The 52,639-nt window shown below is 46.2% G+C and carries 40 protein-coding genes and 2 tRNA genes; 33 read left to right on the top strand and 9 right to left on the bottom strand.

Translation table 11 applies throughout. The features are described 5' to 3' along the window. Positions 1-92: 92 nt before the first annotated feature. Positions 93-656 (bottom strand): arginine decarboxylase, pyruvoyl-dependent, encoded by a 564-nt coding sequence (locus JW968_06085; protein MBN1386512.1) that lies wholly within the window; start codon positions 654-656, stop codon positions 93-95. A gap of 62 nt (positions 657-718) precedes the next feature. After that, positions 719-811, bottom strand: a tRNA-Lys gene (locus JW968_06080). Positions 812-919: 108 nt separating this feature from the next. Between JW968_06080 and JW968_06075 the strand changes: the two genes are divergently transcribed. From JW968_06075 to JW968_06055, 5 genes are all read left to right on the top strand, one after another. Continuing rightward, entirely contained in the window at positions 920-2,446 is a 1,527-nt protein-coding gene (locus JW968_06075) for a YgiQ family radical SAM protein (GenBank protein ID MBN1386511.1), read from the top strand. 50 nt (positions 2,447-2,496) lie between these two features. Continuing rightward, complete coding sequence (locus tag JW968_06070; GenBank protein MBN1386510.1) at positions 2,497-3,090, top strand: hypothetical protein; 594 nt, start codon at positions 2,497-2,499, stop codon at positions 3,088-3,090. Positions 3,091-3,189: 99 nt separating this feature from the next. Next, positions 3,190-3,870, top strand: a complete 681-nt coding sequence (locus JW968_06065) for a hypothetical protein (protein ID MBN1386509.1) — start codon at positions 3,190-3,192, stop codon at positions 3,868-3,870. Positions 3,871-3,897: 27 nt separating this feature from the next. Next, positions 3,898-4,015 (top strand) — tRNA-Ser (locus JW968_06060). Between the two features lie 22 nt (positions 4,016-4,037). Next, a complete protein-coding gene (locus JW968_06055) occupies positions 4,038-4,940 on the top strand; it encodes a hypothetical protein (protein MBN1386508.1) in 903 nt (300 codons plus the stop codon). On the opposite strand, the gene JW968_06050 is transcribed toward JW968_06055, so the two are convergent. Further along, entirely contained in the window at positions 4,924-5,988 is a 1,065-nt protein-coding gene (locus JW968_06050; GenBank protein ID MBN1386507.1) for an HIT domain-containing protein, read from the bottom strand. The two genes, JW968_06055 and JW968_06050, sit on opposite strands and share 17 nt — an antisense overlap. 212 nt (positions 5,989-6,200) lie before the next feature. On the opposite strand from JW968_06050, the gene JW968_06045 reads away from it, so the two are divergent. The 21 genes from JW968_06045 (at position 6,201) to JW968_05945 (ending at position 42,523) form a co-directional block, all read left to right on the top strand. Further along, positions 6,201-6,683 carry a hypothetical protein gene (locus JW968_06045; protein MBN1386506.1) on the top strand — a complete coding sequence of 161 codons (483 nt, stop codon included), beginning with the start codon at positions 6,201-6,203 and terminating at the stop codon, positions 6,681-6,683. A gap of 348 nt (positions 6,684-7,031) precedes the next feature. Beyond that, positions 7,032-7,277: a hypothetical protein gene (locus tag JW968_06040; GenBank protein MBN1386505.1), complete on the top strand. Its 246-nt coding sequence runs from the start codon at positions 7,032-7,034 to the stop codon at positions 7,275-7,277. Between the two features lie 20 nt (positions 7,278-7,297). After that, positions 7,298-19,186, top strand: a complete 11,889-nt coding sequence (locus JW968_06035; protein ID MBN1386504.1) for a VCBS repeat-containing protein — start codon at positions 7,298-7,300, stop codon at positions 19,184-19,186. Further along, complete coding sequence (locus JW968_06030; protein ID MBN1386503.1) at positions 19,186-19,701, top strand: hypothetical protein; 516 nt, start codon at positions 19,186-19,188, stop codon at positions 19,699-19,701. Before JW968_06035 ends, JW968_06030 begins: the two co-directional genes overlap by 1 nt. Before the next feature lie 7 nt (positions 19,702-19,708). Further along, the gene (locus tag JW968_06025) at positions 19,709-26,392 is read left to right on the top strand and encodes a hypothetical protein (protein ID MBN1386502.1); all 6,684 of its coding nucleotides are present in this window, start codon (positions 19,709-19,711) and stop codon (positions 26,390-26,392) included. A gap of 174 nt (positions 26,393-26,566) precedes the next feature. Then, on the top strand, positions 26,567-27,040 hold the full coding sequence (locus tag JW968_06020; GenBank protein MBN1386501.1) for a hypothetical protein: 474 nt from the start codon (positions 26,567-26,569) through the stop codon (positions 27,038-27,040). Between the two features lie 18 nt (positions 27,041-27,058). After that, positions 27,059-27,565: a hypothetical protein gene (locus JW968_06015; protein ID MBN1386500.1), complete on the top strand. Its 507-nt coding sequence runs from the start codon at positions 27,059-27,061 to the stop codon at positions 27,563-27,565. 49 nt (positions 27,566-27,614) lie between these two features. Beyond that, positions 27,615-28,190 carry a hypothetical protein gene (locus JW968_06010; protein MBN1386499.1) on the top strand — a complete coding sequence of 192 codons (576 nt, stop codon included), beginning with the start codon at positions 27,615-27,617 and terminating at the stop codon, positions 28,188-28,190. 4 nt (positions 28,191-28,194) lie between these two features. Continuing rightward, positions 28,195-28,914 carry a hypothetical protein gene (locus JW968_06005; GenBank protein ID MBN1386498.1) on the top strand — a complete coding sequence of 240 codons (720 nt, stop codon included), beginning with the start codon at positions 28,195-28,197 and terminating at the stop codon, positions 28,912-28,914. A gap of 1 nt (position 28,915) precedes the next feature. Next, on the top strand, positions 28,916-30,913 hold the full coding sequence (locus tag JW968_06000) for a type II/IV secretion system ATPase subunit (GenBank protein ID MBN1386497.1): 1,998 nt from the start codon (positions 28,916-28,918) through the stop codon (positions 30,911-30,913). Between the two features lie 9 nt (positions 30,914-30,922). Continuing rightward, on the top strand, positions 30,923-31,102 hold the full coding sequence (locus JW968_05995; protein MBN1386496.1) for a hypothetical protein: 180 nt from the start codon (positions 30,923-30,925) through the stop codon (positions 31,100-31,102). A gap of 95 nt (positions 31,103-31,197) precedes the next feature. Further along, complete coding sequence (locus JW968_05990; GenBank protein ID MBN1386495.1) at positions 31,198-33,084, top strand: type II secretion system F family protein; 1,887 nt, start codon at positions 31,198-31,200, stop codon at positions 33,082-33,084. A gap of 1 nt (position 33,085) precedes the next feature. Further along, positions 33,086-34,000 carry a type II secretion system F family protein gene (locus JW968_05985; protein MBN1386494.1) on the top strand — a complete coding sequence of 305 codons (915 nt, stop codon included), beginning with the start codon at positions 33,086-33,088 and terminating at the stop codon, positions 33,998-34,000. A 71-nt stretch (positions 34,001-34,071) separates the two neighbouring features. Further along, positions 34,072-34,878 (top strand): DUF814 domain-containing protein, encoded by an 807-nt coding sequence (locus JW968_05980; protein MBN1386493.1) that lies wholly within the window; start codon positions 34,072-34,074, stop codon positions 34,876-34,878. A gap of 5 nt (positions 34,879-34,883) precedes the next feature. Further along, on the top strand, positions 34,884-35,363 hold the full coding sequence (locus JW968_05975) for a GNAT family N-acetyltransferase (protein MBN1386492.1): 480 nt from the start codon (positions 34,884-34,886) through the stop codon (positions 35,361-35,363). A gap of 62 nt (positions 35,364-35,425) precedes the next feature. Next, complete coding sequence (locus tag JW968_05970; protein ID MBN1386491.1) at positions 35,426-35,689, top strand: YhbY family RNA-binding protein; 264 nt, start codon at positions 35,426-35,428, stop codon at positions 35,687-35,689. Positions 35,690-35,898: 209 nt separating this feature from the next. Further along, complete coding sequence (locus tag JW968_05965) at positions 35,899-37,347, top strand: hypothetical protein (GenBank protein ID MBN1386490.1); 1,449 nt, start codon at positions 35,899-35,901, stop codon at positions 37,345-37,347. A 6-nt stretch (positions 37,348-37,353) separates the two neighbouring features. Continuing rightward, a complete protein-coding gene (locus tag JW968_05960; protein MBN1386489.1) occupies positions 37,354-37,920 on the top strand; it encodes a hypothetical protein in 567 nt (188 codons plus the stop codon). 13 nt (positions 37,921-37,933) lie between these two features. Further along, entirely contained in the window at positions 37,934-40,051 is a 2,118-nt protein-coding gene (locus JW968_05955) for a hypothetical protein (protein ID MBN1386488.1), read from the top strand. Between the two features lie 43 nt (positions 40,052-40,094). Then, positions 40,095-41,429, top strand: coding sequence for a hypothetical protein (locus tag JW968_05950; GenBank protein MBN1386487.1), 1,335 nt, complete (start codon positions 40,095-40,097; stop codon positions 41,427-41,429). Further along, on the top strand, positions 41,426-42,523 hold the full coding sequence (locus JW968_05945) for a M20 family metallopeptidase (protein MBN1386486.1): 1,098 nt from the start codon (positions 41,426-41,428) through the stop codon (positions 42,521-42,523). The genes JW968_05950 and JW968_05945 overlap by 4 nt, the downstream gene beginning before the upstream one ends. A 266-nt stretch (positions 42,524-42,789) precedes the next feature. Here the strand turns inward: JW968_05945 and JW968_05940 are convergent, their stop codons facing one another. Further along, entirely contained in the window at positions 42,790-43,584 is a 795-nt protein-coding gene (locus JW968_05940; protein ID MBN1386485.1) for a hypothetical protein, read from the bottom strand. 156 nt (positions 43,585-43,740) lie between these two features. On the opposite strand from JW968_05940, the gene JW968_05935 reads away from it, so the two are divergent. The 3 genes from JW968_05935 to JW968_05925 all read left to right on the top strand — a co-directional run bounded on the left by JW968_05935 (position 43,741) and on the right by JW968_05925 (position 45,026). Next, positions 43,741-44,409 (top strand): hypothetical protein, encoded by a 669-nt coding sequence (locus JW968_05935; protein ID MBN1386484.1) that lies wholly within the window; start codon positions 43,741-43,743, stop codon positions 44,407-44,409. A gap of 96 nt (positions 44,410-44,505) precedes the next feature. Continuing rightward, positions 44,506-44,685 carry a hypothetical protein gene (locus tag JW968_05930; protein ID MBN1386483.1) on the top strand — a complete coding sequence of 60 codons (180 nt, stop codon included), beginning with the start codon at positions 44,506-44,508 and terminating at the stop codon, positions 44,683-44,685. Next, positions 44,682-45,026: a hypothetical protein gene (locus JW968_05925; protein ID MBN1386482.1), complete on the top strand. Its 345-nt coding sequence runs from the start codon at positions 44,682-44,684 to the stop codon at positions 45,024-45,026. Before JW968_05930 ends, JW968_05925 begins: the two co-directional genes overlap by 4 nt. Before the next feature lie 114 nt (positions 45,027-45,140). Here the strand turns inward: JW968_05925 and JW968_05920 are convergent, their stop codons facing one another. Further along, positions 45,141-45,668, bottom strand: coding sequence for a hypothetical protein (locus JW968_05920; protein ID MBN1386481.1), 528 nt, complete (start codon positions 45,666-45,668; stop codon positions 45,141-45,143). Positions 45,669-46,008: 340 nt separating this feature from the next. On the opposite strand from JW968_05920, the gene JW968_05915 reads away from it, so the two are divergent. Together JW968_05915 and JW968_05910 are read left to right on the top strand one after the other, a co-directional pair. After that, positions 46,009-46,227, top strand: a complete 219-nt coding sequence (locus JW968_05915) for a hypothetical protein (protein MBN1386480.1) — start codon at positions 46,009-46,011, stop codon at positions 46,225-46,227. After that, complete coding sequence (locus JW968_05910; protein ID MBN1386479.1) at positions 46,131-46,415, top strand: hypothetical protein; 285 nt, start codon at positions 46,131-46,133, stop codon at positions 46,413-46,415. Before JW968_05915 ends, JW968_05910 begins: the two co-directional genes overlap by 97 nt. Positions 46,416-46,474: 59 nt before the next feature. On the opposite strand, the gene JW968_05905 is transcribed toward JW968_05910, so the two are convergent. Next, a complete protein-coding gene (locus JW968_05905; GenBank protein ID MBN1386478.1) occupies positions 46,475-49,048 on the bottom strand; it encodes a hypothetical protein in 2,574 nt (857 codons plus the stop codon). Between the two features lie 335 nt (positions 49,049-49,383). On the opposite strand from JW968_05905, the gene JW968_05900 reads away from it, so the two are divergent. Beyond that, complete coding sequence (locus JW968_05900) at positions 49,384-50,139, top strand: ATP-binding protein (protein ID MBN1386477.1); 756 nt, start codon at positions 49,384-49,386, stop codon at positions 50,137-50,139. A 143-nt stretch (positions 50,140-50,282) separates the two neighbouring features. On the opposite strand, the gene JW968_05895 is transcribed toward JW968_05900, so the two are convergent. Together JW968_05895 and JW968_05890 are read right to left on the bottom strand one after the other, a co-directional pair. Next, positions 50,283-50,420, bottom strand: coding sequence for a hypothetical protein (locus JW968_05895; protein ID MBN1386476.1), 138 nt, complete (start codon positions 50,418-50,420; stop codon positions 50,283-50,285). 314 nt (positions 50,421-50,734) lie between these two features. Continuing rightward, positions 50,735-50,968 carry a 4a-hydroxytetrahydrobiopterin dehydratase gene (locus JW968_05890; GenBank protein ID MBN1386475.1) on the bottom strand — a complete coding sequence of 78 codons (234 nt, stop codon included), beginning with the start codon at positions 50,966-50,968 and terminating at the stop codon, positions 50,735-50,737. A gap of 184 nt (positions 50,969-51,152) precedes the next feature. Here JW968_05890 and JW968_05885 point away from each other — a divergent pair, with 184 nt between their 5' ends. Next, positions 51,153-51,806 carry a class I SAM-dependent methyltransferase gene (locus tag JW968_05885; protein ID MBN1386474.1) on the top strand — a complete coding sequence of 218 codons (654 nt, stop codon included), beginning with the start codon at positions 51,153-51,155 and terminating at the stop codon, positions 51,804-51,806. 284 nt (positions 51,807-52,090) lie between these two features. Here JW968_05885 and JW968_05880 read toward each other — a convergent pair. Further along, on the bottom strand, positions 52,091-52,639 hold a 549-nt coding region (locus tag JW968_05880), incomplete at its 5' end, for a hypothetical protein (GenBank protein ID MBN1386473.1).

The raw sequence follows: 52,639 nt of genomic DNA, 5'->3' as shown, positions 1-52,639 counted from the left end.
TATCAGAGAGCATCCCCTTTGTCAGCCAGAAAATCACTCATCCGGACTTTGACCTGATGCCACTAACCTACATCCATGACAGAGCCGATAAATCAGGCAAGTGTTTGGGAATCCTCAAACAGGAAAACAACAGCAGAGATGACACAGGTCCATAAGCCATCCTTGTTGCCCTCTGCTGACTGGCAGATATGGGTTGTCTTGAAGATATGGCCGCTTGCCTTGTAGATCTGCTCCCTCTCCTCCCAGGCAGTATTTGAATCGAATTCAATCCCGATGGTGGTGGCAAGCATGGTGGCTGCCAGATCCTCAGCATATTCCCCTGATCTCTTCGCCACTTCACCATAGCTGTGATGCTCTGAGATATAACCATGATGATTAGTATCCTTAGGAACAGCCAATCCGATAGCAGCAGAGACCAGCCTGTTAGGCTCATTAGTCTCATTCCTTGCCATGACACAGTAAGTTATCTGACCAGGCCGCAAGCATTTGAGGCCATCTTCCCTCGATATGACCTTGCATTCAGGCGGCATGATGCTTGAGACAGAAACCAGGTTGCACTTCTCAATGCCAGCATTCCTCAAAGCAGCCTCGAAAGATGCCAATTTATCCTTGTTTACACCTACACCTTTTGTCAGGAATATTTTTTTCGGGATCATTTTAAAACCCAGAATCTTATTTCATTTAATAACTTTTTCATGCAAAGAATATTGAGAAAAAATGGGCCCGAGGGGATTTGAACCCCCGACTCTCTGGTTTCTTTCCTGATATCAGCTAAGAGCCAGATGCTCCGACCAGGCTGAGCTACGAGCCCATGAGACCTTCATCAAAAGCCCCCTTTTAAAAATTTTATTGTTCTTATATAGGAAAAAGGCCAATTCCAGCCTAAGCTTTTATAAATGGCCGGGAATCACATAATAACATGGAATATGACATCATCTTTGTGCTTGGAGAAGCGTATTTTGACCATCCCCTCTGCGGGGCAGCAATACTCAAAAGGCTCCTGGAAAAGCATGGGTATACTGTGGGAGTGGTCGAGGAGCCCCAATCAGACAAGGAGATAACAGAGCTCGGCAAGCCAAAGCTATTCTTCGCAGTCAGCTCAGGATCAATGGACTCGATGGTGCGAAATTATACACCACTCAAGAAAAGAAGAGATGAGGACCCCAATCTTGATTATCATGAGAAAGTGCCGGACAGGGCAACAATCGTCTACTCAAACTGGATAAAGAAGCACTATAAGGATTCCCTGATCGTGCTCGGAGGCACAGAAGCCAGCCTCAGGAGATTCACTCACTTTGATTACTGGGAGAACAGGCTAAGGAGAAGCATATTATTTGACACACGGGCAGACATCCTAGCATACGGATCATGCGAGAAACAGATACTGATCATAGCTGACCGGACAAAAAAAGGGGAAGAGCTTCCAGGCATAGAAGGGACATGCATACTGAGCAAGGAAGTCCCATCCGGTTTTATGGAATTGCCAAGCCATGAAGAAGTCAGTGAATCAAAAGAAAGATTCGTGGATATGCAGCTGATGCTGACGAATACAAAAAATCTTGCACAGAAAGACAAAGGCTGGCATGTGCTGCAATACAAGATGCCAAAATACACTTCAAAGGATCTTGACGAGTACTATGAGCTGCCCTTCACAAGACAGATACCAAAAGAGATGACAGGCTTCCAGTTCAGCGTCGTGACACACAGAGGATGCATCGGGAGATGCAATTTCTGCTCGATAACGCTGACGCAGGGCGACAAGATAATATCCAGGAGCGAGGATTCGATAATACGCGAGATAGAGCAGATGACAAAGCATCCTAAATTCCGAGGCAATGTAGATGACCTCGGCGGGCCATCAGTGAACATGTACGGCATGGACTGCGGGCTCTGCGAAGGAAGCTGCCTGGAATGCAAAAAGCTCGACAGGAGCAACAGGAGATACCTTGACCTGCTGAAGAAAGTCAGGAAGATCAAAGGAGTGAACAATGTGTTCATAAGGAGCGGAATCCGATATGACCTGGCAACACCAGAGCTCATAAAGGAGATAGCAGAGCACCACATCTTCGACACACTCCGGGTCTCACCAGAGCATGTGAACAAGAGGATACTGGATCTCATGAACAAGAACAAGGGAAATCTGCAGGAATTCTTTGCGGAATTCAAGAAACACCAGAAGATGGACAAGCTCTCATTCTATTTCATGACAGCGCATCCAGGATCGACCATCAAGGAGGCAGAGGAGCTTGCGGACTTCGTGCGGAAACTCCCGAATGCAGAATCATTCCAGGTGTTCACGCCGACACCGATGACAGCATCGACATGCATGTACTACACAGGGATGGACCTTTCTAAGAGGAAGATATATGTGCCTTACACATACAATGAAAAAAAGAAGCAGAAAAGACTGATATTGGGGCAGAAAGACAGGATGAACAGCTTCTGATGCAGGGATGCAGGAAAAAATTTATAAGCAAACTTTGATTTCTCATCAGCATGAAAAAGAGATATATCCTGATACCCCTGATCCTGATCGCTCTAGCTGTCCTCATATGGTTCTTCCTCAGGCCAGCTCCCCAAGCTGATGAGCCAGTCCCTGAAGCCAAGGATCCCGGGGATTTCATCGTCGACATAAAGACAGAAAGCACTGTGCTGTCTTCACTGCTGTACACAGACCAGTATGATCCAAGCCAGAAATATCCTGTACAGACAATAACGCTCAACAACACGCTTGAAGAGACAAGATACTATGAATTCAATGAGCCGATATTCTGCATAAAGGATACAGAGGACACGATGAACCCAGAGCCTGTGAACTCCCTGTATTCAGTCACGATCCCGGGGCAGGATGAGGAGATGATCAAGCCAGGATCAGAGATCATAAAGAACATAGAAGTGCCGAGCAGAACAGTGAAACAGATACGCATCTACTATCAGCCAAAGGCTTTGTTCAACACAGCAGACAAATCCAGATACTCCGGTTTCGAAGAGCTATGGATGGTGCCGATCGAATCAGAGGAGATGCGTTCCAAATGGTGCTTCAACCTCATGGACAAGCTTGAGAATTCTTATATCATGAAGATAGAATAAAACGCCGACGCCCGGAATTTCTATGTATTTTTGCCGGATATTTTCTGGTACTGCGTATATATAGAAATATTTATATAAAACTAATAGCAAATCACTATTATGGATTTTGCAGAACGAAATAGGAATGTTGCAATAAACAGGTGGAAAAGAATTCATGAGCGAGAGAGAAGAATTATTGGACAGACTGACCAACATACTATTATGAAATCTGCTCTTTGCGGTTTTCTAGCTGGTGATGGGAGTGTTCAAATCAGGAAGGAGAAGGATTTTCTTCATCATCAACTTGATTTCTTTCCTGATGATCCTTTAATGTTAAGAAAATATTGTGAATTTTTATATTCTGTCTATAAAAAGAGGCCAAAAATAAAACAAGTGAATGGATTTAGCACTGTTAGAGTCTCCTCGAAAACAATAGTCAAGGATTTAATACAACATGCTGATTTTGGATTATATACTTGGAATTTTCCTGAAAAATTGTTTAAGGTTGAGGGGGCAAAAGAAGCTTGGGTAAACGCTTTTTTTGCATCTGAAGCCTATATTGGTCCACAATCAATCAAAGTACAGACTGTGAATCATAATAGCATGAGAAGGTTATCTATATTGTTGGATTCAATGGGAATTGAAAACAGATATTATGAATATGCTCCTAAAAACCAGAATCATAACCTGGTTGCCATCATTCACATAAATAAAAAGAAAGCAAAATATGTTTTTGCAACAAAAATCGGCATCTGGCATTCAAAAAAACAAAATGCTCTCCGGAAAGCATTAGATTTATAAATCTGAATTGGAACCCTCAACTATACTGCCAGCGTGGCACAACCTGGTACTGCGCAAATCAACTAAAATTGAGCGTAAGCCTGGAACCAGACGCAAGACAGCTTGTTTCCTTCGGGATATCCCGGTTCAAATCCGGGCGCTGGCGTTTTAATACACTGAATGAAAAAATGAGAAAAAGAAGCCAGATACAGGGAATGGTGATACTGTGGCTCATTGTCGGGGTGATCGCTGTCTCTGCAATGCTGTTCGGCTACAAGGTCATCAAGAACTTCCAGAAGAGCGGAGAAGAGACGATGTACATGGACTTCGAGAAGGCCATGGATGAAGGCATCGCAGTGCTGAAGAACAAGTTCAGAGCCACACATGAAGTGAAAGCCAACATACCAAGCCACATCAAAGAGATATGCTTTGTCGACCCCACAAAGACAGAATTCATCTTCTCCAGCCCCAAGATAAAAGAGTATCCCTATATCAAGGACAGCATAGGATCGAATTCCACGCAGAACATCTTCTTCCTGTCAGACAGGCTTGAAAGAATATACTCATATCCTGAGATAATAATGGACCAGTACCCATACTTCTACTGCCAGCCGACTGACGGCAGGATAGACATATATCTTGAGGCAAGAGGAAGGAATGCCCTGCTGATGGCTGGCATAAAGAAGAGCCTGAAGCTCGAGACCCCGACAAAAAGCCTTCAGGAACTTGAGAGCTATGACCTCAGCGCAAGGCTCAGGATACTTCCGGGAACGAGCGTGACAAGCTCAGGAATCATAGTCAGGGAGATATCACTTGCGCCGGAATTCATAGACCTGAGCAGGACAAAAATAAGCGACACATATGCCATACTCCCAAGGGATGGGAGACTATCATCAGAAGCCAAGATAATATTCAAATACCCTCCAGAGCAACAAGGAGAGATGGCAATATACCACATGACAGACTCAGGCTGGGAGAAGTCAGATGAGGATTATCATCATGACGAGACCATGAGAGAGATCTCAGTATCCATCCAGGAACTCGGCTATTATGTGCTGGCTGATTCCTCTGATGTCAAGGGATCCTCCTGATGTGCCTCAGCATATAATTCGTCTCCTGCCTGCCCGGTGCGATATCAGAATCATCAATCTCTGGTTCTTCATTGCCCAGATCCAGCTCAATAGGGGCAGGCTTCTTCTTCTCAAAGAAACCAGTGTTCCTTGTCTGCTCCTTCAGCTGGAGCTCAATAGTGGACATCTCCTCCTCATTCAGCTGTCTCGGGGTCCAGCTTAAATCAAGATTATCACCCTGCTTCCTGGGCAGGACATGGAGGCCGACATGAGGGACCTTCTGCCCGGCAGGGACGCCATTTGTAATAAGGAGGTTAGTGCCCTGGGCTCCGAAAGCCTCGAAAGCAGCGACAGAGACGCGGTTGGCAATCTGGAACATCCTGCCCACGACAAAATCAGGCACATTCTCAATGATCGGGGTGTGCTCAAGCGGGGATACGATGACATGGCCTGCAGAGGCCGGTGCTGGCGAGAGGAAAGCGCAGACCTCATCATCTGAAAATACGATATTCTCAGCTGACTTTATCTCTGAGCAATACTGGCAGCTGGCTGAAGACTTGGTGAGCTCCCTGCTGATGAAAGAGGACTCCCTGTCTGCTGACCTGAGCTTCTGCTTCAGGATCGCAGCAAGCTGCCTGAGCTGGGAAGTGTCAATCTGATTCTCTGGCAGGATCAGCCTGAGGCCGTCATTCTCTTTCCTCGGGATGATATGGACCATGAAATGAGGGCTCTTCTGGCCTGCGATGGCGCCATTGGCCACAAAAATATCAGTTCCTTCCACTTTCAGGGCCTTCAATGCAGCATGAGAGAGCTGCTTGGCCAGCATGCCGATATGATTTATGAGATCATCAGGCATCTGGGGCATGATCATGTGATGCTCTTTCGGCATCAGAAGGATATGGCCCGGATTCGCGGGATTTATGTCAAGCACAGCAATGGCTTTATCATCCTCGTAGATCTTCTTCGAGGAGACCCTGCCGCTAACTATATGGCAGAAGATGCAGTTCTGCTTCTGGAGCTCTGCAATCTGCTCCGGAGACATGTTCTTGAGTTCCTCTTCTGTGACCATGCAGGGGCTGTTAGGGATTGGCTATTTAAATAATTCCATTCCAAAATTATATAGTTTTTTGTTAATGTTATATCTTATTTTGTTGATATTAATTAAAAATTGTATGATATTATCATAATTTTTGAGCAGAATATACAAAAAAACGAAATCTTTATAAAATAATGTGTCATGATTCACTTAAAAATATGTCAATAGCATAAGAAGGGACACATTTGAAGCTAGACACCCTAAAGAGGATATTATCTGTATTCAGCAACCCATACAGCCACTTCTCCATCAGATATGTCGCGCAGCAGGCAAAGATGCACTACACATCATGCTACCTCGCAGTCGAGGAGATGATAGAAGAAGGGATAATCGTCAGGATAAATGTAGGCAATTCCTTCAACATCGGGCTGAACCTTGACAATGAGAGAGTGATGTCATACATCTCACTCATGTCAATTGACAGACGGGATGAATTCCTCAAGAAGAACCCGAAATACCATGACTACATGAACCACTACAGGAAGAGATGCCATTTCCTAATATTCATGGACGGATTAGTCATTGTGTCTGATGAGAAGCATGACACATCTATCACACTTGCAGAGTTCGAAAGGATGCTTCTGAAACCCAAATACAAGGAGAAAGCGCTGAAGGCCACAGTCCTGCTCTACCCTGAGATGTTCTGGCGGACGGTGATGGGGAGATGAGGATCGGAAAAGCAGGAAGGCTGCGAGTATTGTTTCTGCTCTCCATGTCTCTTATTTTCACCCTACCTTTTTCCCAAGCTGCATGTGGGGACTGCGAATGTACTGATACCTATTGGGGTGCAGAAGGACAAGTAGGGCTCGGTTTAGATGATGCCTGTTATAATATTGTCGACGAAAGATTCATCTGCGCGTATAGCAAGTGGCACTCTTGCATTAATCCATTTCCATCATGGAGTTGTTCAGGCCATGATGTCGATCCAGGAAATCCAGCCTGTACTGTAATAAATGTATATGGAGACGATTATTTTTGTGACTATGATACACACAAATGGCTTGATGGCGATGGAAATGAAGCTATTTGTGAATATGGTTTTTGCTGTGGAGGAAGCTGTGAGGACACATCATGCCCACCATGTCAGGAATATGATTTTGATACCTGCGAATGTAAGGCTGTCCGAGATGGTGTTAATGGTCCTGGTTGCTATGCACAATGCACCTACTGTTCTTCTGGTAATTGTGAGGACAGAGATCGATGTGATACAACTGAATGTGGACTTGGAACCTATTGTAATACTGGAGGAGGCAGTTGTGTAGCTCCAGATGCTTCACAAGGAGTGTGCAACAACTGCGCTCCATTTCCAGGCCAATGGTGCTGGCGTGCGGGTGCTGCAGCGTACAGCTCAGAAGCCAACTGCCTCGGCGATGATACCGGTTCAGATGTATTTGACACGACACAATGCTGGACAACAGATTATGATGGGATTACTTATTGCAGTCTCTTAAATTACAGGACCCCTGGCCAGAACAGTGGTGAAGATGACAAAGTGTTCTGCATGATCGGATCAGGAGGCGATGATTACTGCGAAGATGATGTGGTGCTTGATTCGTGCAGTGATGTTGACGATTGTATGACATCTCCGACAGGCTCTTGGAGCATCGATGGCAACTGCGGCTGTACTGATTCATACGGCGGAGCCTGCCAGATCTACCCGCAAAGCGAGACAAGCAACGAATACTGCAATGGGATATGCGTTGCAGATGAAAGCGGCGGGTATACCTGCTCTAACGAAAATCTTTTCGGACAAGAATGGGATGCTGACACAACTTGTCATCATTGCGGTTCAGGCCCTGGTTGCATGGAATTTGGACCATATTACTTCTGCAGTGGAACAGAAAGATGGTATGAAAATTGTGTATGCAACGGAATACAAGATTGCTATAAGGTAGATTCTTGCGGTCCAGACCAGACATGCCAGGGCGGAGAATGTGTCGATGGATATGCTACTCGCGATTATTGCATCAGGGACGGAGAGCCATGTATGGCTTATATGGGGGGTGATCCCACGGGTGAATGTAATTACAATGCGAATGATATGTGCGTAGGCGGTGAATGCTGTCCAATAGATTATGGTGCTATGTATACTTCTGAGGATTATACAGGATGCATGGCCCGGACTTGCGGTGCGACATGCAGCGGTGGTGAGGATGGATGGGTCTGCTTCTCTCCAGACCTCGGCAGCCCTATATGGGGCTCAGACGGGATCTGCATCTCTGATAATTGCTGTTCTCACTCAAACAGTGTCACGATAGACTGCAATGGAGCAGGCATCCAGTATTGGCAGCGAGACCCGAGCACCTGCCTGCAGCTCAGTGAGGTAAATGGACCATCTCTTTATGATGGTCATGTCTATGACTGCGGTACAGGAGCAGATGGAATGGCCTGCGAAGCAGGAATAGATACAAATCCTGACTGCAACACTGACAAGGGATTCAAGCAGGACGGCATATGGGTGAATGGAGTATGCAGATCGAATGATGCAGTCCTGCATAATGGAGTATTCTCTGTCGGATGCACAGATGCAAGATATGGATACATGTGCGATTATTCAGACGGGAATGCAGATACTCATGATGATGATTACGGCAATTTCTTCTACTCAGGATATTGCGCGAGGAATGCACGGAATTCAGTGCTGTTTGACTGCCACAGCTACCAGAACACAGAAGCATATTATATAGTGATGGACTGCAATAGTATGCAAGACCAGCACCCCTCAGAAGGCAATCCACAGCTGACTGACGGAGGAGTATGTCAGGTCGGGACAGATATAGCATATAAAAACGACAGGACATTCGGAGTCGGCCACAATGCAGGAGATGCCTGCGATCATTTTGTAGGTGCATGGGCAGGAGAAGATGATGGGGACTGGAATGCAAATCATGGCTATTGGGAGCAGACAGGGACAGTGGCTTATGGAGTTGATGACTATAATAATTGGCGCCTGTACTGCATAGGCGCAGGATATCCTGTTTCTTATGATTACCAAGATGGAGACCCATCAAACTATACCTTCAAGTCCAAATGCTTAAATTCAGTGTCGGGAAGCATGTGCGAAAACCATCCGGAAACAGGAGGGGACTTTGAGCACAATGGATTCTGCGCATGGCAAATAATAGAAGGTGTGGGAAGCAAATTATGCGATGATGCAGATGAAACAGTCATGGACTGCGACTATAATGAGGATGAATACAATAACAGTGCAGCAGGACCCACTCCTGATGTGAGGGACCTCAAAGAAGGAGGAGAATGCCGGATCGGCGAGGATAATGTCTATGTGAACTGTTCATACAGGCCAGGGGATGCATGCACAACACATAATGACGACGGATATTTCTGGAGACAGAATGGGACATGCGTAAACAGCATATCAGGGTATTACTGCGATGAGAGCGGAGAAGTCGCATATGACTGGACCACAAAACAATTCGTGGAAAGCTGCCAGGATGCAATGGCCGGAAGCCCGTGCGACTCAGATGCGACATCAGGAGGAGACTTCGAACAGAATGGCTACTGCGCAATAAACCGCTCAGACGGGAACAAATACTGCGATACAGGAATGGTTGTAATAGACGGAGACAGCAATCCTTATTTCAATATAATAAATGATAATCTTTCAGTAATCATGAACTACACAGACATCAATAATATATCAGTTCCTCCTGATCTTGTCTATTCCACCTGCGAATTAGGGGCATGGTACCAGTCAGATTATCCAAATAATAAAGGCGGAGACGGGGATGCATGCAACAGGGCACTTTCCGGAAGCTACAATGGGTCAATGCCATGGCAGACAGGCACCTGCGCGTATGATGAGAGTTCAGGCCAATCAGTCTGCAAGGGGACAGGGCATGTCGCTTATGACATGATCCAGCACAGGTTCGAGGTATCCTGCGTGCAGGCAAGTGTGTTCGGGGGAGAGATATGCGAAGGAAATCCTGCAACAGGCGGGGACTTTGACCATGAAGGATACTGCGTCAATAATGACAAGAATATCTGCTATACTGGAATGACAAGCATGGACTGCGATAATGATATGGCTTCAGACAGGTATGACATCAATGAATGCGAGATAACAATAGATGAAGTGATATCAGGGTGCAATCCAAGCGATGCATGCGACATCACATGGCAGGACGGCAATCATTTCTTCCAGGACGGGGTGTGCATAAATAGTATTGTATGCGATAATTTCTCTGAGACATCATATGATACTTATTGGGAATCAGGATCAGGCACTTCTAATCTGAACCTGGACTGTACTGACCATCCAGGAGACTCGTGCGACTGGCAGGCAAACCATGGCGGGGATTATACAGAGAATGGCGCATGCATCTATGATGTGCCACCTAGCGGAGTATTCTATCAGAATTTCGATAATCTGAACCTCAGCGAATGGAATCATACAGGTACAGGGACAGCTGAGATACTGCAGATAAGAGGAGAGGGGCACGGAGTTCTCCACATGCAGAATCAAAGGATGGTGTCTCAGCGTAATACAGGAAGCACTTTTGTGATAGATTTCAAGTTTGCAATGGATCCATGCAACCCCTCAACACCGAGCGGGATAACATTCAACAGGGCAGCAAAAGATGATTGGCCATTAACCAGCGGATACCTGCTCGCATTCAGGAAGACATCATCATCAAATCCGTTCACTATCAGCCTAAGAAAACAAGGCATAGTGCTGACAAGCACAACATCAGGCATAGACATCACAGACAAGATGAACCTTACCCAGGGAAGGCTGGCAGTCAGCCTCCTGACAGACCATTATGGGTATGTATACGGGAAAAGAATAGAATTCTATGCCGACGGAGAACTGATATTGGAATACTCTGACGAAGACACATCAGAGACCGGGCCATGGTCGGGGGTGTACACAGCGACATCAGGGAATATCTACATAGATGACTGGCACAACAGGTGGTTCATGTGGGTGATCGAACCTGACAGTGTCATTCAGAACAAGCCTGACGGCCCTATCTGCTGCCTTCAGGATTATTCAGCTGGAGACAGGGGCAGCAGGTGGAGCAACCTTCCATATCCATACAACACGGGTTTGGAGGGTCTAACCCTATTTGATCAGGATGAAGACTGCGGATGCGTCAAGTCTTCAGAAGGGGATTACTGCATCGAGGATCCAAAAAACGAAGGAGATGGCCTGAGGGAGCTATGGACCTCATCAGGGGCAAGCGGAACAAGCTGGCCGGGAAGATGCGTCTACAATGGCGACAAGTGGCACTGCGATGAGAGGATAAAAGACTGCTTCATAGACACAGACATAATAAATGAGACATACTGCGACAACTCGACAATAATCGGATGCCACATCCAGAACTGCACTATACTCGATTCATTCCTGTTCAAGGAGAATGACTATTACCCGCATGACTGCGTGTGCCTGAATTCAGTGATATACAATTCCACACTGACAAATGTGCATGTCATAGATTCTGTCATCATCAACACCACAGCAACAGACTCATTCATCAATAATTCAGACATCAATGACTCAAACCTGAGATTCTCGCTGACAGAGGACACAGACTTCTGCGGGTCATTCGATGTATACGGAGCAAAGATACAGGATTGGCAGCTGATATCCGGCAGAGTGATATATAACAAAACAACATACATTGGCCCTTACAGCATCGACAGCATATGCGAGGGCATGCCACCCGGAGCTTCCGGCCAGCTGGCGTTTGTTCCAGACCTAGCGAAGCATGATGATAATGTGACAATATACTATTTCGGCACAGGACTCAATCATTCAGTGCAGATAAAGGCTGACCAAGCCAGCAAGGTATTCGCCAATTCTCCCATAATACTCTCGGACAACGGAATCGCACCAGATGAGACCGAGGATGATGCCATATACACATCAGAAGCACAAGTCACAAAAACCGACGACGGCCAAGTCACGATAAGAGCGAATATAAACGATATCCACGGCAATCCATACACAGCGAATGCATCACTCACAATAGACAATACCAACCCCAGCGCCGGGATAATAATCAATGGCGGTGATGAGCACACAACAAGCCTCATGGTGAATCTCGAGCTGGCATACTCAGACGAAAATGGAGTCAAGGAATGCAGGTACGGGAATTCCAAGATCGATGAGCGAGTATCCTGGGAGCCATGCACACAAAACAAGGTGTGGTGGCTTGAGCAGGGAGAAGGCATCAAGACAGTCTGGTATCTTGTCAAGGACAATGTCGGGAACATCAATGTAACAAATGACACAATAAACTACACACATCTGCTTGAGGAGATATGGATAAACGATCCGGTGCCGGGGCAGAAGATAAACGGCACATATGTTGTGAACATCTCTTCAGATGATATACTTGAAGATGCCATGGTCAGCATAGATGAAGGGGAGTGGATGCCGGCAGACGCAAGCATATTGCCCCAATCTGAAACTGCAGAATACACATGGAACACAACCCTTCTCTGGGACGGCACACACACGATACAGGCAAGAGACATTGATCCGCGGGGAGATTATGTGTACTCAAACACAGTCTATGTTCTTGTGGATAATGTCCCACAAGCTGTTACGATAATAAGGCCTGAAAACGGATCCACACTGTCAGGAGAGCAGGAGATACTCGTAGATGTGGACGGGGATGCTGTGAGGGTTGATTTCTTCATTGACAGCGGCGGACCTGTCTATCAGGATTATGACAGCAATGGAGGCTGGAACTACACATGGGACACCACAAGCGTGAATGACGGGCCACATAATATAAGAGCAGTTGCCTGGGCAAGACTGCTTGGAGGACTCCTGGCATGGAAGATAGGAGAAGATACAGTGGAAGTGACTGTTGATAACCATGCGAACCTATCATTTGAGATGCCATCCTGGATAAACAAAGTTTATGATATAGAAGTACTTGAGACAGACCTTGATGAAGTGTCCTTTGAAGCGTCCCACAACAATATTGATTATTATGCAATCGGAAGAGATGGGAATGATCCATTCATGGTGCCATGGGACACAAGAGAATATGATGATGGCCATTATTATATAAGAGGCAATGGCACAGAGTTCGGCGGACAGGTCAATACAGAGATCAGGGAGACAAACGTGGACAATTCCGGGCCACAAGTCGACATAAATTATCCTGGACTGAATGATATCCTGCATGGGGATATAACAATCACAGCATCCTCGACTGATGCAGGCATAGGTATTGATCCGGGATCCTATGAGTTCTACATCGACGGAGTGAGCCAGGGGCTTCCTGCTGAGTCACTTGTGCTGAACATGCCTTTCAATGGGTGGTCAACAGGCAGGGCAACAAATGATCTCTCAGGAAATGAATATCATGGAACAGTCATCAATGCATCATATGCCACAGACGGAGGACATGACAGCATGGGCGCATACGGATTCGACGGGACATCGTATATCAACATATCACCTGTGCCTTCCATCAACACAATAAACGGAAGCATGGAAGCATGGGTCTATCTTTCCTCAAGCATATCCTCAGACAGCTCGATACACGGGATATTTGAGGCAGGAATATCCGGCAGCCTGCAGAATTATATCGCGCTCAGGAAGACCATAAGCAACAGGATAGTGATCAGGCACAATGTAAATGGGGTCGATTACACTGCACGATCAGATCCTAGTTCACTATACAATGATGCATGGCATCATTTTGTCGGAGTCTGGAATTCCACGCACATATCAATGTATGTAGACGGAGAAATGAATGAAAATGTGACCAGAGCCGAGTATGTGAATGCAGACCTGCTTGACCAGGCAGTCATCGGGGCAGGCGCCAACAGCGGGATCCACAGCTTCTTCAAAGGGTCAATAGACAATGTCAGGTTATACAACAGGTCGCTGACAGCAGATGAAGTGAAAAAGATATTCAGCGATGACCTCGGAAAATATGAGATAGACACAAGACTGATGAGAGAGGGCGACCACCATGTCAAGGTCACTGCAAGAGACTGGATGGGCAACATCGGAGAATCAGACATTACACCCTTCATGGTGGATAATACACCAGAGAGCGTCACAATCACACAGCCCCATTCAAATGATGTGTTATCTGAGGATGCGCTTATCCAGGTCTTGGGACCGGATGACATGAAGAATGTGACACTCGCATTTGACGGATGCCCTGCACTTGACACAGAGCTTGAGGATGCACCATGGGAGACAATGTGGGATGTCGATGTGTGTGGGGATGGCCTCTATAATCTCACTGCAGTGGGTTATGATTCACTCAGGAGGTATATAGGGAATGATACAATAACAAATGTGAGGATTGACTTACATCCAAACTTCAGCATAAGCACCATCGATAGCTGGGTTGCAGGCATCATAAACATAACTGCAGAGAATGTCGAGGACACTGTTGATTCAATACTCATTGAGATCACAGAAGATGACATCCAATACAGGACAATAGGCTACATGACAAAGGATGGGCGGGAGTGGAGGATTGCATTTGATACCAATACTGTAGATGATGGTGCATACATGCTAAGAGCGACTGCGAAGAATCCGGCAGGAGCAACGTTCACTGCATATTCAAACCGGTTTAATGTTGACAATACTGCGCCTGAGATAGGGATTGATGTATACTTTTATGAATCATCCAGAGTCTACAGATTCGGTTATCTCCTGAGGGGATTAGTCCATGTTGTCGAGAACAGCACAGATCCGGGTGTGGGCATAGACAATACAACATACATGATATCATTTGATGGTGGGGATTTCATTGATGTCACCGAATACTTCCTCTTGAATGACACAGAGATCAGTGTACTCCTCGGATGGCACTATTATCATCCATGGGACACAAACCTGTCAAGCAACGGAGAGCACCAGATACAGATGAAAGTAAAGGACAAGCTCGGAAATGAAGGGTATTCACAGATAATAACAAGAAGAGTGGATAATGAGATGTCGATCGGCGAATTCACAATAGAGCCATATTATGTGAAGAACAGAATGATGATAAAACTCAGGTTCATAGGGGACAGGCTGGGGCTTGAAGTCGAGGCCAACATTTCAGCCCTGGACAGCATCGCCAATAACCCTATCATTCTTTCTGATCCAGAAAACAGGGGCATATACGAGGCCCACCATTCCATATCAACCAAAAATGTGAATCCTGACGGAGAAAAAACAGTCTATGCCACTGTCACAAACTATATGTGGTATGGTGATGATTCAACAGGTTATGATCCAATATCAAACACATTCTCAGCCAAGGCCTTCCTTGACAATACAGAGCCAAATGGCACAATCACAATAAATCCCATTGATATCATCGGGATGGCGGGGCAGAAAGAATGCACTGCAATACCCACAGTCAACCTTGAGATGGATTATCATGACATAGACAACAATGGCATGAGCGGAGTTGATATGTGCAGGTACAGCAACGGACCCTTCCAGGATGAGAATGCCACACAAGTCGTGATGGGAAGCGGCCAAAACGCAATCACAGTCACGCTATACAACATGAGCGGAATGTTCTGGAACATGACTGATGTGAACATATATGATGTTTTTGTGCATGACTTCAACAATGACGGGAAGAATGATGTATTGTTAAATGTTTTCCATAACGAAAAGAAACCTCCCCTCTTCTTTGATTATCTTTATGACCTGGTCGGCCTGTATATAATTTACAACAATGGAGAACTTGATATCAGGACATGGCCAAAGCAGGAACTATACTTTGCGAACATCACACTGCCATCATGGCCAGGAATTGACAGGGTCAACCAGAATTTCGGAGGGCATATATCCTCCCTTGATATCGGCGATTACAACAATGACGGGAAAACTGACGTATTGTATGCAAAAACCTCAAGATTCTCATTCTCAACAAGAAATGATTCCTTGGTGCTGCTTGAAAACAAAGGGAAATCCTATGATGGAGTCAGCTGGGAAAAACACTCTTTCGGAGGATGCCATGAATACAATGTGGATAATGGCTATGTTTTCTGGGTTTCATATGCTTATTACAACTTTTCAATCGGGACATGCCTGGACAGCGGCTCGAACTTCCTTTACAAGGCAAAATTCGTCAAGAACGATGATGGATATCTTGATATCTATGCAAGAGCCCATGCCGGAATCTATGTCAATACATCAGCATACATAAAATATTTGGTAGTGAATGATTCAGATTACTACCTAATCAATAACGGCGACAGTAATCCCTCAAACTGGCAGAGGATTGCCATCAAGAATCCATTGGTCAGCATGAAAAGAAACCAGATAGATTCTCTGATAAATATCCTCACTGGTATGACAGATTCTGAATGTTTACCCTTTGCTGAATCTAGCTGGCGGGGCTGGTACATGTCAAATCTTGACATAACAAAAGAGAATGGAAAGATAAACATCATCCAAGGACATAATAGAGATAAATTAAAATATTACACAATAATAGATAGCCTGAATCCAGTGAATTATCATCATATGCTCATAGATACCCTTCCTTTTGCCAGTCGAATGTGGTATGAACACCAGTTTGAGGATTACGATAACGACGGATCAAGTGATATATTTGCTGTAACCTCACATACTCTTCCATACACGTGTTATGATTATTATCTGAGAGTCTATAAAAATAATGGCTTTCCCAATCCAAAGGATTGGACTATATACAACATCAATATACCCAGCGAAACCAGATCAGTATCCTTTGCAGATCTGAACAATGACAAGAGAAAAGACATCATACTTTATTCTTTTCCACTCAGTCCAGCTTACATATTCTTTTTCAACAATGGTGATGAGGTTTCAAGCTGGCCGAGGTATGATGAAGCGAGATTAAACAATATATATGGAAACATGGGATTAGGTGACCTTGATGGAGACGGTTCAGCAGACCTGGTCGGTTTTCACGGAGTCTATGTCGGATACAATAATATGCTCAATGTATGGTCAGCATGCACTGACACAAAAGCATGGCAGCTGAGCAACAGTACCGGACTCAAGATAGTGTACTACCAGATAAAAGATGTCTCCGGCAATATTTACACAACATCAGACACAATCTACTATGACCCAAGCGGCGCATGCATGGACATGACACCACCGACACAGCCGATTGTGGTGGATGACGGCGATTACACGAACTCATCAGACACACTGCATGCATACTGGTATAACTCTACTGACAGGGAGCAGGAACTGCTGCATCTGCCACTGAGCTACAGGTTCAGGATACATGACACAACTGAGAATCTCATTCTCAACCCCGGCTTTGAGACCTTTGATTCAGACCTGAATGGGGTGATGGATGGCTGGGCAAAGAGCCCAGGCACCAATGCAACAAGATCAGGCGATTCTTCCAATGGAAAATTCAGCCAGATGCTCACCCAAGGCGAGATATATCAGGATGTAGAGCTCAAAGAAGAGGAGCATAGCATATCAATAACCTACAAGTACAATGAATCACCAATCCAGGATCTCAGACTGAAAATCTGCAACCCTCTAGACACAGGATGCAGTTCGCCCATATCTGAATATGAGATTGGGCATAATACTGATTGGGAGACAGTCGAGATGATATTCTCAACAGATTCGGAAACATATTATAGGATATTGCTTGAAAATCCGAACAATGAACAGGTCTTCATCGACAATGTGGTGCTGAAGAGAACATCGACTGTGCCTGATGCTATCGTGGACTGGACAGATACGCTTGAGAATGAGGTGACAGTCTCAGGACTGGATCTCGAGAACAACCATGAATACACATTCGAGGTCAAGGCAGTCAATGCAGCAGGGCTTGAGAGCATATCCGGATTCTCAGACGGCATAGTCTCTGACCAGAGGAATCCTGACATCTCACTCTGGAGCACAACGCATCCTGACCCGAGCCAATATTACAGCAGCACAACAGTGTTGATGCACTGGCAGGGGAATGACCTTGAGTCAGGAATATATGCATACAGCTACAGATTCGACCATACGAATGACACAGAGCCTGATGACATACCTGAAGGAGAAATGGGACAGTTCCATCTCAAGACAAATGCAACATATGACATGGATGATGGGATATACTATTTCCACATAAAGACACAGGACAATGTAGGCAGGTGGAGCGATACAAAGCACTTCAGGGTGATGGCAGATTCAGAGCTCGGGCCACCGATAATCACACTCATCTCGCCCATAGGGGTCACAGCAGACGAGACACCGCTATTGCATATCGAGACAAATGAGGATGCGGTCTGCTCATTCAACCAGACACTGCCTGTCGGGGGGTATGCTTATCAGGAGTTCCTGACAACAGGAGGGAGGATACACGAGTCCCAATTGGGGGAAATGGATGATGATGACTACCAGTTCTGGTTCAACTGCACAGACTATGCCGGCCATCACAATGACTGGAACTACACGAATTTCAGCGTCATATCAGATGTTGTGCCGACACTTGTGGAGATACTCAACTTCGACCCACCGTACTATGTCCAACAGAGGATGAAACTGAAGCTCCTTGTGAGATACAGCACAGACTACGGGTTCATCGGCATAGGGGGATTGGGAGATGACATATTAGTGACAGTGAGCGGCACAAGGTACCATAACACATACAAGGACCTCGGCGGTGGCTATTATGATGTTTTTTTCACTGCACCAGAAGAAGAAGGGACATATTACCTCAACATATCAGTTAGAGGCACAGGCGATCTCGAGGAGGAATTTGAGGTGGATGATTTCTCCCTGACAATGGCCTATACAGGGGATGATTTCGAACTTCCAGATGACTTTGATCCTGAAGAGATAGACAATTATGTATACGGCAAAGAGAATTATGCCATACTCGGATTTGCCACAGACGACGACAATGCAGCCAATGCTAATTTCGAGCTGACATCAGGTGCGCTGGACAACAACTACATATTCATGACAAACCCATCAGCCAGCATACCGAGGAGGATGGCTTACATAAATGAGAAGACATTCGAGGGGCTCATCTTCCCCTCATTCGGGCTTCCGCTTAACCAGGACACATGCATGATCGTGGCAACCCTGAGCTATGCAGGCACAGAGATGTCCGGGGACCAGGAAGCGCCAGAGGGCATATACACAATCATAGTGAGGAATGAAGGCATCACAGGCAACGGGACAATCAACATGAGCGTGAGGATAATATGATGGGATCCCTGACAGGAACATCCAACAGAAAAGGGCAGTTCTACATACTCATGTCAGTCATACTCGTAGGTGTCCTCTTTGCACTCGCCTATCCCATGATCAAAGTCACAAAGCCCCGAGTTGACATCAAACATGTGGCTGACAATTATGTCACAGAAGCAGCATATGCTGTCGACACAGCGCTGATAGAAGAAGAGGATCCGGATGAGAGACTGCAGAATTTCACAGGGCAGTTCCTGGATTTCGCAAGGCAGAAAGAGACAAACCTCGAGATGGTGTACCTGCTGTTCACACCTGATGTGGTGATCATCCGCAACTACAATGCCGGGAAATTCACAGTGTACCAGGAGAACCAAGATGACAGATTCAATGATATAGAATGCGGGGTCATGGCTCCGACAGATTCAAAAACTATAAAAAGAACAGGGTATGTAAAACTCGTCAAGGACGACGTGGAATACAGATTTGAGATGCCTGAAGAGAAATACAAGGTCAAGGCGCTGTTCATATCATGAGGAAAAAATGAAAAAGAGGATGATATTCTGGACATGCATCATCGCAATACTGCTCATCTCAGCCAGACCTACAGAAGCCCAGCCCTGGGTAAGAGAGTGCCATATAGATGATTCATGCATCTATACTGATAACATGGACATATCGGAGCTGTATCCTCACGGATGCTACTGCAATGGGTCATCTGATGTCAACATGGCACACATGATGAATGTCGAGATATTCAGCTCTGCTATCACGAATCCAGGCGATACAACCTACGGCCTTGATTCTTTCATAAACAATTCAGTCATACCCGGAGGATCAAACATATCCTTCTCGACAATCGAGAACACTGATTTCACATCATATTCACCTCCATGCACATCGCTGGAGATCTACGGAGCATACATGAAAGACGGGATGCTCATATCAGGAAGGGTAAGACACAAGGGGCAGACATATTTCGGGCCATACCAGATAGGGCAGATATGCGCAGAGGCACCTCCTGTCTCAGTAGGCCAGCTCGTCATCGAGCCTGATGTGTTCAACAACAACACTTTCCTGCTCAAGAGATATTATGGAGCAGATATCGGATATGATGTCACAGGCACAATCCAATGGTCCGGTTCCAGAACCGAACCCCTCCAATTCAATGATGAGGGAACAGGATATGATCAGGCTGCACATGATGCGGTATATACACAGGGTTCATCTGGGCTTGGATCGCCTGACGAATGGAAAACCGTAAATGTCCTTGCAGATACAGGATTCGGGAGCGGGTTAAACATCCAAAAACAGATATATCTTGATAACATAAAACCAAATGCATCAATAGAAGTGCCATCTGCCTTGGTGTATCTCGGAATTTCTTACTCCAACACAGAGTTCGTGAATCTTGAGCTTGACTTCTCTGATAATCTGGATACAATCTTCCCTGACAGGACAGATGAGAAGAGATGCAGATACGGGCATAATGCAACAGAGCTTGAAGGATGGGCTTGGGAGCCGTGCGAATCCCAGAGAGTATGGTATCTCGGACCTGATGACGGTGCCAAGGAGATACACTACCAAGTCAGGGACATCGCAAACAACACAAACATCACGATATATGATATAATACTTGATTCAGGGCCGCCTGAAATCAACATAACAAGCCCTGGTGCCACTGAGATAGTGTTCGGTGTGATAAACATAACCTATGAGCTTTCCTGGGATGCACTTTCAAATTCTGCAGAAATAAGGATAGGCGAGGGAGCAGAATGGAAGCCAGCAAACAACATACCCCAGTCAAGGCATGAATGGAACACCACAGAATGGCCTGACATGACCTTACAGGTGACAATGAGAGTCAAGGATGCAGCAGGCAACTATGGATATGACAGCGTCGAGGTCCTGATAGATAATACCCCTCCCGGAGTCCTGATTGTACAGCCAGGTGATCATTCTTATATCGAGGATGAGGTCCTCATCAAGATGATTGCGCATGATGCAGCATGGATAAACCTCACCATAAACACCACCCATATGGCTTCAATAGAGCTATATACATCAGGGGACATCTGGGAATATATTCATTATACAACAAGCCTAGAAGACGGGAGCTATGAGATAACTGCAAAAGCATACCGCTTCCTTCCAGGAAATTATCCATGGTATTGCCTGTATCAGCCCATATGGCCATGCAAGCTCGGCGAGGATTCAGTGATTGTGATAAAGGACACGACCGATCCAACAGGATCATTGAATGTTGACGGTCCTATATTGTCCCATACTGAATCAATAGCAGTCAGCGAAGCAAGTCCAGACACGCAGATGGCAGTTTTCGAATACAGGCAAGGATTAGGAAACTGGCTGCCTATCGAGACAGACTATGCAGCGCCATTCCAGGTGATGTGGGACACGACAGAAGCGCCTGACGGAAACTTTTACACATTAAGAGCGCTGCTCTATGACAGCGCAGGGAACATGGGGGAGAGCAACGCGACAGACCTGGCAATCGACAACACACCACCTCAGATAACACTGACAAATCCTGTCCCGGGAACACTGATTGCAGGGCAGATTTCAGCAGAATATTCCGCAACAGACAACATAGCGGGAGTGGATTGGGATACATGGGAATGGAATATCGACTCAACAGGGTGGATACCAATACCAAATGAGACAAACCCCTGGGATACAAGAAACTATGGTGATGGCTGGCACACACTTCAGCTCCGGGTAAATGACACTGAGGACAATCAGGCATATTCAGAAATATTCGGATTTACAGTAGATAATACACCAGAGGCAATAACAATAATCTATCCATTATCCGGGATTGTCATGAATGATAATATAACCGTCACAGTGATAGGTCCGGGCAACACAAACAATGTATCGCTGAACATCACAGGCCTGCAGAATGTCACCTGGTGGCTGCATGAGCCCAACTGGGAGTTCTTCTGGGACATATCAGGATTCCCAGACGGAGATTATACAATACAGGCAGATGGATTTGACGAGCTCGGCGGTTACATCGGAAATGATACTGAGCATCCGGTAACAATAGACAGGACAGACCCCTCTTTCTCAAATGTGAGCCTTGAACCGATCCATCTTCTCGGCTCACCTCTCCTGTGCACAATAACAGGCACAGTATCAGTCAATGTGAACGGCACTGCATCAGACACAGAATCAATACTCTTCGAATACACACAGGACCAGCTGGAATACAGCACACTCGGGTACACGACAAAAGAGGCAAACAACTGGAGCTTGAATCTCGATACAAAAACAGTCTATGACGGACTCATGCAGGTCCGCGCAACAGCAAAAGATGCCATGGGAAACACATACAGCGACCATTCTATCCCATGCTATGTGGACAATACACCGCCTGAAATCAATATAACCTATCCTTTCCCTGATCAGTACCTGAGCAGGCTTGTCAATATAACCTATAATGCAACAGATGCAGGTCCAGGTGATGTGGCACGTGTCCAGCTCTCAATAGATGGAGACACATTCTTCAATATAGGTGCTTATCATGTATGGAACACAACATTGGCCAATGACGGCGCACATACACTGCAGGTCCGCGCATATGACCATCTTGGCAATTTAGGATACTCAAGGCAGATACTCGTGAGGACAGACAATTCATTCCCGCTCGGAGAGCTCATTGTCGAGCCATACTATGTCATGGACGGCACCAGGATGAACATGACATACAGGGGCAATGGACTGGACTACAGCGTCCTTGTGAATGTGAGCGATGCAGATGCGCCTGAATCAGGGCCTGCGCCGATTGTACTTCTCACTGACCCTGACAGGAATTCAGTCTACAAAGGCAACCACACAATAAGCCTCAACAACACACAGCCTGACGGCATCAAGACACTCACTGCAAATGTGTCAGACACGATGGGTAATTATATACTAAGCACTGCTGAAGTCATGCTCGACAACACAAGGCCCAACGGCTGGATAACGATATCAAACCTCGGAGTGCCTGGTTTCGAATCCACAAACCCCAATGTCACAGCCACAAGAAGCGTGATACTGGAGATGGACTTCGAGGATGTCGAGAACAATTCAGTCATGAGCGGAGTAAGAGACTGCAGGGTAAGCAATTCCCGGATAACCAGGGAATACAGCATCCATCTCGGACATGATAACCTCACAGGAGAGAATGTGTCAATGATAGGAGACACTCTCAGGCTAAATAACGGCTACATAAGCGGGAATTTCACATCATCCACGATAATCATCCCTGAAGGGGTGGCATCAGTCAAGCTGTCGGCAGACCAATACATACCAGGGGCCCTGGGGATAGAGACAAGATTTGCAGACGGCGGAACTGCGGAAACGCTTAGGTTCCACAGGTCAGGAAAGCTGACAGGCTACATAAGGCTTCCCAAAGAGATAGTGATAGACCGCGCAGAAGTGAACATAACCGGGGCAAACAACAACAATGGAGAATACAAGATATGGGTGCAGACCGGCGATACCCAAAATGGCACAGTGAATGCAGATGACTGGGATGCTGTGGCAGAGCGGATATATATCACAAGCGATACAGAGATAAACGGAGTAAGCCTCTATCTTGAAGATGGGCCTAATGAAGGAGGACAGGGCACTATCAGCATAAGGGATGTCAACATGAAAATCATCGAAATCAGCGACTACTACTGCAGCAAATCAAACTGGTGCGAGATTGAATTCCCAAAAAGCATAGCACTGGCAAAGGGAAAGTTCTATCATATAGTCAACAATGCAACACCTGATAAAGATACCGGACTTAAACAGCCTCCCCGTATCGTCAACGACAACAATACGAACACAAGGCTATTCTACATTAACGGGAGCGATCAGATAGAGAATGCGACACATGACATGGCATTCAGGCTCTACCAGACAAGGACACCGACAAATCCCCATATAGAGATGGGTTATGAATATGACAAGCGCATAATCTGGACCAAGACAGGACCATATGAGGGCAGCGAAAGAGAGGACATCTCATATAATCTCCAGAGATATCTGCGTGACTGTGCATTCGACCCATGCGACATACCGCTTTTCGCATATTCAGAAACTGCAGGAGACATCATATTCGAGGATCTTGAAGTCGAGTACACAGAGCCGGCAGGGAAGATAGACTATCATGTATCAAACAATGACGGAGCAGACTGGAAACCTATTGTGCCAGGACAGACACTCATCTTCGACACAATGGGCACAGACCTGAGATTCAGGGGCGATATCTCAAGATCAGACGCATCTGTCGCTTCACCGAACAGCACCAACATAATCCTGCATTCAAGCACATCGAGCTGGGAGCAATGCACAAACACAAAGCTCTGGCAGCTTAGCGAAGGCGGCGGAGAGAAGACAGTGTTCCTATATGTGCGCGACAGGGCAGGCAATGTCAGAGAGACGAGCGATACGATATGGTACAACTTCAGCGGAGCAGGCCTTGACCCGACACCCCCGACACCGCCTGTTGTCGTCGATGACGGGGACTACACAAACAATGCCACCATGCTCCATGCATACTGGTACAACTCGACTGACAGGGAATCAGAGCTCCTCCATATACCCCTGGTGTACATGTTCAGGGTATGGGATGTGACAGAGGGACTCAATATAACCAACTGGGTTTATGTCGGGCAGAGCACAGAGGTCACAGTAGTTAACTCATCAGCAAGCCCATTCGAGCTCGATCACGGGCACAATTACACATTCCATGTGAAATCAGTCAACTCAGCATCACTCGAGACCCTTGGAAAAAGCGACGGCATCATCCTGGACATAGTGAATCCTTATGTCAATGTGAGCAGCACCACACACCCTGACCAGTCTGAATGGTATGAGGATGCCACAGTCACAATCAACTGGACAGGTCAGGATGAACTCAGCGGGATATATGGTTACAGCTATACACTTGACGGATACAATGACACGATACCTGACAATATCCATGAAGGCCAGCAGGGGGAATATGACAAGAAGAGGAATGCCACATACACACTAAGGAACGGGATATGGTATTTCCACATAAAGACGCAGGACAAGGCAGGAAACTGGGGAGGCACAGCGCATTTCAGGGTGAACATCGACATCTACAAAGGCCCGCCTGCTGTGACGATAATAACACCGCGCGGCCTTGTTGTGGACGAGAACCCGGAATTCTGGGTCACAACAAACGAACCTGCGATCTGCGAGTTCAGGCAGATCGAGCCTGATGAGGAGAATCTCACCCCATTCAGCATAACAGGGAACAGGGACCACAGGGACAAGCTTTTCCTTGAGCAGGGGAGCTATGAATACCAGGTCAACTGCACAGACTATGTGGGCATGTACAATGATACAGAAAAAACAAATTTCACGATAATGCCTGATGCTTCGCCGACAGACATAACAGTATTCTGCCCGGACAGCGAGGGCGATTACTACACCGGACAGTCCCTGGAGATCATGATAAATGTGACTGCGTTCTACAATGGAGAGAATGTCGGGCTCGGAGGCCTGAAGAGTTTCAATGTAGCTATCAACGGGCAGGCAGTGCCTGTGAAAGTGACTGACCTTGGGCTCGGCCTTTACATGCTGAGATTCAGCATGCCTGAAGAAGAGGGAGAACTTGAAATCACTGTGTCATATCCCGGCACTGAGACTGTGAATTATGATCCATCAGAAAATGAGCATTGCGGGATCAGCGAACTCCAGGTGCTTAAGCTGAACATAGGATACAGTTCCATAATTCAAGGGACACCACTGCCGCCATGCACTGAGGAACCCTGCGGGCAGATAGCTGTCCTGAAATACAGCGGATACCAGGTCGGGTTGGCAAGCGAGACCCAGGATGCAGCAGGCAAACCAGAAGGTAAAAACATACGAATAGAGACAGATGGCCTTGACAATTCATTCATACTAATGAGCAACCCGAATTCGAACATAATCAAGCGTGCCAGCTATCTCATGGACAAAAGCTTCATGGACCTTCCATATCCATCATTCGGGCTTCCCCTTGACCAGAACATCTGCCCAATGACGACACTGCTGAAATATGAGGATATCGTGCTTCAATCAGATGACCTTAAGTTATATACAGGAAGATTTGACCTTATATTCCAGAAAAAAGGAAAAATTGATGGTAAAAATCTTGTTTATGTAAAATTAAAGACATCAGGAAGCGAAGAAGCACAGAAAATAATCAAATATGAATGATAAGCAGAAATAATCCATCTTAAAAATGAAAAAAAGGTCAAAAATGTCACAAAAAAGTGGAATAATACAAAAAATTTATATACCTATATACGAAAATAGTATAGTAATTTGTAGCAGACCTATATATAATAATGGGGACTGCAGAGGAACCTCAAATTGGTACACATGAGACCCATGAACAAAAGAGGCATAGAAATCTGGCTTTCATGGATACTCCTCATGGCAATGATCATCGGCCTGAGCGCGCTGATGATGACATGGATGAAGAACTATTCAAGAGAAGCTCTCACAGGAGCACAGAAAAGGGTGTTCGACTCAGACAGGTGTGAGCAGATATCAATAAGCATGGACCACGCGATATGCAAGAACAGCTCGAGCATAGAAACCCAGATAACAAATAGGAACAACCTGCGCATAGACCAGATCATATTCAGGAAATACTACAATGAATCGCCGCCTGATATCACAGAAATCAATGAGACCATCAAGCCCAGCCTCACGAAATCAGTGCACTTCGAGAAGGCCAATGACACAATCATAACCCTCGAGGCCATACCTGTCTATATCGACAGGACAGCAGGCGAGGTCATAATATGCAGGAACAGGCTCGTGTCAAAGAACATGAGCAAGGAAGCCAGCTGCAGATAGGGTGCCAATATGCAAAACATGAAAAAAAGAGGAATCAGCCCGCTGATAGCAACAGTACTTCTCATAGCATTCGCAATAGCACTAGGCGCGATAGTCATGAACTGGGGAAGGCAGTACACGAAAAGCAGCATAGAGAGGACAGACATCACAACAGAGACACAATACAAATGCAAGCTCGATGTCGGCATAAGGCTCTATGAAGTCAACGGGAGGAAGAAGATATGCATCAACAGCACAGAGCATCTCCTGGATCTCATGGTGGAGAACGGGCCGAATGTGGACATACAAGGGCTGCACATGATAATCGTGGATGAATCAGACAATATAGATGTGATAACACTGCCTGACAGCGGGATACCGAAAGCAGGAGTTAAACACATCAACTACACCTACAACCACATAATACTCAATGATGACCTATTGCAGATAAAACTCAGCCCCATTGTCAAGATAAATGATGAGGACATAATCTGCAAGGAAAAGGCGCTCACCATAGAGCAGGGTGATTTCCTGCCCTGCAGATGATGAAATATCATAATATCAAAATAATATCAATAACGAGGTGAATGAGAGAATGAAAACAAAACAAAGGATGAACAAGCGTGGTGTGTCCCCGCTCATCGCAGCAGTGCTCCTCATGGTGCTGACTGTTGTAGTGGGAGCGCTCATCATGAACTGGGTAAACAGATATGTAAAAGAACAGGTCGGCGGAGCCGAAGAGAGGACAGCCGGCGAGATAGCCTGCGGACAGGATGTGAAATGGAATTTCATGCAGATAGATGGCGATACAAAATTCTGCATAGACAACTCTACAGAGAATGTGTGGAATGTGACCTTCACAGTCGAAAACGGACAGTACAAGAAACTGGAAGGATTCAAGGTAAGGTTTGTAGATAATGACGGGAATGTATGCGACCTGCCCCATATAGAAGAAGTTGATACCGGAGGAGCACTAAAAATAAGCATACCCTTGGATTTTGATGCAGACCTCCCAGAAGGATGCGATAGTCTAGCTCTTGTTTCAGAGGCCCACGATATCACTGAGCTTGATTTTTTAAGGATCTATGCGATGGTGAAGACATCTGACATCGATAAGCCTGTGGTCTGCACTGACAATTATATCGATGTGAGATACTGGAAATACTGCTAAGGCAATGAAGAAAGGACAGATCTGGGTATCAGCTGTACTGTACCTGCTGATCACAGCAGTAGTCGTAGTGCTGATACTTGAAGGAGGTCTGCCCCTGCTCAGCAAGATGAGCGACAAAGCAACATTCACCCGAACAAGGGACAACTTCATCAACCTGGACCAGCACATCATAGAGGTGGCCCAGGCAGAGGTCGGAACCCAGAGGGCCATACCTCTGGAGATAAGGGCAGGTGAGCTGAGCGTGGAGAATGATGTGCTCAAATGGACCATGGAGACAGATGCAGAGATAATAGAGCCAAGATCAGAGATAAGGCTGGGCAACCTGAGGATATTATCCTGCGCAGATGTCGAGACATGGGAGAACGGGACGCATTACTTCATGGAGAACAGCAATGTGAAGTTCGCCTTCAGGAAAATCGGATCCCAGGAGGAATGGGGAAGCCTGAACACATCAGACCTGATAGAATATGCCGAGTACCTGCCGACAGGAGAGAAGACTGACGGGGAATTCGACTTCTACATACTGGGAGAAGAACAGTTCGGGGAAGGCAACGGATATGTGCGGATATCAGAGATAGGAGACACGCTGGCAGAGGCCACTGTGACAGCGTTCATCAACACCACAGACGATCCAACAGACGAAAATGCCACAAAACAATACGAGCTCTCATTCACACTCGAATCGAACACGGATTTCGTCAGGGTCAAGGCTGTGATGCAATGAGGTGAGCAAAATCCTCTTCAAGGACAAGAAACCGAAAGAGCAGGAGGAACTGGAACAGCAGGTAGGCCCCAAAGCAGCAGAGATGATAATAACATCCAAGGAGAAGAAGAAAGAAGAAGGGATACAGACTTTCCACACATTCTTCAAGATTGACCTAAGGCCAAAGCTCATCTCCATACCTCCTTTCGAGAACAAGAAAGAGATAGACATAAGATATCCCCTCATAGCGCCATATGCATATGCCCACATCTACTGGGACAATACGCAGAACGAGCTCTTATACGAGGTGGAGGAGCCCCAGCTGAGCGACACAGAACAGCAGCTCCTGAAACTCATCAAGCTCGCCCTCGAGGAGATGATAAACGTGAGCTTCATCAACTCCCTGATGGAGCACAAGGTCATATCCTATCTGGAGAAGAATGTGCAGTCAATACTCACAGAGCTCGGCACGAAAGTGACCAAAAAGACATACCTCAAGGCCATGTACTACATCTACAGGGACTATGTCGGGCTCAACCTCATCGAGCCATTGCTCAAGGATTACTTCATAGAGGACATAGAGTGCAACGGAATAAAGACGCCGATATACATAGTCCACAGGAAATATGAGAACATCAGGACAAATGTCACCCTCCAGACACTTGACGAGGCCACAAATTTCGTGGAGAAGCTTGCGCAGAAATGCGGAAGGTATGTGAGCTTCGCAAGGCCCCTGCTCGACGGCACACTGCCAGACGGGTCCAGGGTGAATGCCACATATTCCGAGGATGTGACAACAAGAGGGCCCACATTCACGATAAGGAAATTCACGAAGAACCCATGGACTCCCATACACCTGATAAACTACGGCACATCGACGCCGCTTGTCTTCGCATACATCTGGCTCGCAATAGAGCACAAGTTCAACATAATCGTGGTCGGAGAGACAGGATCGGGAAAGACGACCTTCCTCAACTCATTCATGTATTTCATACCCCCAGAATCGAGGGTCTGCTCCATAGAGGACACAAGAGAGATAAACCTGGCGCACGAGAACTGGCTCCCTGCAGTCGTGAGGCTGGGATACGGCATACCGAACATACTCGGAGAGACATACGGCGGCGTATCATTATTCGACCTGCTCAAGGAGAGCTTCAGGCAGAACCCTGACTATGTGATAGTCGGAGAGATCAGGGGGCAGGAAGCGTCGGTCCTGTTCCAGGGGATGGCATCAGGACACCCCTCTTTCGGAACATTCCACGCAGCATCTGTGGAGACACTGACACAGAGGCTCCAGACACCGCCGATAAACCTCAGCGCATCACTGGTAAAATCACTCGACATAGTCTGCGTGACCACGCATGTCAAGGGCAGGGAGAAGAACTTCAGGAGGATGACCCAGCTGAATGAGATAATTGACGTGAAACCAAACGGTGAGGTCAAATACAACACGTTTGTCGAATGGGACCCCGCAAATGACACTTTCGGATTCAGCAATGCCTCAGTGGTCCTGAACAGGATAACAGAGAGATCAGGGATACCTGTCGAGAAGCTGTCCAAGGAGATGGCCATCAGGGCAGAAGTCCTCGGCAGGATGCTGAAGAGGCACATAATCAATTTCAAGGAATTCACCAAGATGATCAACCTGTACTACAAGAACCCTTCATTGGTGCTGCAGCAGCTGGACATCAAAGAAGAGGAAATCATGCCTATGGATGGGTTCACAGGCAAGGAATATGATGAAAGGGGATCCTTTACCGGGCATGCAGAGCAATCCGGGCAGCAATCCGGGCAGCATCATGTCGTCATAGAAAGAGAGGCAGCCGAGCGAGAGAACATCCGGCAAAACCAGCAGCCTGAAGCCCAGGGGCATCAAGTTCAGTCACCTTCCAGAGCAGCCGAAGCAAGGCCAAGCATGGCCTATCCAGAACTGATAAGGAAGCTCTCAGATGAAGAGGAGAGATTGAATGAGATTGCACGAAAGCTTCAGGACCTCAGTGACAGGCTGAAGAAATTATAGCGTGTTATCATGGCACATCTGGAAAAAATACGGCAGAATACACAGCAGGTCATGAGACTTCTAGACATACTTGAGAAATCACCGCGTGATTCAAGCCTGCCGACACATGCGAAAATAAGGTTCGCTAAGGACAAGCTGCTCAGGATAATATACGAGAACGAGATCAATCTCAAAAGAATGATAAGATAATAAGATGGGAAGACCATCGCAAAAGACCATTGCGGAAGACCATTGCAGAAGACCATTAAAAAAGAAGATAACCACAACAGGACACGAATGATACCATGAACAATGACCTAAGAGAGATTGCGCGCAGGATACTGGAACTGTCAGACGAGATAGAGCAGCACATGACTCTCAGGAACAGGATAGAGCTCGAGCAGAAGAGGATATTCAATGAGTATCAGGAAAAATCCATAGACCATGAGACATACACGTTCAGGCTCAAGCACCTCCTAAGGGGGAATCCGAAGAGATACTGGCAGGGATACTATACCTCGACCATAAACTCCCTGATAGCAGAAGCCAGGGCGCTGAACTCACAGATGGCTTACATGGTATCGAAGGATATGATGGAGGCCGGGATAAGCAAGGAATCAGAGGAGATAATGTCCAAGCTGCCGGCACCAGTCGTCATGAGAGGGAAACAGCTCACCGGGCCTCTGAAAGAGGTGCCACTGAGCGAGATCAAGAAACATGAGCCTGCAAGGAAGCCTACAAAGAGGACAGTCTTCCAGAAACCGGTCTTCTCCAGGGAGAGGATGCCTAAATCAGAGGAGCCCAAGCCGCACAAGGCAGAGGCTGAAGTGAAGGTCGCTCCCAAGACATTCGAAAAGATAAAGCGCATTGTGAAAAGGGAAGAGATCCATGAAAGGCCTGCGGCTGCCCCGCAAAAAATCAGGGATTATGTGGCAGTCCATTCAGAAGAAGAAGAGCCGGTCTATGTGCACAAGGACAGCGCAGCAAGGAAGATACTGGAGAAGGCAAGGACACCTGATCCTGAGAAGGCCGCACATTACGCCTCAATGCCAAAGAACACAGAATACTCCAAACCCGATCAGGTCACTCTCTTCGGGACCCTCTGGGACAGATCCTACTTCAGGTATATCCTCAAGAAGTTCATCTCGAAGAAGAAGCAGGGAAAAGGAGAAGAAGAGTTCAAGTCCTGGCTGCCTGAAGAGAAGCTGGAGATCGAGGACTACGGGCTGAAGGACACGCTCATACTCGAAGAGGCCAGGCAGATAGAGCATGTGATAGAGAACAAGGAGCTGCTCAAGATACACCAGCCCTCGAAACTCGGCTACATCTCCACAATAACCATCAAGAAGATAACATCATACCTCCTGGAGAATTTCCCTGACACATTCAGGAACCTCTACAGCTCAATAAGGCTCTCCAACATGAACATACTGTCCAACACATACACGAACATAATGATATTCTTATCCACACTCTCCTTCATCATCTCAGTCCCAGCATATTCTTTCCTATTCACGATCACAGGCAACAACCCTCTCATGATACTGGTCAAGTCTGTGGTGATGACGATACTGACCACTGGGATAGTGTTCTTCAGCTTCTACGCATACCCAGGAATCAAGCTCAAGGGGAGAAGGCACAATATAGAGAAGAACCTCCCGTTTGCAATCAACCACGTAAGCGCTGTGGCCACATCAGGCGTGCCCCCGATAAGGATGTTCAGGCTAATCTCAGAGAGCGAGGAATACGGCGAGATAAGCGTGGAGTTCTCAAAGATCGTGGAATTCACAGACCTGCTCGGCTATGACCTGCTCACAGCAATGAAATCAGTCAGCTCCACAACGCCAAGCAGGGCACTCAGGGAATTCTTCGAAGGATTCGTGAGCACGATAGAGTCAGGAGGAGACATACTGAACTACCTCAGGCAGGAATCAGAGGAGCAGATGACAAACTATGAGATAACAAGGCAGAAATACAACGAGATAATCTCGACTGCCTCAGACATATACACAGGGATACTGCTGGCAGCACCGCTCTTCTTCATCGTCACACTCACGCTGGTGAGCATGCTCGGAGGGAAGGTGCTAGGCTTCGATGCCAATGTGATGATAGCTCTCGGGACCTATGTGCTCATACCAGTGCTGAATCTCATGTTCATCGTATTCTTCTCACTAAGCCAACCAGGTGTCTAATATGCCGAAAGAAGAGATGAAGAAAAAGTACATCGTGATGATAATAATAGCCATGGCCCTGATACTCATGGACTTCCTCTTCCTGTATGACACGCCCTGGTTCCTGCCCATCATAGTGATATCATTCTTGTTGGCATGGTCTCTGAAATGGCTGGACTATTTCGTCGAGAAGCAGAGGCTGAAGGATGTCGAGAGGAGCTTCCCTGACTTCGTAAGGAACCTCGTGGCAGCTGTCAAGTCAGGCATGCCCTTCTCAAAAGCCATCACTCACATCTCCAAGAGGGATTACGGAAAACTGACGCCATACATAAGGAAGATGGCAAACCAGATAGAATGGGGGCTTTCAGTACATGATTCATTGATCAGGTTCTCCAATTCAACAAGGAGCACTGTGATCAAGAGGGCGATATCCACAGTCATCGAGGCAGAGGAATCCGGCGGAAACATGGAGGATGTCCTCAACACCATAACAGAATCTCTCCTCAAGATAAAAGAGATAAAAGACAGGCGAAAAGCCACAGTGCAGAGCCAGATAGTGCAGAGCTACATAATATTCTTCGTATTCCTTGCCACCATGATAGTGGTCCAGAACATCGTGATACCTGCCATAATGGGCGGGGAAGGGTTAGGTTTTGTGGCTGGAGGAGAAGGCTTCGAAGGTGTTGCAGCCTCCAGCTCGCTGACGCAGAAAGTCTCCATAGAACTCACCACACCGACAGCATTCATCTCATCTGTGGTCGCATGGGGCATGAGCCTATACGGGATACTCATGATGATATCACTCATACAGGGATTCTTTGCAGGCATAGTCCTGGGCAAGATGGCGGAGGGAGAGTTCGCATCCGGGCTCAAGCACTCGCTGGTGCTCATGACAGTGGCATTCGTGACCATCAGCATATCACAGGGGATACTGTAATCCATCATCATATAGACCATCATGATCCCGGGCTGATTGCCCAAGATCCGCAGATCACTCCAGCTCCTAAAATGAAAATAACACTAGATATCACCAAAACAGTGGAAGAGAACGCAACAGCATATTTTGAGAAGGCAAAGAAATCAAAGAAGAAGATCGCAGGCGCTGAAGAGGCCATCAGGAAATTCGAGGGAAGATACAAGACCGAGGAGAAGAAGGAGCAGGAGAAGAAAGAGATGGGCAGAAAGGTCCTGAAGACAGAGAGGAAGTGGTTCGAGAAATTCAGGTGGAGCCTGACCACAGACGGATACCTCATAATCGCAGGAAGGGATGCAACCACAAACGAGATCCTGATAAAGAAGCACACAGAACCAGATGATGTCGTCTTCCACGCGTCGCTCTCAGGAAGCCCGTTCACTGTCATAAAGACCCACAAGAAAAAGGCATCAGAGCCATCCATAGCCGAGGCAGCCGCATTCACAGCCACAAACTCAAGGGCATGGAGGATGGGGCTCGGGAGCCTGGAAGTGTTCCATGTGGCGCCAAGCCAGGTCACCAAGGAAGCGAAAGCAGGCGAATACATGAGCAAAGGAAGCTTCATGGTCTACGGCAAAAGGCAGAATGTGAATGCGAGCCTGGAATGCTTCATCGGCGTGATAAGCAAGGGCAAGCTTGCTGATGAGGATATAGGTGAATTCAAGGGGAAGATAATCTCCGGCAGGATGGGGCAGGTGTCAAGATACTGCGATAGTCAGGTGCACATCATCCAGGGTGGCATGAAACCAAGCGATGCAGCCAAGATAATAAAGAAGAGGATCGGCGGAGACCTTGACGAGATCATAAGGGCACTGCCTCCAGGAAGCTGCGATGTGAGATGAGACCAATGGGAAGAGCGGAACTAAGCATACGCGAAGCAGACAAAAATGACCTCAGCATGATAATAAAGCTGAAATCAGAGCTGTTCAAGTACGAGTCGAGGATAGACAACCTGCTCGCGAAAGACAGGAAAGCGAGGATGTACGACAACATATACAACAAGATGAGCTTCTTCAACAAGGATTTCAAGTTCTATGTCGCTGAGGCAGACAGGAGGGTCATAGGTTTCGTCAGCGGATGGGTGGAGAGCACGCCGCCGATATTCAAGCTCAGGAGGATGGGCATAATCGGGGACCTATATGTAAAAGGGGCATACCGGGGGACAGGCACAGGCACAGAGCTGTCAAATGCGATATTGGACTGGTTCAAGAAGAAGAAAATAAAGTGGGTGAAAGTGATGATATACACAGGCAACAACCCATCAAAGGAATTCTGGAAATCCCAGGGATTCGAGGATTACATAGACGAATACAGGATGATATTATGAAGGCCAGACCCATGCCTCTTCACACAAAAATAACATCATCATGGCAAAGGTGCAGATGAAAAATGGATATCAAAGAGCTCAAATCAAAAGGCCAGACTCTCAAGCCTATAGTCCGGATAGGCAAGAACGGGCTTACAGATATGCAGGTAATAGAGATAAAGAAGCACCTGCAGAAGAGGAAGCTGGTCAAGATCAAGATGCTGAAGGCGCTCATCGAAGACAAGGGCACCGGGATCAAGGACATGATGGCAGATGAGATCTGCGCAAAGACAGGAGCACAGCTTGTCCAGAGAGTCGGTTTCACAGTGCTGATATACAAAGAATAAACAATAAAAATAATATTCAATACAAAGAATATTCAATACAAAGAATAACCAGAGTACACAGAATAACCATTACGCAGAATAACCAGAAAAAACAGGAATAATTTTCACTTTGCAGTAATCAACAGGCTTTGCGTGTGAAAAACAGCGCAAATATTTAAATACACAGAAACTGAAGACAGACATACCAAACAAGGAAAAAAAGAGGAAAAATGAGCCCGCTACCCGTGCCATCATCAATACCGAACCAGGAGGTCCTGAAGAATAAATTCGAGGAGCTCGGACTGGGGGATGTGGAGATGATACAGAAGTCGAGGAAAGGCAAGAAAGAGCCTACAAGCTATCCGCAGCCGGCCGGGCGGCTCAATATAATATTCGAAGAGGACAACCTATCACTCGAGGAGCATTATTACTGGATAATACACCAGCTGAGATATGACCAGGACTTCGCCTACATGACCAAGGTCATGGACATATATGCAGCATCAGAGCACAGCTCATTCTGGGGAGCAGCGCAACAGAGGCTGCAGCTCCAGCAGAGCCAGATAAGCAACTACCTCGGCCTGATAGGCAAGATGGTAAAAGAGCTGTTCCAGCTTGTGAGGGAGCTGAGAGTCCTCGACGAGAAGCTGATATACTACAAGCGAAGCCTGACCGGAGATGAGGCAGCAGAGATATCCCTCAAAGGGGTATGGATAGACCTTGTGGAAGGCGGGACAAAGAACCCGGCATCAGTCTACGGCATGTCATCCCAGGTCGGATTCGCCACACTGCCAGACCTGTTCTTCTCAGTCCACCCGAAGGCCCACAAAGAGGTAAATGAAGTTATCGATGCTCTGAAATTCAACAGGAAGATAAAGGAAGTCCTCAAGAGGAAGCTTTTCTCATACATAACATGGAGGGAAGCGACCCAGAATGAGCTCGAGAACAGGAGGAAATTCACCCTGAAATATCTCAGGCAGCATTTCGATGTCATAAACATGTACATGAGCTGGGTCAAGCCATACCTGAGGAATGTCAGGAGGCTCACCATGTTCGAAGACCACATAAACAGCGTAGACCTCATCGGTGCATTCGAGGGAAATGTCGTCGAGGTAGAGCTGCTCGCCCACAGGAAGGAAAGCCAGGGGCTGAATGCGGTGATACTGCTCAACTTCCATTTCAGGTCACAGCCGAAGCTGGACTTCCAGAAGGATTCATACGCCCACAAGGGCCCGATACATGTCGGAAGGCTGGAGATAGTCTGGAGAGGATATGTGTGGGAAGACAAGCAGATAAAGAACTACATAAAATACAGGAATGAGGAGAACCTGGACCTGCTTGTCTCCATAGACCAGTCAGTCAAGGCAGCCATGGAGTCGCTGGGAGAGGACCTGAGAGGATACCTCGTGGAATCAGGCGAGAATCTGGGATCAGCGGAAGAGGCCAGGGCCAAGAAAGCAGAGAAGAAGCCAGTCGAACAGACCATAGTAAGAGGGATACTTGACCCGTTCGTGTCCATATTCAAAGGGCCTGCGCCGAAGAGCGATGCACCTGCCGAATCATCAAAGCAGAAATACCTCAAAGGCAAAGCGTCAGCCAAGATCACCAAGACGATCAGGACACAGACCTACCAATGCTACAAGAACTTCAAGAAGCACAACGGGATGCTATCCTGGTAAAGAATCATGGCAAAAGACGAGATAGACGAGATACGGAAGCTCAGCCCGAGAGAGAGGATAGAGAAGCTAAGGAAGCTTGAGGAGACAAGAAAGAAGGAGCTCACCGAGGCAGAGAAGCTGATAAGCGACTCAATCCGCGAGATAGAGGATGAGCAGAGGATAACCAAGCTCACCCAGAGAGTCGAGATGCCTGCTCCGATAAGAGTGGATGTGGACAGGCTCTTTGAGGCAGAGAATGATCTCGAGAAAAAAGTTGCAGAGGCCCCGGCGCCCGAAGGAGAGCAAAGGCAGTACCAGACACCGGCTGAACTCACTGCCGGACCATCCCAGACCTATTCATTCATCAAAGACATGGGTTCAAAGCCTCCCCAGGAATGGGTCCAGGGGGCGCAGTATGAGCTCAACAGGCTCAAATATGCCGACAGCTGGTCATCAAAGGATGTAGAGGAATTTTATGCGATAGAGAAGAACCTGGAAAAAATAGCAAGATACAGGTCATTGTCAAGCGATGTGCAGGAACAGGTCAATGTCAGCCAGAGCATCGTGGACAACATAAGGAAATACAAGCAATGAAGAGCGGAATGAAATGATTTTCGACAGCGGATACTACAGCGCAATGGACAGGGGATATTACAGCGCATTCGAGCCGAAGAAACAGGCGATGATGGACTACAGCCTCAGGGCAGCGCAGTCAGGTGAGATCACGCCGTTCAAGGAACCTGTCTATGACATCAACCAGGTAGGGATGAGCGTCACAGAAGGGAGGCAGTTCGGCACATTCAGGCAGAGCGTGCAGTCTGCGATAAGGATGGGAGCAGGCATGGTGGAGCTCGCCACACAGATGGAAGGATCAGACAGGGCAGTCGGGGCAGAATCCTACGGGACAGAAGCGAGAGAAGAGCTCCGCGAGATGGCACAGGCCAATGAGATAACCTTCACGAGTGTCCATGCGCCGACAAACATCGGAAACCTCTCAGGATACGCAGGACCGCAGCAGGGGTTCTCAGACCAGCAGAGGAAGACACAGGTCGAGGAGATCAAGAAGGCAATTGACTTCGCTGCAGATGTGGCGCAAGGAGGGGCTGTAGTTGTCCATACAGGAGAATGGCAGAGGCCCATCTCAGAAGCAGAGTGGAACAAGGGCCAGTTCCTCGGATATGCAGAAGAGGCTGAGAGGGCCATAATACCCATTGTCGACAACAGGACAGGACAGATACTAACACAGGTCAGGAAGAACCAGATAGTTGCGCGAGCAGACTGGAACAGGTCAGACAAGGGATATGACTATGTGTCTGACGTCGACAATCCTGAGCTGGGCATCAAGAAAGGGGACAAAATCCACGTGGATCCGGGGGATTATGTGGATTATGAAGGCCACAAGCTGCAGTTCGAGCAGAGAGTGCCTGTCTACAACAAGGAGACAGGCATGTTCGATGTAAAGCAGATGACCTGGGATGACTTTGTCAAGGAGGCTGATGAGAGGAACAAGCTGGAAGCAAGCAGAAGAGGGATAACTGTGGAGCAGCTCAAGGTCCAGGACCCTATCGCATATAAGACACCTGAAGAGGCGTTCCTTATAGCGACGACCGAGACACAGGAGAGAGTTGCAAGGGGCTGGGCACTGCAGTATGCACTGAGGACAGACAAGTATTTTGAGGGGATAGAGAAGCTGAAGAAGCTAAGGAAGATGTATGAGCGGATCGAAGCAGGGTTGCCAGAAGAAGAGAAAGACCTCCTACTCAGGCAGGCCAGCGGGCTTAGAGGATACATACCAGGCGGAGAGCTCCTCCCTCCTGAATATAAGATGACAACACAGATAATCGACGATGCACTCCAGGACCTCAGGGACAACATCCGCGCAAACCGCGAGATGGTGACTGGTCAGATGCAGTCAGCAGAAGAGCAGAAGATACTGAGGGAGCATGCAGAATCCATAGGAAAATATGCCATGAAGCAGAGCATAAAATCCATGGTCGAGAGCGGCATCCATGCAATGGATGTGACAAAAGAGAAACAGCTTCCGCGACCGATATTTGTGGCTCCGGAGAACATATTCCCTGAGATGGGATATGGCAGCCATCCTGAAGAGCTGAAAGAGCTGGTACTCGCAGGACGAAAGGCAATGGCAGAGGAGCTCATGAACAAAAGGGGCATGAGCCCGGGAGAGGCATACAAGAGGGCCACAGACCATATCCAGGCGACATTCGACACGCAGCACCTGGGCATGTGGAAAAAGCACTTTGTCAGGAACCAAGGGGAGAGCATAGAGCAGTACAACAAGAGATTCGACAAATGGTATCTGGAACAGGTCGAGATGCTCCAGGAATCAGGAGTGATCGGGCATGTCCATCTCGTCGATGCGATGGGCGCAGGCCATCATCACCTCCCGGCAGGGCAAGGAACACTTCCTGTCGTGGATGCGCTCAAGAAGCTGAAGCAGAAAGGCTTCGCAGGCACTATAATATCCGAAGGCCATGAAGAGCAGCCAGCAGACAGGATACTCACAAAGACATGGGAAGCATTAGGGAGCCCAATCTTCACAGGACCCAGCATGAGGCCGCCATCGATGATGGGCGGAGGCCCGAGAGGATGGACAGATGTCTACCAGAGCTATTTCGGAAGACCTCAGACGCCATACTATGTGTTCGGGGGCTATTCCCCGTCAGAGGACTGGACACTGTGGTCTGGCGTCCGCATGGAATAAACGCCGAAAAAGTTAAAAAAGATAGGATCTCCACGTTCTCCATATGAAAAAGAAGACAACAAAGAAGCTGCTCACAGGCCTAGAGGTCGAGCACATCCTTCTTGACATGGATGGAAGGATATCAAATGACAGCGACAAGATAATTGCAGACTGCAAAGCGCATAAGAAAGATGCCACTGTGGTGAAGGAATGCGCAACCTCAATGGTCGAGCTTGGTGCATACCCTTCAGTCAAGGTCAAGAATACCTGCGTTGATTACCTAGACAATATACAGCTTCTGATCGATGTGGCTGCAATGCATGATAACCTGATCTATCCCCTTTCTGTGCCACCGCTCTCTTATCATCCCAAGATGAGACATAAGAAATGGTATGCCCTGCAAGAGAGACTGATATTCGGGGGCAAGAGCAAGTATGAGATGGCAGGAAAGACAGCTGCATTCCACTTCCATTACACATTGCCGAAAGGGATATTTGACTGGAAAAAGAGATTCCCAAAGAGGCTATTCAGGTCACGAGCAGCGCAGAACATGCTGAACAGCTATAATCTCGCGATATCGATGGATCCTGCAATGGTCACATTGATGCAGAGCTCCCCTTATCTTGATGGCAGATATGTTGCAAAAGACACAAGAGTTCTCATCCAGAGGACAGGCAGAGTTTTCCCGTTCCAAGGCATATATTCAACAGCTCCGAAGCTGGCCGGGCTCCCCATCTATAAACATACACTAACAGATCTCCTCCAAGTCATAGAGAACAGGCACAGCTCGGTGAAATCCCTGCTTGTCAAGGCAGGACTCAGCCCAAATCTTGTCTATAGATATGGTAAGATACTCCAATATTCATGGCATTCTGTACGTGTGAACAAGATAGGGACGATGGAGCTGAGATCAATGGATGTCAATCATCCGAAGTATGTGACAGCTGCAACAGTGCTGCTCAAGTTCATAAATCGTGCAGTGAATCTCTACAACTATGATGTCATCCCTTCTGATATCGGGATTGAAGAGCCTTTCAGGATAGAGGGAGAGAAGATCTATATCCCGCCGCACACGCATGTCAGGAAGACATTGCAGTACCTCAGCGCATATGAGGGATTTGACTCCAAAGAGATATATAATTACAGCAAGAGATTCATGAGCATGGCCAGGAGATTCACTGATAAGGAATATTATCCTGCGGTAAAGTCCTTATCCTCTATTGTCGACAGGAAGAAGACAGTGTCTGATGTGCTGATAGCGAAATTCAAGAAAAAAGGATTCGGGAAGAAGGACAAGATACCTAATGATGTGTGCTCAGATGTGATGCTGGACAGCACCACAAGGCTCCTCAAGGAAGTCTATAAGACAAGGAAGACAGTCGAGGGTCTGGAACTATGAGCGATCACATCGACGATAAGGAGACACTGAAAGAGATAGTCGGGTTGGCGAGCCAGCTCATATCATACAGGACCACTGAAGACAAGATAGAAGAGCTTGGGAAGTGCATGGACTTCATCCAATCATACTTTGAAGGCCCAGATTTCTTCGTGAAGAGATTCGAATCAAAGCAGAGGCCAATACTGTGGGTCGCATTCAACAAGCGCAAGAAGCAGAAAGTGATACTCAACTGCCATATGGATGTTGTCGAAGGCCAGAGTACACAATTCAATGCAGAGGTCAAGGAAGGCAAGCTGTTCGGCAGAGGAAGCTCTGACATGAAAGGGGCAGTGGCAATATTCATGCACCTCATGAAGCACTTCTCAAGGATGAAAAAGAAGCCAGGGATCGGGCTGATGGTTGTTGCAGACGAGGAAATCGGCGGGCATGATGGAACAAAGTATCTCATCAGGAAAGGGTATAGATCAGATTTCGGGCTGACTGGTGAGACAAGCAAAGGCAATATTGAAGTGAAGCATAAAGGGAGCCTGCAGGTCCTTTTGAAGGCGTATGGGAGGGCCAGCCATGGGTCCCGTCCTTGGCTGGGAAGAAATGCGATTGACATACTGATCAGGCAGTACCAGAAGATAATGGATGAGATACCGCAGGCGAAAAATAATAATCAATGGCTGCCGACAGTGAATGTCACAAATTTCATCAGCCAGAACCCTCCTAATGTGACGCCATCAAAAGCAGAGATGATACTTGACATAAGGACAACACCAGACTTTGACAGCAAAAAAGTGTTGGCTGTGCTGCGCAAGAACAAGATAAGATACAAGAAACTGCTTGAGGCAGACATCCTGGATACAAAGCCTCGCAACAAGCATGTCCAGGAGCTGCGAAAGATAGCAACACGCAGGATCGGCCGGAGGGTGAAACTCATACGTAGCTCAGGAGGCAGTGATACAAGGTTTTTCTATAAACGTGGCATACCTGCAGTCAACTTCGGGCCATCAGGGAAAGGTCATCATACCACAAAAGAGTATCTGGAGCTGAAATCAGTGATGCCATACTATCTCACTGTGCATGACTTCATAACAAAGTCCGCTTAGATAGGTGTATTCTCTTTTTTTCTGCTAACTCGCTTAATGCTTTGCCTCGCTCACCGGTTCTGATGTAAATCTCAAGGGACTAGATGTGATAAATCAAATTCGCTCTGCAGATATTCTCGTGTCTCACTTCAAATCATGCATTCGAGGTGCGAATTTGTCTGCAATTTGATGACCTCTGTACAGCAGAGGATAAAAAATTTCAAATTCCTTGAGATTTTCCGGTATGAACAATATATATGGCAGAGAATCATGAGAACTATAACAAATCATACCAATAATTCACGCATGTGCTGGACAAACTCATCAGCTTCCTTGAAATAACGGTCGAATTCCTCACCGCTGATGTCCTTTATCTCACGGTGCTGGATCATCTTCGAGAGATTATAGAATTCCCTGACAGTCCTGGCATATTTCTCGTTGATCATGCCTGACCTCACAAGCTTCTCTTCCATGAGGTCAGCTATATGGCTCGGGCTCGGAGGGGCTTCGCCGTGCTTCATGAGGACAGCATGCGCTGCATCCATGACAGCCCAGTAGAGGTCGATTGTCGCCTGGAGAAGATGCCACTTAGCATTGAACAAAGTGCGCGGGGCTTTCTCATAATAGACATAGATGGATTCGGCAGTCGGCCTTATCCTGCCCTGGTAAAGGAGTATCTGAAGCGGATTGAAGAAACCTGTATCAAGGAGAGCCATGCCATCCCGCAGGATATTGATCGCTATCGGATCGCCGGATCTCACATATTCCCAGAAGCTCGTGAATCTCAAAGATGTTATATGGATCCTGTCGCTTGTCTCAGAGATTATCTTCTCGACAATGATCCTATAGGTCTCAACAACCTCTGGCTTTATGCTCACAGAGAGGTCATCGATGACAATCAGGATATCAATATCCCCTCCAGCATTGTGCTTCTTGGTGGTGGAGCCGAAAAGGACTATGGCCCTGATGAAGCGGCCGAACTCCTTATATGCCTTCTTCGAGAAGTCATAGGCTATGTCAAGGGCCTCCTTAGGATATAGGTCACTTGTCGGTTTCCCCTTTTTCTCAAGCTTGAACTCCATGGCATCTATCAAAAGGAACCCAATTTAAAAATATTACGTTGAAAACAAGGAAAAAGAGCATGTAATCACCTTGCATCCAGACTTTTACTTTTGTGTAATAGTGAAAAGCTCCAAAATAAGAAATCTTAAAAATACCTGTGACAGAAAGGTCATGATATGCCTGAGAATGACGAAAAAAAGGAGAGTGAGAACCTCGAGAAAGAGCTCGAGAAGAAACTTGATGTCATAGTGCCGATAGTCGAGCAGGCGACGCAGAAGATCCTCGGGGTGACGATAGACGAACTGAACAAGGACATAGGCGAAAAACTGACAAAGCCGCAGTTCAACATCAACACAGAGATACCGTTCAAGAGGGCGAAGAAGCTGTTCAGGAAAGAATATCTTAAGAAGATACTCCAGACAAAATACGGAAACATCTCAGAGGCTGCTAAGATTGCAGGGACAGACAGGCGTTCTGTGCACAGGATAATAAAAGAGACAGGATTGAATGTTGCCAAGATCAGGAATGACATGCTCAAGCCGAGCTATGTCAAGGAGATCATGGTGACTGACATCATCGGCGATGTGCTGAAGAATTATGAGAATGTGATACACCCAGAAAAACTCAATCAGATGTACAAGAATGTGACAGAGCTTTCCAAGGACATAGTGAAAGAGCTGCATGAGGAGCAGCTTCCCCTGGATGAGGCTGAGAAGGAATGGGAAAAAGCGTATATCAAGAAAGCCCTTGAAGAGAGCATCTACAATGTCGCCATAGCAGCAAAAAGGATAGGGCTCCGATATGAGACACTGCACAGGAAAGTCAAGAAGCTCGGGCTGGCATGATATTTATGTCCCACATCCATAAATGAAAGCTTAAATTTCTTTAAAAACCCTGAAATCCACCATACCTCATACTGATAATACAGTCACAGGTGCAAGATGGACGAGAAACTGGCGTTCCACAAAGGGGCGCTATCAGTGCTGATCAAAGAGAGGGAGCAGATAGCAAAGATGAAACAGGTAGTCGACCAACTTATCCAGATGCACATCGATGGGATGAAAGAGCAGGGATATGATTTCCGCCTGAATGAGCGGAAACTCGAGGAGGTATTAGAATGATAGACCCTCAGAAAGCGATGTATGACCATTATATGGCAGAATCAATAGGCGCAGGACTAAGAGCAGGCGGAGATCCGATGAAGGACCTGTTCCCAAAACCGATAGCTGTGGCTTTTCTGGCAATGGGAGAGAATTATGGGGGATATACAGGCATGCAGCAAAAACAAGCTTATCTTCTGATACCATTAGGTGATATGAAGACGCCGGTGAATCCTTCAAAAGATATGTATCATACAATTACGCCTCTCCAGATGTATAGCAAAGCATCAAGGACAGATGCGCCTAATTTTGATTATCAGGATTCCACCCCTCTACCAAAATACGGATGCGGGAATTGCTGATTATTTTTCTTTGATCCATTCTTTCTGAGAACATCTTTTCTCTGACTGACCTGCGGTCTGGTTTATTCAGTCGGCTGCCCATCCCGCAACCACCGTCCTGTGGCTGTAGAAAAATCACTTGTTCTCATACTGGGGGATGATCCTGGAGTTTATGTTGAACTCCTTGGTCTTCTTGAGAGTCTGCGGGTGATATACGGGACTGTAGACGAGGAGCTTTCCCTTCAGTTCTTTCTTCATCTTTGCCTCGAGTCCACGATAGAAAGGCTTGTCAGGATTGAGGAAGATCAAATCATACCCTGAGATGTCATGCTCCATATAATTGCCGCAGATAAAAGTGCACTTCAGCCTGAGCTTCCTTCTGAATTCTTCTGCCTTATTGTGGAGCTCTTTGTCAATCTCAATGCCGGTAGAGTCTGTGAATAAAGAGGCCATGAGAGCTAACTTGCCATCACCAGAGCCCAAGTCAAGGAAAGATCTCACTTTCGACCAGTCTATCTTCTGGAAAAGCATGATCATATCCTCAGTCTCTGAAGAGCTATAATAACCCTCTCCAGTATCCCATGCAGGGAGCTTTCCAGACCTGAGAAGATCCCTCACAAATTCATCATATAGATCAGATATCTCTTTGATTTTTTTGTGCATATCCCTTGATTGGTTGTCTGGGTTATAAATATTTTGAAAATTTCTGTTCTTTTGCAGGCTTCTTTGCCATGCAGTGAATACATATTGAAATATACCATAAGAGAAATAATATTTTTATCCGATTTGCTGTGCAAACCGGGCTGATAATTCCTGACCTGCACCTTTGGTGCAGGATATAACATTACGGACTTATGTAATATCTCTTTCTATTGAGAAAACCAGGCACAGCAGTGGCAGAACCACAAAAAGATTTATTAAATCATTGCCGATAATTGCCTCTGATGACATTCGACAATGAGAAGAAGCAGGCACTGGCGAAGAAGGACAAGTCAAAGGAAGGATAGATGAAGGCATCCTAAGGCTGTGCACAGCCATAAACTCTGATCCGGACTATTACACCACAAGCTCATGCGCAGGCAGGATAGTGCTGCTTGACAGGAAAGAAGCAAAGCAGGAATCGAAATGGCTGTTCAAGAGGCATGGACCGTGCATGCCGATGAAGTCTGGCAGGCATCCAGAGGCGCATCCTGTGAAGTATGGCTCAAGATGGAGCCGCTGATACTGCATGTCGCATGCAGATCAATCCCGGCAGCTGACAGACTGGTCAAGAAAGCGAATTCCATAGGCCTAAAGAGGGCAGGTGCAGTGTCATTGTCTCCGAAGACAATTGTCGAGAGATTATCGGGAACGATCTCCTGGAAACTCCGCTGGGCACGGATCATACATATGCGCAAATCGTGTCATTAACAGGAATAGCAAACCAGAAAATAAAGCATAATAAAGAGAAAATAAAAAAATTAGAGCTCTTATTTGGCAAGGAACAGGACCAACAGCCAGATGAGCACAGCGACAAAGACCGCGTTCAGGACAATCAGAAGTATGATATACAAATCTGAATCCATGAAGCCAGTCGAATCCTTTATTGATGTCGGAGGATAACCATAATCAGATCCGGTATCATCATCGCCATCCACATCAAATCCTCCATCATCATCTCCTGTGCCATTGTCATCGTCTCCTGTACCATCGTCATCATCGTCATTGCCGTTGCCTGTTGTGCAGGCCTTGACATTCAGGAAAAGACTCTCCTCATCCTCCTTGTCATTGTCGACATAGAGCCTTATGATTATCTGATAATTCCCAGGCGGGAGATCATCTTCCAGGCTTATCGGGAATGAGAATGTCTGCTCGCTGTCATCATCCTCAGGGTCATCATCAAGCTCAAAATTCTTGACCTCATTCAGGCCAAGAGGGGAGCTGATTATGTTAAGCTTGACCTTGTCCTCGGTGTCTGAGCCAATATTAGTGGCTGTGACCTTGATGATAGTGTCCCTCTGGCATGTGAGCTCCTCATCCTCAATAGAAAAGCTCGAGATGATCACAGAGCTGCTGTCCTTCTCGACCTCAAGATTCAGGGTCCAGTCATCCTCATGGACATTGTCGTCCTCATCTTCTCCTTCCACATGGATCCTGATCTCATAACTGCCTTCAAGGACCCTGTAAGGGACAGTGAAGCTCACAGTCTTTGTAGTGTCACGGTCCCCGCTCAAATCGAACTCATCCACATCAATCTCAATGTCATCATCCCCAAGATCCTCAAGGTCAACAACAGTGACCTCTACCATGATGTCCTTTATCTCGTCGTCATTGTCAGTGAACTGGTTCTCAATATTTATCTTGAGCTCGACCTTGTCCCCGGGCTTGGCCTCCTGATCTATTGTGGCACCATCCTGGAGATTGTCATCTGTCTTGCTGCCCACCTTGGCATCGACTTCAACAATCTTAAGCTTAGATTCAGGCCTGACTGTCAGGCTGAAAGTCTTGTTTATCTGATTTGAGTCAATGTAGACAGTGCCGGTCTTTGAGCCTGCACCGGAAGGCGCTGTTCCGCTGTAAGAGACGGTGACCTCCTGATTATGAACCAAAGATGCAATATTCGCAGGAGTGAAGACAATATTATAACCGCTGAATGCCAGCTGGCTTATCTCAATGCCTGTTATGGTCACATCCCCGGTGTTCTTTATCGTGAAGTTGCCTGAAAATGCACCTCCAGTTGTATGGGATGCGCTTGCCGGAGCGACTGTCATCGAAGTCGTTGCCTGGGCGACGACATAAGACACCGTGTTAGTGTAGATGCCAGAAGCGCCATAAGTAACATTCATTGAAGCGCTGTAAGTGCCCAAGTCCTTATCGGCAGGGATACCCATTGCAGTCGCAGTTATCTGCTTTGTCTCACCGACAGCAAGGCTAACAGACTGCGAAGGAGAATAGCTCAGAGCGCTGATGGTCTTGCTTGGATCAGCAGCCAGCTTCAGGACAGGGATATTCACAGTTGCTGTGGTCGGCACATTCCCGCTGTTGACAATCGTCAATGTTATAGGTGTGTTGACCCATATGGTTGTGCCGTCAGTCTTTATCTGGCCGTCTGCCTTTGCGACAGAGATGGATTCGACAGCAGGCTGGGATGTTATCGTGACATTCTGGATGTCTGTTGCAGATCCGTCAGAAGCCATTATCTCGCATTTAGCTGTTCCCTGGAATCCAGCAGCAGCTTCTATCTCAAGGATACTGCCGCTGACAGAGCAATCGACCTGGGCCGTGTTCTCGCTGAGAACCGCATAAGTTATCGGGTCGTTCTCTGCGTCTGAGGTGTACAATGAGAGATTAACCTGAGCGCTCATGCCCTGAACGACTGTCAGTGAGGGTATTGCGAGCTCAGGAGCATCATTGACAGGAGTGACTTCCAGTGTCAGGTTCTTTTCCAGAGTAACAAAGCTGTCTGTGTAAGCTATCTTGCACCATGTGGAGCCGGACATGTCCGGCTGGGGTGTGTATGTCAGGATGCCCTGATAGACAGAGAATGCAGCGATTGAAGAATCACAAGCTGTTGTCTTGGCAAAACCAACAGAGTCCCCATCAGCATCTGATGCATACAGCGAAAGGTTCATTGTGTGGGCTCCTGAGTCCTCAGCCACTGCCGGCAAGGAAGTCAGTGTGAAGACAGGATTTGAGTTGATCTTGAGAGCCCTGTTCGAAGGGGCAAAGCTCTGGTTGCCTGAATCATCAGTGCACAGGACATTCCACTGGAATGACAGCCCCGGCGCGTAGCCAAGGGATGTGAAATTTCCCTGCACAGACTGCTTGCTTATTGTCTGGGTCTGCTCAAGGGAGAATGTGCCTGATGCGCTCGTGTACAATGAGCATGTTGTCAGATTAGAATCATCTGCTGCTGAAAAAAGGAACAGAACATTGCCGTCTATGTCACGGGTATTGTTCCCCGGACTTATCAATGCGACCTGGGGAGCTGTTGCGCTGGCTGCGACTATGGTGAGCAGCAAGCAAATCATGAAGATTGCTCCCAAAAAAATCTTATTTCTCATTTTATCACCTTGCCAAGTATTTGATGAATATCATACCACCCCTCTTCGAGGATCAGAACCTCGGGAAAAACGTCTTTAGACTATTACTCAGTGGTTAATGATTTGTATATAAATGTTTTGTTTTTCTTCATTTATTTTCATATATAAATCTCAATCCTTTGAGTATTATTGATACTAAAATTGGCACTGAACCCACGCTTAATACACTAATATGCGCTATATTCCCTTTAATCAATACCATGGATAATCATGGATTTATTTATAATCAGCAGAAGACTGCAAATCAAGCTGAAGCTGTGATAATATTTAAAAAGAGCCTGACAAAATGATATCCTATGGGATTTTTCGACCTTTTCAAGAAGGAGAAGAAAGAGAGGGTTTTTTCGGAACCAAAAGACCTTGAAGTGACGCACACAAAGAAGATATCATTCGAAGGGCTTGTGGCTAACAGGACCCTTGTGGCTTCGATAACAGGATACGGCAAGAGCTATACAATCAAGAAGATGATCCGCGAGATCAAAGACATGATCCCGATCATCATCTTCGATCTCGAAGGGGAGTATTCCGGACTCGGCATCGAGAGGATAACAGAAGGAAGCGATCCTGAGACGCTGGCAAAGAAGATAATCTCTGAGAAGAAAAGCGCGGTCCTTGATTTCAGCACAACAGATGATGCAGACATGCAGGAATTTGTCGGGCTGTTCTGCGAGGCATTCCTGGATCTGGAGACTTCCAGGAAGATATCTTATCTCCTTGTCTTTGATGAAGCAGACGAATATGTGCCTGAGAAAGGGTTCAACAAGTCAAAATGCCTGAATGCTATAATAAAACTGGTTAAGAAGGGCCGAAAGCGCGGCATCGGCATGATGTTTGCGACCCAGAGACTGACATATCTTTCCAAGAATGTGATCTCACAATGCGTGAATATCATCATTGGCCGCACTGAATGGAAGAGCGATGTCGATGTGCTGCGAAAGTATCTAGGGGTGGAGCAGAAGGAGGCAGATGAGCTAAAGAAGCTCAAGCCAGGAGAGTTCTTCTTACGCGGACCTATTGTAGATGAGAAAGGGTTTGTGAAGTTCAGGAGATGATGCTTTTCTCATGTTCTCAATCAGAATTTCCTAATATCCTAAGTCGAAACCCCATGATATACTCATGATTATGCATCATTCTAGATCAGATGAGAATACCTTTCTTCCATGTTCAAGCTTCTTTACCGAAGAACACCTTTTCATCATGTCAGAGCCAAGACAATGAAAGCGACAACAGCCAATGTCACCCCAACATATGCCCAGGGGTTCAAAACCTCTTTCAGAACCAGGAATCCCAGCAGATTGGCCAGCATTATCGAAACTGCCCCGAATAGAGCCATTGTTCTCCCTAACTCAATTGCGGTAAATACATACAGCTGACCAAACATGGCGACAATCCTTATTGAAAAATATGCCAGGAACCAACCGCTTAGAAAAGTCGCTAAAGCAAAACCCTGTTTGGGCATATAATTCCTTGCCAACAAATCGCTTGCTGTAAAAAGCAATTGAGTCCCGATGATTACGATAAGCGGCTAGTTCATATATGATTAATCTTGAAAGAGGTTAATAAAGATTATGGTTGTCCCGAGATAGGAATCCAACATCGCGATTCAGATAAGCTCTCGGAGCGGAGCCAGGAATCATAAAATCCATCCTACAAAATTTCATCTATCTGGGTTGCCAAGGAATAGTCTTTGTCTGTAATCTTATCCTCATTATGGGTATATATCATTATTTTTACTTTTTTGCATCCATGGATTAAAATATCGGGGTGATGATTCGCTTCCTCTGCCAAGGGAAGGATTTTGTCAACAAATTTTACTGCTTCAGAATAATCAGCAAATTCAAATTCTTTTACTAAATATTTTTCTTCTATTTTCCAGTCCATTCCAGTAAGCGAGGGATTAAAATATATAAATGTAATGTTAGGATCTTAAGATCATCACACATAGCATATGTTCCTGTTAAATCCTTTTTTGGTGCAAATTGTGGGGAAATGGCGTCCGAAAAGTTGAGAAAACTGCCATTTAACGAAAATCTTATATATAATTTAACTTATCAATTCTTTTAAGATGAATGAAACTGTTGAATATTGGAATAAAGTGCAATGGTCGGTTTTTGCGTGTCCAAATCCATGTTTATTTAGATTTATGTTTCATGCAGGAATTAACATAGAAAATAAAAAAGTTCTAGATCTTGGTTTTGGCATTGGTGCTGATTTGCTTGAAATGCAAAAGAGAGGAGCAAAAACGTATGGAATTGATATTGATAAAAGAAAAGTTGATGATATAAATAAATTAAAAGGGAATAGTAAGTTTCCGATTGTCTTACATGGAAATATCGCAACAGATATCAAAAATTTAAACGAATCATTTGATTTTATATTTAGTGAAGATATGTTATATTATCTGAAAGAAGAAGAATTGCTGCAATGTCTAAATGAAGTAAAAGAAACATTGACAGCTGATGGTAAATTCTTATTTCAAGTAATAACTGGCGATTATAAGCTTGTTGATGGCAAAGAAATTTTTGATCCAAAAGCAATATTAAAAGATTCAGGAAATCCAATTTTATTTAGGGATGAAGAATTTTATATTTCATGCTTAGAAAAAGAAGGATTTAAAGTTACAGGAAAAAAGTTAATTAAAGAAACTTTTTTTGCTAATTGTGAAGCTGTAAGACATAATTTATACATTTGTTGTTCTAAGTGGAGCATCATAAAATAAGAGCTATAAGATTTTCGTAAGTTTTTTTGGCCGTTTTCTCAATTGAAACTAACATTGGGCTTATGCGAAGTTGCGAGCCGAGTGGAGGAATTTTCAGGCAACCCAGAAAATTCCGACCTCCTGGCGAGCAATTTGGGAAACCGAATTGCAACAAGGTTTCCGCATAAGCCCTGTTAAATCCCCCTACGGCCGAAGGGAGGAGAGCGCAGCGTGGCACGGAGCATAGCGGAGTGAGTTTGAGTCAGGAACATTTTATTAAATAAAGGGGCAAAAATTTATTTCCACTAAAAGTGATCATTATCGCCAATAAGTGGACCATTTAAAATTCTGAATTTCTTTTTTGTATTCCAAATCTTGACTAATTCATCAAAGTTTTTATCTGGTTCTAACATCAATTTGGCTAATTCATCAATTTCTTCAAAATCTTTTTCAGTCAATTTATCAAATTTGAAGTAAATATAGCTGGGCTGTTGATTGTAAAGAATTTCATTGTTCATCAAACTATGAAAATCATAAAATATTGCCCAAAGAACTGGCATCAGCCCGACAGAACCATCTGCGTTTTTAAAATTATTGGCATCTAACTTGCTGTTTCTAATTCCAAGCCAAGTATTTGCCGCCCAATCAAATTTATTTTCAGGCATATTATATTGATCAAACCCAATGGACTTATCAAAAAATCCATCAGCGTCAAAGGTGACCCACTTTTCTTTTTTATTGTCCCAATACTGATTTATCCAGTGGTCACCGCTATAGTTATTAAAATAATGCGCAAATCCAGAACGAACCCTGCAAGGAATATTTTTTGATTTCAATATAGATGCCATAAGAAT

Source organism: Candidatus Woesearchaeota archaeon (assembly GCA_016928155.1).
Lineage (GTDB): Archaea > Nanobdellota > Nanobdellia > Woesearchaeales > JAFGLG01 > JAFGLG01.
This window is presented reverse-complemented; position numbering and strand designations above follow the sequence as displayed.

What these genes read in the sequence shown, in the direction of transcription:
- JW968_06025 (MBN1386502.1), top strand. Translation starts at nt 19,709, where the DNA reads ATGAAAAAGAGGATGATATTCTGGACATGCATCATCGCAATACTGCTC.
- JW968_05970 (MBN1386491.1), top strand. Translation starts at nt 35,426, where the DNA reads ATGGATATCAAAGAGCTCAAATCAAAAGGCCAGACTCTCAAGCCTATA.
- JW968_05920 (MBN1386481.1), bottom strand. Translation starts at nt 45,668, where the DNA reads ATGCACAAAAAAATCAAAGAGATATCTGATCTATATGATGAATTTGTG.
- JW968_05960 (MBN1386489.1), top strand. Translation starts at nt 37,354, where the DNA reads ATGGCAAAAGACGAGATAGACGAGATACGGAAGCTCAGCCCGAGAGAG.
- JW968_06005 (MBN1386498.1), top strand. Translation starts at nt 28,195, where the DNA reads ATGAAGAAAGGACAGATCTGGGTATCAGCTGTACTGTACCTGCTGATC.
- JW968_05900 (MBN1386477.1), top strand. Translation starts at nt 49,384, where the DNA reads ATGGGATTTTTCGACCTTTTCAAGAAGGAGAAGAAAGAGAGGGTTTTT.
- JW968_05950 (MBN1386487.1), top strand. Translation starts at nt 40,095, where the DNA reads ATGAAAAAGAAGACAACAAAGAAGCTGCTCACAGGCCTAGAGGTCGAG.
- JW968_05910 (MBN1386479.1), top strand. Translation starts at nt 46,131, where the DNA reads ATGGCTGTTCAAGAGGCATGGACCGTGCATGCCGATGAAGTCTGGCAG.
- JW968_05905 (MBN1386478.1), bottom strand. Translation starts at nt 49,048, where the DNA reads ATGAGAAATAAGATTTTTTTGGGAGCAATCTTCATGATTTGCTTGCTG.
- JW968_05975 (MBN1386492.1), top strand. Translation starts at nt 34,884, where the DNA reads ATGGGAAGAGCGGAACTAAGCATACGCGAAGCAGACAAAAATGACCTC.
- JW968_06085 (MBN1386512.1), bottom strand. Translation starts at nt 656, where the DNA reads ATGATCCCGAAAAAAATATTCCTGACAAAAGGTGTAGGTGTAAACAAG.
- JW968_05895 (MBN1386476.1), bottom strand. Translation starts at nt 50,420, where the DNA reads ATGGCTCTATTCGGGGCAGTTTCGATAATGCTGGCCAATCTGCTGGGA.
- JW968_06055 (MBN1386508.1), top strand. Translation starts at nt 4,038, where the DNA reads ATGAGAAAAAGAAGCCAGATACAGGGAATGGTGATACTGTGGCTCATT.
- JW968_06030 (MBN1386503.1), top strand. Translation starts at nt 19,186, where the DNA reads ATGGGATCCCTGACAGGAACATCCAACAGAAAAGGGCAGTTCTACATA.
- JW968_05890 (MBN1386475.1), bottom strand. Translation starts at nt 50,968, where the DNA reads ATGGACTGGAAAATAGAAGAAAAATATTTAGTAAAAGAATTTGAATTT.
- JW968_05945 (MBN1386486.1), top strand. Translation starts at nt 41,426, where the DNA reads ATGAGCGATCACATCGACGATAAGGAGACACTGAAAGAGATAGTCGGG.
- JW968_05955 (MBN1386488.1), top strand. Translation starts at nt 37,934, where the DNA reads ATGATTTTCGACAGCGGATACTACAGCGCAATGGACAGGGGATATTAC.
- JW968_06065 (MBN1386509.1), top strand. Translation starts at nt 3,190, where the DNA reads ATGGATTTTGCAGAACGAAATAGGAATGTTGCAATAAACAGGTGGAAA.
- JW968_05885 (MBN1386474.1), top strand. Translation starts at nt 51,153, where the DNA reads ATGAATGAAACTGTTGAATATTGGAATAAAGTGCAATGGTCGGTTTTT.
- JW968_06010 (MBN1386499.1), top strand. Translation starts at nt 27,615, where the DNA reads ATGAAAACAAAACAAAGGATGAACAAGCGTGGTGTGTCCCCGCTCATC.
- JW968_05930 (MBN1386483.1), top strand. Translation starts at nt 44,506, where the DNA reads ATGGACGAGAAACTGGCGTTCCACAAAGGGGCGCTATCAGTGCTGATC.
- JW968_05925 (MBN1386482.1), top strand. Translation starts at nt 44,682, where the DNA reads ATGATAGACCCTCAGAAAGCGATGTATGACCATTATATGGCAGAATCA.
- JW968_05980 (MBN1386493.1), top strand. Translation starts at nt 34,072, where the DNA reads ATGAAAATAACACTAGATATCACCAAAACAGTGGAAGAGAACGCAACA.
- JW968_06015 (MBN1386500.1), top strand. Translation starts at nt 27,059, where the DNA reads ATGAAAAAAAGAGGAATCAGCCCGCTGATAGCAACAGTACTTCTCATA.
- JW968_06040 (MBN1386505.1), top strand. Translation starts at nt 7,032, where the DNA reads ATGAAGCTATTTGTGAATATGGTTTTTGCTGTGGAGGAAGCTGTGAGG.
- JW968_05965 (MBN1386490.1), top strand. Translation starts at nt 35,899, where the DNA reads ATGAGCCCGCTACCCGTGCCATCATCAATACCGAACCAGGAGGTCCTG.
- JW968_06070 (MBN1386510.1), top strand. Translation starts at nt 2,497, where the DNA reads ATGAAAAAGAGATATATCCTGATACCCCTGATCCTGATCGCTCTAGCT.
- JW968_05985 (MBN1386494.1), top strand. Translation starts at nt 33,086, where the DNA reads ATGCCGAAAGAAGAGATGAAGAAAAAGTACATCGTGATGATAATAATA.
- JW968_06075 (MBN1386511.1), top strand. Translation starts at nt 920, where the DNA reads ATGGAATATGACATCATCTTTGTGCTTGGAGAAGCGTATTTTGACCAT.
- JW968_06050 (MBN1386507.1), bottom strand. Translation starts at nt 5,988, where the DNA reads ATGGTCACAGAAGAGGAACTCAAGAACATGTCTCCGGAGCAGATTGCA.
- JW968_05940 (MBN1386485.1), bottom strand. Translation starts at nt 43,584, where the DNA reads ATGGAGTTCAAGCTTGAGAAAAAGGGGAAACCGACAAGTGACCTATAT.
- JW968_05935 (MBN1386484.1), top strand. Translation starts at nt 43,741, where the DNA reads ATGCCTGAGAATGACGAAAAAAAGGAGAGTGAGAACCTCGAGAAAGAG.
- JW968_05990 (MBN1386495.1), top strand. Translation starts at nt 31,198, where the DNA reads ATGAACAATGACCTAAGAGAGATTGCGCGCAGGATACTGGAACTGTCA.
- JW968_05995 (MBN1386496.1), top strand. Translation starts at nt 30,923, where the DNA reads ATGGCACATCTGGAAAAAATACGGCAGAATACACAGCAGGTCATGAGA.
- JW968_06020 (MBN1386501.1), top strand. Translation starts at nt 26,567, where the DNA reads ATGAACAAAAGAGGCATAGAAATCTGGCTTTCATGGATACTCCTCATG.